Annotated in this window: 54 protein-coding genes, 1 tRNA gene, 1 other RNA gene and 1 pseudogene (1 of these 57 cut by a window edge); 46 read left to right on the top strand and 11 right to left on the bottom strand. The window is 43.1% G+C overall.

Features of this window, described 5'->3' with window-relative positions:
- Together HMPREF9698_RS02525 and nth are read left to right on the top strand one after the other, a co-directional pair.
- On the top strand, nt 1-114 hold the final stretch of the coding sequence (locus HMPREF9698_RS02525; RefSeq protein ID WP_003777008.1) for a DnaD domain-containing protein. The gene continues 624 nt to the left of window position 1, outside the view; the window shows 114 of its 738 coding nt (coding positions 625-738); its start codon lies beyond the left edge, outside the window; it ends in the stop codon at nt 112-114.
- A 23-nt stretch (nt 115-137) separates the two neighbouring features.
- Nucleotides 138-827: an endonuclease III gene (gene nth, locus HMPREF9698_RS02520; RefSeq protein ID WP_003777006.1), complete on the top strand. Its 690-nt coding sequence runs from the start codon at nt 138-140 to the stop codon at nt 825-827.
- A 117-nt stretch (nt 828-944) separates the two neighbouring features.
- Here the strand turns inward: nth and HMPREF9698_RS02515 are convergent, their stop codons facing one another.
- The gene (locus HMPREF9698_RS02515) at nt 945-2,639 is read right to left on the bottom strand and encodes an Rqc2 family fibronectin-binding protein (RefSeq protein WP_003777005.1); all 1,695 of its coding nucleotides are present in this window, start codon (nt 2,637-2,639) and stop codon (nt 945-947) included.
- A gap of 236 nt (nt 2,640-2,875) precedes the next feature.
- Here HMPREF9698_RS02515 and HMPREF9698_RS02510 point away from each other — a divergent pair, with 236 nt between their 5' ends.
- The 13 genes from HMPREF9698_RS02510 (at nt 2,876) to folP (ending at nt 12,755) form a co-directional block, all read left to right on the top strand.
- Complete coding sequence (locus HMPREF9698_RS02510) at nt 2,876-3,307, top strand: MarR family transcriptional regulator (protein ID WP_003777003.1); 432 nt, start codon at nt 2,876-2,878, stop codon at nt 3,305-3,307.
- Between the two features lie 111 nt (nt 3,308-3,418).
- A complete protein-coding gene (locus HMPREF9698_RS02505; protein ID WP_003777001.1) occupies nt 3,419-4,003 on the top strand; it encodes an ECF transporter S component in 585 nt (194 codons plus the stop codon).
- A gap of 27 nt (nt 4,004-4,030) precedes the next feature.
- Nucleotides 4,031-4,711 (top strand): DUF1510 family protein, encoded by a 681-nt coding sequence (locus tag HMPREF9698_RS02500; protein WP_003776999.1) that lies wholly within the window; start codon nt 4,031-4,033, stop codon nt 4,709-4,711.
- 286 nt (nt 4,712-4,997) lie between these two features.
- Nucleotides 4,998-5,549: a Na+/H+ antiporter subunit E gene (locus HMPREF9698_RS02495; protein WP_245530950.1), complete on the top strand. Its 552-nt coding sequence runs from the start codon at nt 4,998-5,000 to the stop codon at nt 5,547-5,549.
- A gap of 2 nt (nt 5,550-5,551) precedes the next feature.
- Nucleotides 5,552-5,812, top strand: a complete 261-nt coding sequence (locus tag HMPREF9698_RS02490; RefSeq protein ID WP_003776996.1) for an MrpF/PhaF family protein — start codon at nt 5,552-5,554, stop codon at nt 5,810-5,812.
- Nucleotides 5,812-6,117, top strand: a complete 306-nt coding sequence (gene mnhG / locus HMPREF9698_RS02485; protein WP_003776994.1) for a monovalent cation/H(+) antiporter subunit G — start codon at nt 5,812-5,814, stop codon at nt 6,115-6,117. The genes HMPREF9698_RS02490 and mnhG overlap by 1 nt, the downstream gene beginning before the upstream one ends.
- Nucleotides 6,118-6,120: 3 nt before the next feature.
- The gene (locus HMPREF9698_RS02480) at nt 6,121-6,678 is read left to right on the top strand and encodes a Na(+)/H(+) antiporter subunit B (RefSeq protein ID WP_003776993.1); all 558 of its coding nucleotides are present in this window, start codon (nt 6,121-6,123) and stop codon (nt 6,676-6,678) included.
- On the top strand, nt 6,671-7,378 hold the full coding sequence (locus HMPREF9698_RS02475; RefSeq protein WP_003776990.1) for an MnhB domain-containing protein: 708 nt from the start codon (nt 6,671-6,673) through the stop codon (nt 7,376-7,378). The genes HMPREF9698_RS02480 and HMPREF9698_RS02475 overlap by 8 nt, the downstream gene beginning before the upstream one ends.
- 30 nt (nt 7,379-7,408) lie before the next feature.
- Complete coding sequence (locus tag HMPREF9698_RS02470) at nt 7,409-7,756, top strand: sodium:proton antiporter (protein WP_003776987.1); 348 nt, start codon at nt 7,409-7,411, stop codon at nt 7,754-7,756.
- Nucleotides 7,753-9,354: a complex I subunit 5 family protein gene (locus HMPREF9698_RS02465; RefSeq protein WP_003776985.1), complete on the top strand. Its 1,602-nt coding sequence runs from the start codon at nt 7,753-7,755 to the stop codon at nt 9,352-9,354. The genes HMPREF9698_RS02470 and HMPREF9698_RS02465 overlap by 4 nt, the downstream gene beginning before the upstream one ends.
- 38 nt (nt 9,355-9,392) lie before the next feature.
- Nucleotides 9,393-11,000 carry a complex I subunit 5 family protein gene (locus HMPREF9698_RS02460; RefSeq protein WP_003776983.1) on the top strand — a complete coding sequence of 536 codons (1,608 nt, stop codon included), beginning with the start codon at nt 9,393-9,395 and terminating at the stop codon, nt 10,998-11,000.
- A gap of 86 nt (nt 11,001-11,086) precedes the next feature.
- A complete protein-coding gene (locus HMPREF9698_RS02455) occupies nt 11,087-11,521 on the top strand; it encodes a Fur family transcriptional regulator (RefSeq protein WP_003776982.1) in 435 nt (144 codons plus the stop codon).
- A 304-nt stretch (nt 11,522-11,825) separates the two neighbouring features.
- The gene (gene folP / locus HMPREF9698_RS02450; RefSeq protein ID WP_003776980.1) at nt 11,826-12,755 is read left to right on the top strand and encodes a dihydropteroate synthase; all 930 of its coding nucleotides are present in this window, start codon (nt 11,826-11,828) and stop codon (nt 12,753-12,755) included.
- Nucleotides 12,756-12,971: 216 nt separating this feature from the next.
- Here folP and HMPREF9698_RS02445 read toward each other — a convergent pair.
- Nucleotides 12,972-13,059 (bottom strand) — tRNA-Ser (locus HMPREF9698_RS02445).
- 74 nt (nt 13,060-13,133) lie between these two features.
- On the opposite strand from HMPREF9698_RS02445, the gene HMPREF9698_RS02440 reads away from it, so the two are divergent.
- Nucleotides 13,134-13,457, top strand: coding sequence for a hypothetical protein (locus HMPREF9698_RS02440; protein WP_003776979.1), 324 nt, complete (start codon nt 13,134-13,136; stop codon nt 13,455-13,457).
- Nucleotides 13,458-13,850: 393 nt separating this feature from the next.
- On the opposite strand, the gene HMPREF9698_RS02435 is transcribed toward HMPREF9698_RS02440, so the two are convergent.
- From HMPREF9698_RS02435 to recU, 3 genes are all read right to left on the bottom strand, one after another.
- Nucleotides 13,851-15,017: an IS256 family transposase gene (locus HMPREF9698_RS02435; RefSeq protein WP_003776976.1), complete on the bottom strand. Its 1,167-nt coding sequence runs from the start codon at nt 15,015-15,017 to the stop codon at nt 13,851-13,853.
- Nucleotides 15,018-15,783: 766 nt separating this feature from the next.
- Nucleotides 15,784-18,399, bottom strand: a complete 2,616-nt coding sequence (locus tag HMPREF9698_RS02430; RefSeq protein ID WP_003776975.1) for a transglycosylase domain-containing protein — start codon at nt 18,397-18,399, stop codon at nt 15,784-15,786.
- A gap of 88 nt (nt 18,400-18,487) precedes the next feature.
- Nucleotides 18,488-19,123, bottom strand: coding sequence for a Holliday junction resolvase RecU (gene recU / locus HMPREF9698_RS02425; protein WP_003776970.1), 636 nt, complete (start codon nt 19,121-19,123; stop codon nt 18,488-18,490).
- A gap of 89 nt (nt 19,124-19,212) precedes the next feature.
- Here recU and HMPREF9698_RS02420 point away from each other — a divergent pair, with 89 nt between their 5' ends.
- From HMPREF9698_RS02420 to HMPREF9698_RS02395, 7 genes are all read left to right on the top strand, one after another.
- The gene (locus HMPREF9698_RS02420; protein WP_003776969.1) at nt 19,213-19,770 is read left to right on the top strand and encodes an SLOG family protein; all 558 of its coding nucleotides are present in this window, start codon (nt 19,213-19,215) and stop codon (nt 19,768-19,770) included.
- A 73-nt stretch (nt 19,771-19,843) separates the two neighbouring features.
- Nucleotides 19,844-20,542 (top strand): DivIVA domain-containing protein, encoded by a 699-nt coding sequence (locus tag HMPREF9698_RS08385; protein ID WP_003776967.1) that lies wholly within the window; start codon nt 19,844-19,846, stop codon nt 20,540-20,542.
- Between the two features lie 31 nt (nt 20,543-20,573).
- Nucleotides 20,574-20,940, top strand: an RNA gene (rnpB, locus tag HMPREF9698_RS08635) — RNase P RNA component class B.
- A 194-nt stretch (nt 20,941-21,134) separates the two neighbouring features.
- Complete coding sequence (locus tag HMPREF9698_RS02410) at nt 21,135-21,581, top strand: hypothetical protein (RefSeq protein WP_003776965.1); 447 nt, start codon at nt 21,135-21,137, stop codon at nt 21,579-21,581.
- 3 nt (nt 21,582-21,584) lie between these two features.
- Nucleotides 21,585-22,721: a THUMP domain-containing class I SAM-dependent RNA methyltransferase gene (locus tag HMPREF9698_RS02405; protein ID WP_003776963.1), complete on the top strand. Its 1,137-nt coding sequence runs from the start codon at nt 21,585-21,587 to the stop codon at nt 22,719-22,721.
- Between the two features lie 156 nt (nt 22,722-22,877).
- Complete coding sequence (locus HMPREF9698_RS02400; RefSeq protein WP_003776961.1) at nt 22,878-23,738, top strand: CPBP family glutamic-type intramembrane protease; 861 nt, start codon at nt 22,878-22,880, stop codon at nt 23,736-23,738.
- 160 nt (nt 23,739-23,898) lie between these two features.
- Nucleotides 23,899-25,470 (top strand): bifunctional metallophosphatase/5'-nucleotidase, encoded by a 1,572-nt coding sequence (locus HMPREF9698_RS02395; protein ID WP_003776959.1) that lies wholly within the window; start codon nt 23,899-23,901, stop codon nt 25,468-25,470.
- A gap of 144 nt (nt 25,471-25,614) precedes the next feature.
- On the opposite strand, the gene HMPREF9698_RS02390 is transcribed toward HMPREF9698_RS02395, so the two are convergent.
- A complete protein-coding gene (locus HMPREF9698_RS02390) occupies nt 25,615-25,818 on the bottom strand; it encodes a helix-turn-helix domain-containing protein (RefSeq protein WP_003776957.1) in 204 nt (67 codons plus the stop codon).
- A gap of 212 nt (nt 25,819-26,030) precedes the next feature.
- Between HMPREF9698_RS02390 and HMPREF9698_RS02385 the strand changes: the two genes are divergently transcribed.
- The 7 genes from HMPREF9698_RS02385 to HMPREF9698_RS02355 all read left to right on the top strand — a co-directional run bounded on the left by HMPREF9698_RS02385 (nt 26,031) and on the right by HMPREF9698_RS02355 (nt 33,575).
- Nucleotides 26,031-26,213, top strand: coding sequence for a hypothetical protein (locus HMPREF9698_RS02385; protein WP_003776955.1), 183 nt, complete (start codon nt 26,031-26,033; stop codon nt 26,211-26,213).
- Complete coding sequence (locus HMPREF9698_RS02380; RefSeq protein ID WP_003776953.1) at nt 26,203-27,003, top strand: DUF6895 family protein; 801 nt, start codon at nt 26,203-26,205, stop codon at nt 27,001-27,003. The genes HMPREF9698_RS02385 and HMPREF9698_RS02380 overlap by 11 nt, the downstream gene beginning before the upstream one ends.
- 11 nt (nt 27,004-27,014) lie before the next feature.
- Nucleotides 27,015-27,713 carry a hypothetical protein gene (locus tag HMPREF9698_RS02375; protein ID WP_003776951.1) on the top strand — a complete coding sequence of 233 codons (699 nt, stop codon included), beginning with the start codon at nt 27,015-27,017 and terminating at the stop codon, nt 27,711-27,713.
- A 63-nt stretch (nt 27,714-27,776) separates the two neighbouring features.
- On the top strand, nt 27,777-29,480 hold the full coding sequence (locus HMPREF9698_RS02370; RefSeq protein ID WP_003776950.1) for an ABC transporter ATP-binding protein: 1,704 nt from the start codon (nt 27,777-27,779) through the stop codon (nt 29,478-29,480).
- Nucleotides 29,481-29,632: 152 nt separating this feature from the next.
- Nucleotides 29,633-30,613 carry a LacI family DNA-binding transcriptional regulator gene (locus HMPREF9698_RS02365; RefSeq protein ID WP_003776948.1) on the top strand — a complete coding sequence of 327 codons (981 nt, stop codon included), beginning with the start codon at nt 29,633-29,635 and terminating at the stop codon, nt 30,611-30,613.
- Nucleotides 30,614-30,769: 156 nt separating this feature from the next.
- On the top strand, nt 30,770-32,152 hold the full coding sequence (locus HMPREF9698_RS02360) for a PTS transporter subunit EIIC (RefSeq protein ID WP_003776946.1): 1,383 nt from the start codon (nt 30,770-30,772) through the stop codon (nt 32,150-32,152).
- A 19-nt stretch (nt 32,153-32,171) separates the two neighbouring features.
- Nucleotides 32,172-33,575: a glycoside hydrolase family 32 protein gene (locus tag HMPREF9698_RS02355; protein WP_003776945.1), complete on the top strand. Its 1,404-nt coding sequence runs from the start codon at nt 32,172-32,174 to the stop codon at nt 33,573-33,575.
- A 643-nt stretch (nt 33,576-34,218) separates the two neighbouring features.
- On the opposite strand, the gene HMPREF9698_RS02350 is transcribed toward HMPREF9698_RS02355, so the two are convergent.
- Together HMPREF9698_RS02350 and HMPREF9698_RS02345 are read right to left on the bottom strand one after the other, a co-directional pair.
- Nucleotides 34,219-35,787: a ClC family H(+)/Cl(-) exchange transporter gene (locus HMPREF9698_RS02350; RefSeq protein WP_003776944.1), complete on the bottom strand. Its 1,569-nt coding sequence runs from the start codon at nt 35,785-35,787 to the stop codon at nt 34,219-34,221.
- A gap of 150 nt (nt 35,788-35,937) precedes the next feature.
- Complete coding sequence (locus HMPREF9698_RS02345) at nt 35,938-37,065, bottom strand: aspartate-alanine antiporter-like transporter (RefSeq protein WP_003776942.1); 1,128 nt, start codon at nt 37,063-37,065, stop codon at nt 35,938-35,940.
- 179 nt (nt 37,066-37,244) lie between these two features.
- On the opposite strand from HMPREF9698_RS02345, the gene HMPREF9698_RS02340 reads away from it, so the two are divergent.
- From HMPREF9698_RS02340 to HMPREF9698_RS02320, 5 genes and pseudogenes are all read left to right on the top strand, one after another.
- Nucleotides 37,245-38,546, top strand: coding sequence for a pyrimidine-nucleoside phosphorylase (locus HMPREF9698_RS02340; RefSeq protein ID WP_003776941.1), 1,302 nt, complete (start codon nt 37,245-37,247; stop codon nt 38,544-38,546).
- Between the two features lie 63 nt (nt 38,547-38,609).
- Complete coding sequence (locus HMPREF9698_RS02335) at nt 38,610-39,527, top strand: diacylglycerol/lipid kinase family protein (RefSeq protein ID WP_003776938.1); 918 nt, start codon at nt 38,610-38,612, stop codon at nt 39,525-39,527.
- 163 nt (nt 39,528-39,690) lie between these two features.
- Nucleotides 39,691-40,314: a hypothetical protein gene (locus tag HMPREF9698_RS08995; RefSeq protein WP_003776937.1), complete on the top strand. Its 624-nt coding sequence runs from the start codon at nt 39,691-39,693 to the stop codon at nt 40,312-40,314.
- A 243-nt stretch (nt 40,315-40,557) separates the two neighbouring features.
- A pseudogene (locus HMPREF9698_RS09125) lies at nt 40,558-41,457 on the top strand (LysR family transcriptional regulator).
- Nucleotides 41,458-41,773: 316 nt separating this feature from the next.
- Nucleotides 41,774-42,241, top strand: a complete 468-nt coding sequence (locus HMPREF9698_RS02320) for a Dps family protein (RefSeq protein ID WP_003776931.1) — start codon at nt 41,774-41,776, stop codon at nt 42,239-42,241.
- A 101-nt stretch (nt 42,242-42,342) separates the two neighbouring features.
- Here HMPREF9698_RS02320 and HMPREF9698_RS02315 read toward each other — a convergent pair whose 3' ends face one another.
- Entirely contained in the window at nt 42,343-44,286 is a 1,944-nt protein-coding gene (locus HMPREF9698_RS02315) for an acyltransferase family protein (RefSeq protein ID WP_003776928.1), read from the bottom strand.
- Between the two features lie 27 nt (nt 44,287-44,313).
- The gene (locus tag HMPREF9698_RS02310; RefSeq protein ID WP_003776926.1) at nt 44,314-44,721 is read right to left on the bottom strand and encodes a ribonuclease HI family protein; all 408 of its coding nucleotides are present in this window, start codon (nt 44,719-44,721) and stop codon (nt 44,314-44,316) included.
- A gap of 210 nt (nt 44,722-44,931) precedes the next feature.
- Here HMPREF9698_RS02310 and HMPREF9698_RS02305 point away from each other — a divergent pair, with 210 nt between their 5' ends.
- Nucleotides 44,932-46,827, top strand: a complete 1,896-nt coding sequence (locus HMPREF9698_RS02305) for an ABC-F family ATP-binding cassette domain-containing protein (protein WP_040292342.1) — start codon at nt 44,932-44,934, stop codon at nt 46,825-46,827.
- 11 nt (nt 46,828-46,838) lie between these two features.
- Entirely contained in the window at nt 46,839-47,333 is a 495-nt protein-coding gene (locus tag HMPREF9698_RS02300; RefSeq protein ID WP_003776922.1) for a dihydrofolate reductase, read from the top strand.
- A gap of 391 nt (nt 47,334-47,724) precedes the next feature.
- On the opposite strand, the gene trhA is transcribed toward HMPREF9698_RS02300, so the two are convergent.
- Nucleotides 47,725-48,333 (bottom strand): PAQR family membrane homeostasis protein TrhA, encoded by a 609-nt coding sequence (gene trhA, locus HMPREF9698_RS02295; protein ID WP_003776919.1) that lies wholly within the window; start codon nt 48,331-48,333, stop codon nt 47,725-47,727.
- Between the two features lie 136 nt (nt 48,334-48,469).
- Here trhA and HMPREF9698_RS02290 point away from each other — a divergent pair, with 136 nt between their 5' ends.
- The 9 genes from HMPREF9698_RS02290 to topA all read left to right on the top strand — a co-directional run bounded on the left by HMPREF9698_RS02290 (nt 48,470) and on the right by topA (nt 57,522).
- Nucleotides 48,470-49,114 carry a YpmS family protein gene (locus tag HMPREF9698_RS02290; protein ID WP_003776915.1) on the top strand — a complete coding sequence of 215 codons (645 nt, stop codon included), beginning with the start codon at nt 48,470-48,472 and terminating at the stop codon, nt 49,112-49,114.
- Between the two features lie 58 nt (nt 49,115-49,172).
- A complete protein-coding gene (locus HMPREF9698_RS02285) occupies nt 49,173-49,415 on the top strand; it encodes a YozE family protein (RefSeq protein WP_309544213.1) in 243 nt (80 codons plus the stop codon).
- Nucleotides 49,416-49,475: 60 nt separating this feature from the next.
- Nucleotides 49,476-50,192, top strand: coding sequence for a purine-nucleoside phosphorylase (gene deoD / locus HMPREF9698_RS02280; protein WP_003776912.1), 717 nt, complete (start codon nt 49,476-49,478; stop codon nt 50,190-50,192).
- Nucleotides 50,193-50,440: 248 nt separating this feature from the next.
- Nucleotides 50,441-51,907: a S41 family peptidase gene (locus tag HMPREF9698_RS02275; RefSeq protein ID WP_003776911.1), complete on the top strand. Its 1,467-nt coding sequence runs from the start codon at nt 50,441-50,443 to the stop codon at nt 51,905-51,907.
- Nucleotides 51,908-51,925: 18 nt separating this feature from the next.
- Complete coding sequence (gene lepB, locus HMPREF9698_RS02270) at nt 51,926-52,534, top strand: signal peptidase I (RefSeq protein WP_003776909.1); 609 nt, start codon at nt 51,926-51,928, stop codon at nt 52,532-52,534.
- A gap of 90 nt (nt 52,535-52,624) precedes the next feature.
- A complete protein-coding gene (gene ylqF / locus HMPREF9698_RS02265; protein ID WP_003776908.1) occupies nt 52,625-53,470 on the top strand; it encodes a ribosome biogenesis GTPase YlqF in 846 nt (281 codons plus the stop codon).
- Nucleotides 53,471-53,476: 6 nt separating this feature from the next.
- On the top strand, nt 53,477-54,250 hold the full coding sequence (locus HMPREF9698_RS02260) for a ribonuclease HII (RefSeq protein ID WP_003776904.1): 774 nt from the start codon (nt 53,477-53,479) through the stop codon (nt 54,248-54,250).
- A gap of 245 nt (nt 54,251-54,495) precedes the next feature.
- Nucleotides 54,496-55,368, top strand: coding sequence for a DNA-processing protein DprA (gene dprA / locus HMPREF9698_RS02255; protein ID WP_003776903.1), 873 nt, complete (start codon nt 54,496-54,498; stop codon nt 55,366-55,368).
- Nucleotides 55,369-55,455: 87 nt separating this feature from the next.
- The gene (gene topA, locus HMPREF9698_RS02250; protein WP_003776900.1) at nt 55,456-57,522 is read left to right on the top strand and encodes a type I DNA topoisomerase; all 2,067 of its coding nucleotides are present in this window, start codon (nt 55,456-55,458) and stop codon (nt 57,520-57,522) included.
- Nucleotides 57,523-57,671 lie beyond the last annotated feature (149 nt).

The following is a 57,671-nucleotide window of genomic DNA, read 5'->3' as shown; positions in this document are numbered from 1 at the left end:
AAGGCTAGGGAAGGCCGGAGAAAGCCTGACTCCGATAAGTCAAGCAACCAGCCCCAAGTTCCCCTCTATAACTGGCTTCAAGACCTGAAAGACAAGGACCAGTCACAAGATTAGACTAGAGTAAGTCAACCATTTTAATGACTATCCAAGAATCCCACAACCAGGAAGGTGTTAGCAAGTTGACAAAACTATTATCCAGTAAGGAAACTACCCAAGTGGTCAAGGCAATGGGCAAACTTTTCCCAGATGCCAAGGCAGAGCTCAACCATGACAATGCTTTTCAGCTATTAATAGCTGTTATCTTGAGTGCCCAAACCACGGATACGGCGGTAAACAAGGTGACGACCAAGCTCTTTGAAGCCTATCCCCAGCCAGAAGACTTGAAAGAGGCCGACCAAGCTGACATTGAAGACAAAATAAAAACGATCGGCCTCTACCGCAACAAGGCCAAATTTATCAAGCAATGTGCTAGCGATATCGTCGACAAGTTTGACGGACAGGTGCCTTCTAACCGCAAGGACTTAGAGAGTTTAGCCGGGGTAGGACGGAAGACAGCTAATGTTGTCATGAGTGTGGCTTTTGAAGAACCTGCTATTGCTGTTGACACCCATGTCAACCGGATCGCCAAGAAATTCCATATAGCAGCGGAAGACGATTCCATTGCCCAGGTCGAAAAAAGACTCAACGACAAATTACCCAAAGACTTGTGGAGCCAGGCCCACCATTGGATGATCTTCTTCGGCCGCTACCAATGCCCAGCTCGCAAACACGACCATGAGGAATGTGTCCGCAAGGTCTACGACATTATCGAAAAAGAGAAGCTCTAGCTAGTTTGAAAGCAAAGAAAGAAAAATTGTGTTATACAACAAAATAAAAAGCCAACCTTTTTTCTCGACACAAAGACTGTCATAACAAGGTTGGCTTTTATTGTATTATGAAACTAATTACTTAACAGCTAATTTCTGTACCTTGTCCTTGCTGGGGGTGACAAAATAGGTAGTTTGCCCTTCATAGGTGACAAAACCGGGTTTGGCCCCATTAGGCTTGTTGACGTATTTAACTTGGACGGTATCAACCGGGACCGAAGCCGAATCACGGTATTTGCTGTAATAGGCTGCCAGCATGGCCGCTTCTTCTAATGTTTGGTCGCTAGGGTTGGCTGACCGGACGATGACATGGGAACCGGGGATGTTTTGGGTGTGGAGCCACCAGTCGTTTTTATTGGCTATTCGCCCGGTTAATTCATCGTTTTGGGTGTTGTTGCGACCAACTAGGATATCGGTTCCGTCACTGGCCTTAAAGTGGAAGGGTTTGGATTTCTTTTGTTTTTTGCCTTTTTTCTTCCTGGTCTGGGCCTTGAGATAGCCTTGGCTCCGGAGTTCATCCCGGACCTCTTCGATATCTTCTTGGGAGACGACATCCAACTGGGCTAGGACCGATTCCAGGTAGTTAATTTCTTGGTGGGTGGCCTGTATTTGTTCTTTCAGCCGTTTTTGCCGAGTTTTCATCTTTTGGTAGCGAGAAAAGTAGGCCTGAGCATTGTCGGCTGGTGACTTTTGCGGGTCCAGGTCAATCTCAATTTGACCCTCTTCATAAAAATTATCCAGCCTGATGGAGGACATCCCTTGTTGGACCTCATGCAGGTAGGCTGTGAGCACTTCTCCCTTGACTCGGTAGCTATCAGCAGCTTGGCTATCTTCCTGCTCCTTTGTAATCTTGTCCAGCTTTTTGCTGTTTTTTTTCAATTCATTGTTAACCAGGCTGTAGAGGTCGGAAGCTAATTGGTGGATTCGGTCTCGTTCAGCCTTTTGATCATAAAAGCGGTCTAGAAGTTGACTCAAAGTTCTGTAGTCTTTTCGGTCACCTGCTAAAGTGGAGTAGGGGAAGGCAGTGAACTTTTCCTTGCCCTGGTCCAATTGGTAAAGGCTAGGTTGAAGTCCCGCCAGGTCAAAGGCCTGGATAAAGTCCTGGTAAGTCTGGTTGGGGTCTTGGGCTCGGTCTAAGCGCTCAGCCAACTCCTTGGCTGCTTGGCGGGAAAACCCTTGCAAGTTATCTTGTATGGCTCTTTGGCTAGCTTTTTTGGACTCCATAAGGACTTGGCTAATCTGGGAAAAGTCATAGGGGTTAACCTTGTCCTGGCTTGGAGCAGGTTTGTAGGGACTATTGGGTAAAATAGTGCGGTAGGAGTTTTGGCTGGGAGAGATGTGCTTGATGCTGTTGATAATTGTATTGTCAGTTTGGTCTAGCAAGATAATATTGGAGTGCCGGCCCATTATTTCAACAACTAGGATAATATCCATTTGGTCTCCCAGTTCATTTCGACTGGCTATATTAAAATGAACAACCCGGTCATTTTCGACCTGGTTGATGGACTGAAGGACACCATTTTCCAAGTATTTACGCAAAATCATACAAAAATGGGGGGGTTCTTGGGGGTTGGTGAAGCCTTGCTGGCTGATTTGGATTCTGGCATATTGGGAGTGGGCGGACAGGAGGAGGTTTTGGTTTTGGCGGTTGGCCCGGATACGGAGGATAATTTCGTTTTCATAGGGTTGGTAGACTTTGGCTATCTTACCTCCTTTTAAGTCTCGGTTTAATTCTTGAACCATTGCATGTGTAAACAAACCATCAAAAGTCATTATTCGCACTCCTTTTCATCCTTTTTATTATAGCATTTGGCCTAGTTGAGGACAAAATAAAATAAATACTTTAAATCAATTAATTAGGCTTTTATTTTTTTAAAAATAAGATATAATCAGGCTAGGTTGACTTGACCTTGGCTGAGTGAGCCAAGCCTAGACTTGGGTCAAATCTTGCCAACTCCTATAAAAACTGCTATATTGTTGTATAAATCAAGTGTTTTAGGAGGGCTGTCATGTCTGGTGGAGTGGACATACGAACCTTGTTGGACCGGATGGATGAGTTTACCCGCTTGCACCGCAAGTTAAACCAAATGATTTTGGACTATTATCATTTAACGGAATCCAGCGTCTTCCTGTTTGATATTATCCAGGATGACCAAATGACCTTAAAAGATATCACCCAGGCTAGTAAACTGGACAAGTCAACTATTAGCCGCCAAGTCAATAACCTGGTCAAAAAAGACCTCTTGAAAAAATTACCAGGCCAAGATAAGCGTTACGCTTATTTCGAGATGACCAAGTTTGCTAAGGACCGCTACCAATCCTACCAAGAAGAAGCAGACCGAGCTTTTGCCGACCTTTTGTCTTCTTGGACCGAGGATGAAAAGCAGAAATTATCCATTTTACTGATGCGGTTAAACCGGGTCTACCAGTCTGCTATTTAACCAACTGATCTGCAAGGGTACCTAAACTCTTGCTTTCTTGCTTAAGCGCTTTTATGTCAAGATGACTCAGTTTGGACAGAAATTGTTAATGTGATGGAGTGTGTAAATTAGATGAATCGACCTAAACAAACCAGTCGTTTGACTCGGATGGGAATTATTACAGCCATTTTGCTTATCCAAAACATGATCCCTTTTTTGGGGAATATTCCTATTCCACCTTTGAACCCCACTATTATTCATGTCACAGTTATTGTTGTGGCCTTGTCAATGGGGATGAAGGACGGGATGATTGCTGGTTTAATCTGGGGGCTCATCCGGCTATTTCGTGCCTTTGCCATGCCGGCCACCCCACTTGACCCCTTAATTTGGGTCAACCCCATTATCACCATTGTCCCGAGACTCTTAATCGGGACCACTACCGTTTTGACTTATCAATTACTACATAACAAAGTGAGGAATAACAAGCTATCGATGGGGGTCGCATCTTTTATCGGGTCTATGACCAATACCCTACTGGTGATGTTGTTTATCTACTTATTTTTCAATGCCGAAATTGGGCAAGCAATGGGTATTGATGCCAGTAACCTAGGCTATGCCTTGCTTGTCATTATTGTGACCAGTGGTTTAGCTGAAGCGGTTTTGGCTGCAGTTCTAGCACCGATTGTGGTCCAGGCTTTGAAGCGGTTGCGACGGTAAGCTAGCTAAAGAAAAGGAGGAAATGGTATGAGTGATGAATACCAAACAAGAGCGGAAAGAAACAAGAATAAGAAAAATCAAAATTTTGCCCGGGCTGACAAGCAAGATAAGCGAGACAAGAAGAAAACTTCAACCTTTGATAAAATCTTCTATATCTTAATTGCCCTCTTATTTTTAATCTTAGTTGCCTTTATAATCGTTATTATGAACTTCAGCGATGGACGGGCTGATAATGTATCTGAAGATTTAGTCCAGGAAGATACCATTGGCAATATTCGTGACTTGTTCCAGGCTGATGGTAGTGGGGATGAAGGTGGTGAAGCAGGTGGTCAAGGGGAGGACCCAGACCAAGAGTCAGAAGCAGAGGAAGAAGATACTGATCAAGATGACCAGGAAGAAGACCCAGAAGATGAGGAAGAAGGGGAAGACGGTCAGGGCGACGAATCGATTATCAACGAAAACCCACCCCACGACCCCAACCATGCCACCGACTACTCGGATGGGTCAGCTGACCGCGTAGAAATCCGTGACAAGGTCCAAACCGTCACAGGGATTGCGGAGGGCGACTTGATTGAAAACTGGATTGGCAATGACGGACCGGGCCGGGTTGAAGCAACGGTAACTGAGGCTTCGACCGGCCAGCAATATGTCGTCTACTTGCAGTACGGGGAAGGAGAGTGGCATGTCGAAAGTTACAGTCAACGATAGTATAATTATTATAAATACTTATGTTACCCGATTTAAAGGCTAGCTTGTTGCAAAAACAGACTAGTCTTTTATTGTGATTTATTTAATAATGTTAGCCCTTTCTCAGTTTGGGGGATAGATAAAGGCGAAAATTTTCCTTGGTATTTTCGCCTGGCAAGCCTAGTTAATCTTTGTGAAATAGTATAATATCGTTGAATTTTAAAATTGAAAAAGCTAAAATATTTATTAAGTCGACCATATTGATAAGTCTTAAACAATTAAAATGAATGAAAAGAAGAGAAGGGTGGTGAAAAGCGTGCAAAATGCTTTTAATATATTAAAAAAAGAAATAAAGGCTAACATTGAAACCATGTTGATTCTCTTTGTCATTTGGATCGTCTTATTCGAAGAAATAACCCCCTTCGTCCTTATTTCCGGAGTCATCTTATCAGTTGGGGTGATTGTCTTTACCGACCAATTTTTGCTGATTTACGGCAACTATGAAGACCGATATATGTTGAATGTGGGTCAGATTATCCGCTATGCTTTGGTTTTATTGATTGAAATTTTCTCTGCCGGTTGGTCCGTCATTCCAAACATTGTCAAAGGCGAAAGCGATGTGGCCATCATAACTGTTGTGACCGACTTAAAGGATGAATTCTTAGTCGACATGTTGGCCAACTCAGTCACCTTAACCCCAGGGACAGTAACTGTGGAGAAAAACGGAAGTGAACTCCGAATCCTATCCTTGGAATCGGAAGGACTTGATGAGGATCCCCACCAAGTTTTACCCCTCAAGGTCGAAAAATTACTGTTGAAATTTGAAGAAGAGCAGAAAGGAAATAAAGAGGGTAGATAAAGATGTCTTTTGATTTATTTGTATTAATTGCCATGATGATCCTATCGTTAGGTGCCATCTACCGTGTGATCATGGGACCAACTGTTTGGGACCGACTTCTCGGCTCGTCCTTTTTTTCTGCTAAGGCTATCGTGATGGCGGTTGTTCTCGGTGTTGTAATCAATCGTACATACATGGTTGATGTCGGCATTATTTACGGAATTCTAGGCTTTGTGAGTGTGATAATGATTGCACGGTTCATAGAAAGAAAAGGTGATATTTAGTGGATGCCTTGACCAATTTAATCGCTAATATCATCATTATTATTGGCTTGATTTTCACGGCCCTGGGAGTCTTTGGAACCTTCCGCTTTAATGACTTTTTTAACCGGATCCTGGTGACTTCTAAGGTGGATACGGTTGGCTTTATTACCATTTTGCTGGGTTATATGATCCGGATGGGCTTTTCCTTCTTTACCTTGAAAGTCTTAATCCTATTAGTTTTTTATATTATCACCAACCCTATTGCCACCCACGCTACTGTCCGGTCTGCCGATTTAAGAGACTACAAGATTAAGAAGGAGAAATAGCCAATGTATGAAATCATCTTACTTATTTCCCTAGTCATCTTGGCTTTTGTCAGTGTTCAGGCGGAAAACCTCATGCGGACGGTCATTTACTTAGAGGTCTTTTCTCTCCTCATGGCCTTAGCCTTTCTCTACTATAATGCCCCTGACGTGGCCCTGGCTGAAACGGCTATCGGGGTCGGTTTGTCAACCATTATTTACTTAGTTGCCATCAAAAAAGTCCGGGTCTATGACTTGGTTTACATCCACGAGGGAATTGAGCACTTTGATGACTCAGAGATTAGGGCTATTCAAAACACCATTGTCCGTCCCCTTGAGAAATTTATCGAAGAGACGGTAGAGCTTGAACCCCAAGTAACCTATACTGACCAAGATGTTCAAGCCCTACTGGATAAGGACAAGCACGATATCATTATTGTCAATAAGGAAGACTTGATCTATCTTTACGGTTATACCAATGACCAAGTCTTCCAGGATATCGTCGGGAACATGTATGATATCTTAGAAAGTATCGACGACATCCGTGTCGTATACCGGGACCAGGAGGTGGCAACAAATGAGTAGTCGAGCTAATTCCATGATGTTTTATATCCGCGTCCTCCTAACCTTGGCTGGAATTGCCGTGGTTGTTTACCATTTTGTCAACTTTAATGAAGACCTGGGTGCCCCCTTGATGGAATTCTTTACCGATAATTTCTATGCTGAGACTGGGGCTAAGAACGCTGTAGCTGGGATTTACTTAAACTACCGGATGTTCGATACCCTCTTTGAAGCCTTAATGCTTTTGGTATCGGTTATGGAGGTTATCAATGTTTCCTGGTCCAACAAGCACCCTGCTGCCAAACCTGGACGGCCGAAGATGATTACTTTAAAAAGCAATTCCGAGATCATAATCCGGATGATGGGGATTGTCTATCCATTTGTTGTCTTAATTGGTCTTTATGTCATCTTAAATGGGCACGTATCTCCAGGCGGTGGCTTCCAAGGAGGGACCATTCTTGCAACGGCCCTTATTACCCGCTACTTAGTCTACCCTAACTTTGACATTGACTTAGACCTGATGGAAACCTTCGAAAAAATCCTCTTTATTTTTATTATCCTAGTCCCAGTGACCTATATCTTTATTGGCCTCGTGCCTAAGTCTAACTTTACCAATGAAACTTACATGATTATAATGAACACCTTGATCGGCTTGAAAGTTTTCTGTGGCTTAAGTGTGATCTTTTATCGCTTCGTATTCTTTGAAGGGGCAAGTAACGATTAATACCACCAGCTTAGAAAGTAGATGAAGTTTATGGAATTTGCAAATGGCCAGATTGTTGGCATTATCATATTTTTCGTCGGCCTTTATGGCTTGATGACTAAAAAATCCATTATCAAAACCATTGTTTCCATGTCCATTATGGAGTCCGGTATTTACTTATTTTATGTCAATATCAACTTTGACTACGCCAGTGTACCACCTATTGGGGATATTGAAGGGATCTTGGTAGCTGACCCCGTACCATCGGCCTTGATGATTACAGCCATTGTTATCGGAATAGGGGTTACCGCTATTGGCTTGACCATGTTCATGCACTACAAGCAAGAACACGGTATTACCCACTGGACCCGGGATTCGAGTAAAGGACGTGGAAGATGATGCCCCTTTATTTATTTGTCCTCTTGCCCATTGTGGCGGGGCTCGTCTCTTATGGCTTAAAGGGCATCATCCGAAATATCTTTCTCCTCGTGTTCCAGTTTCTTTTTGCAGGCTATGCTTTTTACCTCTTTTTTACCGTTTCTGACCAGGGTTCCATTTTGTGGAACTCAGCTGGCTACCAAGACGGCTTGGCCTTGTCCCTCTATGCCGATACCTTGAGTACTTTTTTGATTTTGATTACCGCTGTTTTATTCATGTTCTACCTTATTTACGGGTCGGGTCAAGACTACTTCCAAGGTCAGTTCACCTTTTTGTACTTGGTTTTACAAGGTTTGATCTGTGGGCTTTTCTTGTCCAGTGACTTGTTTAACATTTTTATTTTCTTAGAAGTAGCGACTGTAGTAGTTTCTGTCTTAATTATGATCAACAAAGAAAAACAAGCCATTTATGACGGGATGATCTACTTCTTTGTTAATGTCATCGGGACAACTTTCTTACTCTTAAGTATCGGGATCTTGTACCAGACCTTTGGCTTACTGGATGTTCGCTACTTGCAAAAAGCCATGACCCTGGTTGAAGATCCCCGGTCCATGATCGTCCCTTTTGCCTTGATGATGGTTACAGTTTCCTTAAAGACAGCTGTTTCACCCCTCTTCTCTTGGCTTCCAAAGGCCCACGGGACACCCAGTGCTCCGCCAGTTGTGTCAGCCTTATTGTCCGGTTTATACATAAAGACTGGGGTCTACCTTTTTATCCGGTTTTCAGTCATGTTCCAGCCCGTCATTGACATGTCCGACTTCTTCTTAGTCATTGGTTTTATCACAGCTATCATCGGCTTTACCATGGCACTTGGCCAGCACGATATCAAGTTAATCTTGGCCTACCACACGGTTTCTCAGATTGGCCTCATTATGGTGGGATTAAACCTGGGACCTGAAATATCCTTCTGGGGTGGGGTCCTCCACATTTTCAACCACGCCATCTTTAAGTCCACCTTGTTCTTGACAGCCGGAGTGATTTACGAGGCATACGGCACCCGGGATGTTTACAAGATTAGGGGGGTCATGAGGACCATGCCCATGGTAGGAATTGCCAGCTTGCTTTCCATTTTAGGGATTATGGGGGCACCGTTCTTTAATGCTTCCATTTCCAAATACATGATTATCCATGGAACGGAAGACTATGTCATTACCCTACTCCTCAACTTGATTAACCTGGGTACGATTATGTCCTTTGTTAAATACTCGACCATGCTCTTTGGGGACAAGTTGAAGACCAGTTTCGACAAGCCTAAACGGTCAGTCCGGTTAACTGTTTTGGCTTTGGGACTAGCTTCCTTACTAACCGGAGTGTTTGCCCGGCCGCTAACAGCCTTTTTACTAAACTATGAATTTACAGTTGACCTTGCTGAGTACAGTATGAAAACGATTGTCTTTATCTTTATGTTTATTGCTGCGATTGGCTTCTACAATGGAACCATCAAGCATGGGGGCATTTTGGAGCGAATTGGCCATATCGAGCTAACCTTTAATGGGATCATCACTGCTATGGTCGGCTATCTACTTGTTGTTGTTTTCTTTGGCAATTTGATGATTTAACCGTCTTTCTGTAAGTAAATCTTTGGGGGAGGTCTTTGGTGTTATTTTATCTCGTTTTGATACCGATCTTGTTCGGTGTCTTAAATATATTAATTAGCAAGTGGGATACCCGGATCCCAGTCTTGGTTGGACAGGTCCTCTTATTAGCTTATACCTTTTACTTGTTCTTTTTGGTTCGAAGTTCCGGGGCTATTATTGATTTTATGTCTGGCTTGCCAGAGGGTTTTGCCATTCGTTTATATGCTGATATTTTGTCCTCGACCATGGTCTTGTTAAATGTCTTGATTTTTACCGTACTCTTGTTCTTTGCCTATAATAAATCTTATACGACTGATAAATTTCTCTTTCTTATTTTTGTTTTAGAAGGGGTTATGAACAGTCTTTTCTTGAGTGCTGACTTGTTTAATTTGTTTATCATGTTAGAAGTTTCCACCCTGACTGTTTCTATCTTAATCATGATCAAGAAAGAGAAGCAAGCCATTTATGACGGAATGATCTACTTTTTTGCCAATGTCATTGGGACCACCTTTATGCTGTTTGGAATTGGCTTTTTATACTCCACAACCGGGGTTCTAGACATCTATGTGATTGCTGACATGATGGAGTACATCCAAGATCCTAACTTGGTCCTTTTGCCTTATGCTTTGATGATGACCACCCTCAGTTTGAAGATTGCGGCCGTTCCGCTTTTTTCCTGGCTCCCCAAGGCCCACGGGACCCCAAGTGCACCGTCAGTGGTATCAGCCATCCTGTCCGGTCTCTATATTAAAACAGGTGTTTACCTCTTTATCCGCTTCTCCTTTATGTTTGGACCAGTAATTGATGCCTCCAACTTATTTATGGTGATCGGTTTTATTACCTCAGTCTTTGGCATCATTATGGCTGTAGCCCAAACTGACCTCAAGATGATCTTGGCCTATTCGACCGTGTCACAAGTCGGTTTGATCATGGTTGGGATTAACTTAGGAGCCCAGGTAGCCTTCTTCGGAGCCCTCTTCCATATATTCAGTCATGCCTTGTTCAAGTCCACCCTCTTCTTGTCAGCCGGGCAAATTGAAGACCAGTACGGAACCCGGGACATCCGGCAAATTAGGGGCTTGTGGAAGACCATGCCTTTGACGGCCATTTCCATTGTCTTAGCTGCTTTTGGGATTATCGGGGCACCTTTCTTTAACGGTAGTGTGTCCAAGTATATGATGGCATCTGGTTCGGATATGACCCTCTACAGCCTTGCCATGCACATTATTAATATTGGAACCATTATTTACTTTGTCCGCTTGATTTCCATCTTATTTGGCGAAGAGGCTAAGATCCGAAATCCAGAGGCTCATGCCGTTGACAAATTATCGGAATATACCCTTTTATTCCTCTCTATTGCTATCTTACTGACCGGTATCTTCTCTCCAGTAGTAGTCGAAGCCCTCTTTAACTACTCCGACCTAACCCTCTTGTCCACTTCTTATCTGGAAAAAAATATATTTTTTGTTTTTGAATTTATTGCAGGCTTTGCCCTTTACCAGGGGATCGTCCGGAGGGAAACTTTGCTGGAAGTTATCAAGGAATTTGAAATTACCTTTAACGGTATTATCACAGCCATGGCTTCTTTCTTCCTCTTTATCTACGCTTACGGTTTCGTTTTTCTCTAAAAAAAGTCGTTTAGTCTTGCACAAATGAAAAATCTTTTTTATTATAGTAGTGAAATGAAACACGTGCATTTAAAGGATTGATCTATATGGATAAATTACTGGAGGACTCCATTAATAAATTAAAAGAACATAATGTCCGCATTACCCCTCAGCGTTACGCTATTTTAGAGTATTTAACCACCACAGCTGACCACCCGACAGCTGACGATATCTACCAGAACTTGGTTGATGATTTTCCGAATATGAGTGTAGCGACTGTTTACAATAACTTGCGGCTTTTGACCCAGATGCATTTGGTCAATGAGTTAAAATATGGGGATACTTCCAGTCGTTTTGACTTTTCCTCCCATAACCACTACCACGCTATTTGCTCAGTTTGTGGCAAGATTAAGGATATTTATTATCCAGGCTTAGATGATGTGGAAGAAGCGACCGAAAGCCTGACTGGTTACGATGTGGATACCCACCGCTTAGAAATCTACGGAGTCTGCCCTGAGTGCCAGGCCAAACGACAAGACTAAAAAGCTGACTGACTAAGATGACTTCGGCCACCTTAGTCACCAGCTTTTTTTATGGTCTTTTTGCCCCTTCACTCAACTCAGGGAGCTAGGGTAGGGGGCCTAGCTTTAAGTTATTTGGTTCAGTTGGACGCACTCGTCTCAAAGAGCTAGGGTAGGGGATAGGTCAATGGGAATTGTAAAGTAGGGGGGACTTGAGTCATTTTGGGACCTGTTTATTTCGTGCCAAATTTATCTTATGAAAAGACCAGGCCTTGTATGCTATAATCATGTAATGTAGAAAAATATGACGAAGGAGTCTTCATTTATGGTCAAGACCAAAATATGTTCTATTTTAAATATAACACCGGATTCATTTTCTGATGGTGGGCGCAACTATCAGGCAGACCAAGCCATAGCTCACGGACTCGACTTGGTAGACAGGGGAGCGGACATGTTGGATATTGGAGGTGAGTCGACCCGGCCTGGTTCCAGTCCAGTCGACCTCCAAAATGAAATCGACCGTATTGTACCGGTGATCAAGGGAATCAGAGAAAAAAGTCAGGTTCCTATTTCAGTAGATACCTACCGGGCTCCAGTTGCCAAAGCGGCTATTGATGCTGGGGCGGATATCATCAATGATATTACCGGTCTAACTGGTGATGTAGACATGGCCGACTTGCTAGCCCAAGAAGGGGTTAAGGCCATTGTCATGTTCAACCCGGTTATTGCTCGACCTGACCACCCATCTTCCCAAAAATTTAGAGATTTCGGGGGCCAGGATTTTTTTACCGATGAAGAAAGAGCCAAAATGGCACAAGCACCCATTGAAGAGGCCATGATGGTCTACTTTGACAAAGTCTTGAACAAGGCCCATCAAGCTGGGATTGACCGGGATAAGATTTTACTGGACCCGGGAATTGGCTTTGGCCTGACCAAGAAGGAAAATTACAAGTTGATTCACAGTGTTGCCTCGATTCATGACAAGGGCTATCCGGTCTTTTTAGGAGTTTCCCGCAAACGTTTCTTGGTGGGAGAAATCTCCAAGCTAGGCATCGAAGCCGACCCAGAGACCCAAGCAGGATTTTTAAACCGTGACCTGGCTTCAGCTATTATTACAGCTTACGCTAGCTATATAGGGGTAGAATACGTCCGGGTTCATTCCTTAGATGAACATAAAATAGCTACCACCATTACCCATAATATTTTAAACAGCGATAGCTTAGATGATCAGAGCTTTGACCAATATAAAAATTAATTAAAAAGGAGCCCTCCCCAAGGAATGAGGGGAGGGCTCCTTTGTCAATAACTAGCACAATTCTAACTTCCTCTTTTATAGTCTGGGCGACAATTTTAGTTTAGATTTTAGTTTAGAGTTTTGTTAAAATGTGTCTAGTTTTGACAATGAAAAAAATTGAAAACATTGATATATCAACGGTTTGAGGCAACTTGCTAGCCTATGATATAATAAAAACGGAGAATGAGGGATTCGAACCCTCGATACGGGTAATCCGTATACACGCTTTCCAAGCGTGCTCCTTCAGCCACTCGGACAATTCTCCAAAAAATAACCACAAATCGTATTATAGCTTTTTCTTAAATACATGTCAATACTAGGGAGGAATTTTTAAGTCAGATGGATAAGAGACGGAGTAAAATATTACTAGTTTTGGGGATCGTGATCTTGCTTTTCAGCCTCTATGTCCTTTCTTTTGATCCTTTTGTCGCTTTTGTCGGAATTGCTGTGGCCTTGGTCTCTTTATTCAATGCCTACCAGGCCCACAAGGGAATTAAGCCAAAATTTATCCGTAACCATGAGGAAAAAGAAGAGGAAAAACTCAAGGAAGAAAGAGAGCAAAACACCTTCTATAACCGGCAAAGACAGCGAAACTTAGAGAAAAGACAAGAACAAGCCAAAAAACAAGATGAAAGGGAGAAAGAGGATAAGTTTAACCTCTAATAATTAAGGCCCTCCTTGACCGAATAGTCGACTTGAGCTTCCTCAACTAAGTTATAGACAAGACTGGTCTAGGTTTTTCCCAGATCAGGCAAAGTGATAGGAGATACTTGTTCTGTGAGCGAGAGATGGTGAGAAATAACTAGTAAAAGGGGTTAGCAAAGTCAAGTCCAAATCTATGTGTAAATTCTACAATATAGTAACAGATGTTATACGACGGGGCTTTTTCTTTTTCCGTCGGTCGGCGTGATCGGCTAAACACACCGTTTGGCGAGCGGAAAGAGTGGGCTTCTCTTGAAGCGAGCCAGCGGTGTGTTAGATTACGCCAAGTGACCGAGGGAAAAAGCCCCTTTTCCAGAGGGAGGCAGGTTTTAAAAGGGGTTTAAAAAGTTCAACCTATCGTAAAAATCGATAGTTCTGAGCTTCCCAATTCTCCTGCAGGTTTAATAAGACCGAGCCGGCTAGCCGTTCCGCGGATTTGATATTGGGGAAAATCCCCACCACTCTTTCTCGACGTCGAATTTCACGGTTGACTCGTTCAATGGAATTGGTTGTTCTTAAAGACATGTGGTAAGGAGAAGGCTCGATCTGATACTGAATGGCATCTTCAAAGCCCTCATCCAATAGGCTCAAGGCTTTAGCCAGCTTCGCTTGGTCTTCGAATTCCGCCTCCAATGCTTGTTTCCGTTCACGAGCTTCCTGCTGGGTTCTGGAAAATAAAACCGCTTGGAAACGATCTCGGATGACTCGGTCCGTGGTTTTCGGCAAGGCATCGGTGATATTGCTTAATAAGTGAAAGGTACAGCGTTGCCAAGTGGTGTTGACAAAACATTCTTGAATAGCTTTCCGTAAGCCTGCATGGGCATCTGAAATCACCATTTTCGGCGTATCAATGCCTCTGGCTTTTAAATCGAGGAAGAACGACCGCCAACTTTCCGTTGACTCTTGCCCAGCCACTTTAAACCCGATGATTTCTCGCCTATTCTCATCATTGACTCCTTGGGCGATGTAAAGGGCTTTGGACACCACCCGGTTATCCTCTCGGACCTTTATATACATGGCATCGACATAGATATACCGGAAATTAGTATGGGTGAGGGACCGCTTTTGAAAGTTAAAGACATCCTTGTCCAGGTGTTTATTGACATCGGAGACAAACGATTTGGAGACCTTTTGACCACAAAGGGATTCGACGACTTTCGTCATTTTACGGGTGGAGATGCCATTGACGTACATCTCAAAGATGGTAGCCAATAGACCTTGATCCATCCGCTGATTAAGTTCAAATAATTGGGTATGGAAGTCGCCTGATCGCGTTCTGGGTACGTTGAGTTTGAGGGTGCCGATTTTCGTGGTGAAATCTCGCTCGTCATACCCATTGCGGTAATCACAGCGATCTTCATCTCGCTCGTACCGCTTGCTTTTCATATATTGGTCGCGCTCGGACTCCATATAAGCATTTAAGACCGTCACGAAGGTGGATTTCATCACTTGATCCAGATCACAATTTAAAATTGCGTCTGTTAATTTATTGGCGTCTAGTGTAAGATTGAGTTGAGTCATAATGATCTTCCTTTCAATGTGTTTTTTGGTTTTCTATAACTACATTGTAGCTCAAAAAGGTCATTATGACTTTTTCTTTTTACACAATTATATGGACTTTATCGTTAGCAATGTGAGTTATAGTTGAAAGGCGATAATTACTGTGTAATAAGGTGATTTCAAAGTTGAAAAGGATAATTACTGTGCAATAAGGTACTTTCAGATTCGAAACTGGACAATAAATCCAGATAAGGAAGATTTGCAGTTGAAACTGGACAATAAATCCAAATAGGGAAGTTTTGCCGCTTAATGGAGACAAATAGGCAGCGATATGTTATTTTGATCGCAACCCAATAAACGAGTTCTGGGGCAATAACGCGACAATCGAAGAGTAATAAAGGAGTTCTGGGGCAATAACGTGACAATCGGAGAGTAATAAAGGAGTTATGGGGCAATAACGCGACAATCGGAGAGCAATAAAGGAGTTATGAGGCAATAACGCGACAATTGGAGAGCAATAAAGGAGTTCTGGCGCAACAACGCAACAATCTTAGCCCAATAAACGAGTTATAGTTTCGAAAAACCGCTGCAAGCATCAGTTATGATTAGGCTCACCCACAGCAACAGTCAAACCCTTTAAGTTCCCACCTTAAAATCCTCACTATAAAAACAGCTAGCCAATTTAACTAACCGCTTAAACATAAGGCTGGTGAAAGCTGTATCAAGGTCAAATAGTACTCAAAGAAAAAAGCCTGGAATTTTCCAGGCTTTTCCTTATCTTGTAGGACTACTGGCCGTCTGTCCGGTCTTCTTCGCTAGCATTTTCGTCGTCATTACGCGGGATGAGTTGCCGGAATAATTCTCTAGCCCGGCGTGCTCTCTCTTGGTTTTGGCCTTCTTCTTGACCGCCACCATTACCCGGTCTTTCTTGGCCACCTTGATCTGGTTGGGGTCTAGGTCTTTCTTGACCTTCCTGGCCTGGCTGACGGCCCTGACCATTCTGGCCTTCTTGACCTTCTTGGTTTTCTTGACCGTCTTGGCCGTCCTGTCCCTCTTGACCTTGACCATCATCGGGATCGTTTTGGTCTGGTTCTTCTTGGCCCTGGTCCGGTTGTGGCTGTGGCTCAGGTTCTTGTTCCGGTTCGGGCTCTGGCTCAGGCTCTTCTTCTGGTTGAGCTTGGTCTGGCTCTTCTTGGACTTCTTCGGTCTCTTCTGTTTGGTCAGTAGCCTGGTCGTTTTCTTCTTGGTCAGTTTCTTCTTGACCTTGGCTTGGTGCTTGTCTTTGGGGTTGTTCATCAGAAGGTAAGTGGCCTTCGACAAATAATTCGGTGATTTTTTGTGATTCAGGTGTAGAAGCTGTCGCCTCTTTGGCTGGGTTAGACCCGTTGATGACTTCGACTTCCTTGACTGAATCGGGTTTTTCCCAATCTGGCTTGTCGGAATCTTCAGTTAACCGGGTCATAATTTCCCAGTAAAAACGTCTTGGAAGTTGCCGGGTTCCGTCAGCATTGCTGAGCTGGTTACCTTCTTCCAAGTGTTTGTCGTAACCCACCCAAACGGATAGGGTGTACTCAGGAGTGTAGCCGACAAACCAGGAGTCAGGAACGAGACCTTGGTCAGTTGGGATGTTGTACTCTTCATGTTGGTCACTGGAGTAGTTGGAAGTACCCGTTTTTCCAGCTTGGGGGAGGTCAGAAATGTCTAGGTCATTACTGTAGAGGTCAATGACCCCCTTGAGCATGTCGGTGATCATATAAGCGGTGTAGTCTTCCATGGCTTGGACCGGTTCGGGTGTGGTGTCAATGGTCTCCCCGTCCTGGGTGACAATTTCGGAGACAGTATGGGGTTGGATATACTGTCCACCATTAGCAAAGGCAGAGAAGGCTCCAGTTAATTGAAGGGGGGTCATCGATCCATCAATGGCCGAACTTGGTACCAAGCCTTCTGAGCTAGCTAAGCTTTCAGGGTTGATATCTAGTCTTTCAAGAAATTCTGAAACTTGGTCAAAGTCCAATTCTTCGTTAAAAATTTTAGCGGTTGGAATATTACGTGAGTTGACCAGGGCATCCCGGGTGGACATTTGGCCATGGAACTCTCGGTCCCAGTTTCTAGGAGACCAATCTGTTCCAGGAACTGTGTAAGGCTCATCGACCACTTGTTCATAAGTGGAGCGTTGGTTAAACTCGATGGCTGGAGCGTAAACGGTTAAGGGCTTGATGGTAGACCCTATATTACGTGTATTTTCGGTAGACCGGTTGAGGGACAAGTGGCCTTCAATATTGCGGCCTCCCATGATTGCTAGGAGTTCCCCTGTGGTTGGATCAATCAGGGTCATGGCAGTTTGGAGCTCGTCGTCGCTAGCAATATAGTCCTCATTATGGGCCAGGTTGTACATGAATTCTTGGCTGTCTAAATCAATATTGGTGTGGATTTTTAGGCCAGCTGTATAGGGGTCATAGTCGGTTTTTTCAGCAATTTCGTCTAGGACAGCTGTAATATAGCCGTCAAGGTAAAGTTCTGCATCATCTAACTCTTCCGGTTGGTCGACCAAGTCTTGGTCAGCTGGGAGGTCAGAAGCTTGGTCATATTCGTCCTGGCTAATATAGCCTTCTTCATACATGGCATACAAAACAGTGTTGCGCCGGTTTTTAGCCTGGTCAGGGTTTTTATAGGGATTAAAGTAGTTGGGGGCTTTGGGCATACCGGCTAGCATGGCTGCTTCATGGAGTTCCAAGTCTCCTACTTCTTTGCCATAGTATTGTTCGGCTGCTGTTTTCATACCGTAAACATTGCCAGCCATGTGGACTCGGTTGAGGTAGAGGGTTAAAATTTGTTCTTTGGACAAACGTCGCTCAAGTTGGAGGGCCAGCCAAGCCTCTTGCGACTTTCTTTTGATAGTTTGGTCCTCTTTGGATGTTGAAAAAAGAGAAAGCTTGATCAGTTGCTGGGTAATGGTTGATCCACCCCCAACAACTTCTCCTTCCGTCACATAACCAATACCAGCCCGGGCAATCCCAATTGGGTCAACCCCTGGGTGCTTGTAAAAACGTTGGTCTTCAATGGACAGAACGGCTTCTTTCAGTATTTCAGGGTATTCATCAGGGTTGGCGAATTCTCGGCTGTCAGCTCCGATGGTATAATAAACTTCACCGTCCCGGTCCAAAAGTTCTGAAGTATAAGTACCAAACAAGGCATCATCTGTTAAGTCAGGTGCAGAAGAAGCATAGTAGGTGAAGAGTCCCGCTCCTGAGATGAAAACCAAGAGGATAAAGAAGACAATCACTAGGCCCACTTTTTTGGCAATGCCAGCCCAGTTTATCCCTTTACCCTTGCTTTTATTCTTTTTCCGGTTGGGTTTATTTTGATATTGACTACTGCGAGTCGTTTTGTTGTTGTCGCTCATAACATTCTCCTTGTGTTTATTCATCAATTCGATTTAAAAACCTTAGCCCGAATCTATTTTAGTCCTCCAACCAATATTCTTTCCTATTTTAAAGTAATTTGTCGACAATGTCTATAAAGGGGACGGTAGGTTGGTAGGAAAATTCAATTTCATGTCCTTTGTCTTCAACCGTCTGGAAAGGGATGGATTTCCGACCGCCCCTTTGGTAAGTAACCCAAGTATTAAACAAGTCCTTGCCCTCTAAGAGGAAACACCGGTTTAAAGTTGAAAAATAGATAATGACAAAGACAATGCCCCCTTGCCGCTCACAAGCCTGCATGTGGTTGATTTGGTGGTCGTGAAAATTTTGCAGGGGAAAAGAGGTGTTGTACTTGGTCTCTTTAGCTTCAAAGTCCAGGTAGTGGCCCTTGTAAACCCCATTGTAGTCAGTGGTTGAAGCCCGTCTAAAGTAGGCTTCGGTGATTTTCGCAGCTGAGCGTTTGGGGTAGTCAACATTGACAATTTGAACGGGGGTGGGCTTTTTATGGATCACAGCAATCTCCTGCTGGCGGTAGTATTCAATAGAAGAGTTGATCAACTCTTCCAGTTTCATGCCACGGTTGGAGTGGTTGCGTCGTTTTTGTAACTTCTGGATTGGATCGGTCTTGGATCCTGTCAGCTTATTTTTTGATTTGGGACTTTCCGGTTCACGATAGATTTGACCATTAGGATAGCGAATAACCATTTTACTACTCCTATAAAATAAGATAAACTAATTGTGACAGGTCTATTTTACCAAATTATAAGCCATTTAAAAAGAAGGGAAGGACTCTGATGCGACGACTCTATGTGAGTGGCTACCGGTCTTATGAATTGGGTATTTTCGACAAAAAAGACAAAAGACTTTTTTATCTTAAGGAATTCTTAAAAGAAGAATTTCGCCGGTATGCTGACTCGGGATTGGAATGGGTGATCACATCCGGTAATTTAGGCATTGAGCTTTGGGCAGGATTGGCCCTCATCGATTTAAAAGAAGAGCTATCCCAATTAAACTTGGCTCTCTTACTGCCTTATAAAGGCTTTGGAAATAATTGGAATGATGACAACCGCAAGCTCTTAACCAAGGTGGTGGAAGGGGCGGACTATGTCAATTTGACTTCCCAGGATGAATACAAGCATGGGGGCCAGCTAAAGGGGAACGCCCAATTTATCTTAAATAACTCAGATGGCCTCTTATTAGTCTACGACCCCGATAAAAAAGGCAAGCCAGCCTTCTTGTACGACCAGGCTAGAGCCTACAGCCAGGCGAAGGGCTACCCAGTCCACACCATTAATTTTGAAGAACTGCAGGAATTCGTCATCGACTACCAGGAAATACATAATGTCAAGTAACAGTTTTTATGGTAGAATAACAAAGAACGTGTGGATTTTGAATGAGCTAGAATATACTTGAGAGGTGCAAGCAATGGTCAAAACAGAATTAACCCAACGACAAATCTTAGAGAAAGATTTTTCATCTAAATTAAGAGGCTATGACCCGCAGGAAGTGGATGAATTTTTAGATGTCATAATCCGGGACTACAAGGCTTTTGATGACCAGGTCAGTGACTTAGAGAACCAAGTCAGCAAGTTAAAAGATGAGAACCAACGCTTGACCCAAAAAACCAGCAAGGTCTTCAAACGCTTTGAAGCCATTGTCCAGCAAAATGAAATCTTGAAAAACCAGTTAGCTGAATACGAAGAAAAAATGCGACAAGGAAGTTCTCAAGCTGAGGGCGAAGACGATAGTAAAACTTCTGAAGACCAAGAGTCGAAGCAAGATAAGTCTAGTCCAAAAGCAGAAAGTAGCCAATCTAAACTACAAGAAAGCCAAGATACAAAGGGCAAGGCGGACTCAGAGGGAGCTGCTTCGGACCCACAAGCAACGAAGAAGGTGGACCTGCCACCCGCAGAAGACCAGGACACACGGGTTGCCAAGCGAAAAAGCCCAACCATGAGCCCAGTTCTCGGGGGTCGAAGAAAGGGCAGCCAAGAGGACCAAGGTCAAAAAGCAAGCCGGCCGTCAGCTACCATTATCGATATTTTGAAACGACTTTCTAACCTAGAGCGGGCTGTTTTTGGAGAAGAAAATTTTAAACCAAAAAATGGTGACCAAGCAGAATAAGTATGGTACAATGGTGGGCGGATTGAGAATTTTTTGTGGATAATTGCGCATTAGCTTGACTAATGTGAGGAAAGTCCATGCTCACACAAGCTGAGATGCATGTAGTGTTCGTGCGTAGCGAAAAAATAAGCTACGGCTCCTCTCTTTAGAGGAAGACGGCAGGTAAACGAACTAAGGCCAATTTGGCTAGGTTCCAGTAGCCTTGAAAGTGCCACAGAGACGATATAGTATGGAAACATGCTAGTGGAACGGGTAAACCCCTCGAGTGAGCAACTCAAACAACAGGTAGAGGCGTTCTTTCAACAAAAATCAATGGGGAAAGAAGTAGATTTACAGATAGATAATTATCTCGGAGTATTTTCCTAATGAATACTCTAGACAGAACATGGCTTACAGCAAAGAATTCTTAGGATAAAACCCATTATCCATTATTAGGACCAAAGATCCCTCCATGCTTGGGGGGATTTCTTTATTCTAGCGAGATTTATTTACCGGTCTTTCCATGGCTGATGATTGTGTCTTCTGCTAAAATAGAGGGAAGAGGAAGACGGACCGGTGGCAAAATGATTGAAGAAAGGATAGCCAGGTAGAAATGCTTGAATTTATTATTATATTGTTGATCCTCTTAGGTGTCTTCCAGGGGGCTACCACTGCCTTTAGCCTGAAAGATGACCAGAAGAAACAAGCCCAGGATATAAAAGAGGTCACTGAATCCTTGAAATTTATGGGCATGACTCAGCTAGAAGACCAGAAAAAGCTAGCCATGCGTTTTTTTAAAATCTCCACAGCCTATACCCTTTTATTTTCGATTCCGGCCTTGTGGTTCTTGTGGTTTCAATCTTCAATACTAGGGATTTTAGCCAGTGGTCTCTTGTTGGTTTTAGACCTGGTCAAAATTTTTGGCCAATACAGGGAAATAAAAAGAGCCAAGTCCCTCCAAACCATCCTGACCACACCCTTAGCTAGTAAGGTATTACATTTTGTCAGAATTGTAGTCAAAGCTGTTGTGATTGCCCTCTTACTCGGAAAGGTTGTGTAAAATATGACAGACTACCAGTTGCTTGCCACATGTGCCAGTGGGGTGGAAGGTCTGGTTGGGGATGAGCTCCGGGATTTGGGCTATGAAGTTCAAGTCGAAAACGGCCGGGTCCGCTACCAGGGCGGTGAAAAAGATATTGCCCAAACCAACCTCTGGCTTCGGATTGCCGACCGGGTAAAGATTATTGTCGGTGAATTTGAGGCTAAGGATTTCGACAGTCTCTTTGACCAAACCAAGGCCTTGGCTTGGGACCGCTTTATCCCTCTTGATGGGGCTTTTCCGGTTTCAGGTAAGTCTCAAAAGTCCAAGCTTCACAGTGTCCCAGATGTCCAACGTATTGTCAACAAGGCCATTGCCTCCAAACTCCAGGAAGTTTACCATAAAAGGGGCCGGATGCCAGAAACTGGTGCCAAGTATCCCATTGAAGTGGCCCTCAATAAAGACCAGGTCCTCTTAACCTTGGATACGACTGGTGACAGTCTCTTTAAGCGGGGCTACCGGACGGGCAAGGGACCTGCACCCTTAAAAGAAAATCTGGCGGCAGCCTTGATTAAACTGACCACCTGGTTCCCCGACAAACCCTTTGTGGACCCAACTTGTGGCTCTGGAACCCTACCGATTGAAGCCGCCTTGATCGGCCATAATATCGCACCAGGCTTTAACCGGTCCTTTCTTTGTGAAAACTGGCCAAGTATGCCCCAAGAACTCTGGGAAAAAGTTCGTTTGGAAGCTGACCAGGCTGCTAATTATGATATTGACCTGGACATAGCTGGTTACGATATTGACCATCGCATGGTCGAAATTGCCCAGGAAAACGCCATGGAAGCCGGTCTTTACCACAGTATTTCCTTCAAGCAGATGCAGGTAGCTGACTTCACGACCGACAAAAAATTTGGCATTATGATTTCCAATCCCCCTTACGGCGAGCGGTTAGGGGACAAGGAAAAAGCCAACCAACTTTACCGGGAGATGGGCCAGGCCTTTAGACCCCATGAAACGTGGAGCAAGTATATTATTACCAGTGACTTAGATTTTGAAGACTACTACGGCGAAAAAGCCACCAAGAAACGGAAACTCTACAATGGGGCAATCCGGACTGATTATTTCCAATTTTGGGGTAAGCGAACAGAAGATGACTAATTTAGCTAGGATTGTCTATCAAGTTCAAGCTTGTCAGTCCTGTCTAGCAAGACCTTTTTACTCTAGTAACAAATGTTATAATTAACTTGATCTAGCTCACCGATCGTTACTTGGCCGATTAGCCAGAGTTCAAGCCAGATAGAAAGGATTCGACCAATGTCAAACAAAGAGCAAAGTAAAAAGAAAGACGTTAATCAAGAAGGCGGGCAAGGGACAAGACAAGTAGGCTTTACTGGCCCTAATGTTTCGGACAAGCCTTCTTGGTCCCCGTTCTTTGTCTACATAGCCATTCTTTTGCTGGCCTTTAGCTTATTTTTCCCTAGTCTTTACCGAGAGTCTCAACGAATTATCGACCTAGCAGGGGTAGAAGACTTGTCAGCTTTTATGGCCTCTCTCTTGACCGTTATCCAACCCTTCTTTTTAGCGGTCTTAGCCCTTTTAGCTGGTCACTTTTTTACCTACCGTCTAGGCTTAGGATCTGTGGTTTATGACTACTTTGACTCCCAGAAAGTGGCGAAGGCAAAGCTTAAGGTTAGCCTCCAACCAGCCTTGGCCTTGGGTTTACTTTATGGCCTGATGATTGCTAGCTTTGACCTGATTTTCCGGCCTTGGTTGCCCGATATTGTCAGTCAAGGCCTCCAAGCTCCAAGTTTGATTGATTTGGTCGGGTCTGTTTTTTACAGTGGGGTGGTGGAAGAAGTCATGCTCCGCTTCGGCTTGATGACCCTCTTCTTGTACATTATTAGCTTCCAAGCCAGAAGGGTGACTAAGGGCCGGGTCATCTTCACTATTGTTTTTCAAACAGTACTTTTTATGCTGGCCTATTTACCCAATGTGACCACCTACCTTGACTTGACTCCAGTGGTTGTCATCCGGCTTTTTGTCTTTGTCGGCCTGTCTAACCTCTTGTTTTCCTACCTTTACTACCGCTACCATATTGAAGCTGCGATGATTAGTCATATGACCAGCGTTTTGGTATCCGGCCTGTTAGCTAGCCTATTAGCCCTTATTGCCTAGTCTGTTTTAGGCTGAGAACTGGTCAATTACTTTACTTGAATTTAACACAAAGCCCCTGGTCATCTTAATATCCAGGGGCTAAAATGGTTTAATACAGTGAGTGACCTAGACAAAAGTGGGCGGTTAAAAACCAATTGACAGAAGAAGGAGACCAAACTGAATGGAAAAGAAAAAAATCACCATCTACCAAACTTCAGATGTACACGGCTACCTCTATCCCAGTAATTACCAAGCCCGGGATGAAGACCAGGCTTTCGGCCTCTTTAAACTGGCCAGCCTCTTAAAAGAGGGTAGGGATGGATCGTCCATTCTAGTGGAAAACGGAGACTTTCTCCAAGGGTCTCCTTTTAGCTACTATATTTACAAGCATGACCATAAAGCTGACCGACTCATGGAAGCCTATAATGACTTGGACTTTGATCTAGGGGTCTTTGGCAACCATGAATTTAATTACGGCCTAGACTACTTGAAGTCAGCCATCTCAGCTAGTCACTTTCCCATCCTGGCCGCTAACATCCTAGATGAGGAGGGTCAGCCAGCTTTGGGCGAAGCCTATGAAATTCTGGAAAGGGATGGGGTTCAAATTGCCATCTTGGGATTAACGACCCAATACATCCCCCACTTTGAACACCCAGACCATATTAAGGGGTTGACCTTTGCTTCAGCCATTGAGACAGCCCAGAAATACCTGCCCCTCTTACGAGACCAAGCCGACCTGGTCATTGTTTCCTACCATGGGGGCTTTGAAGTTGACTTAAATGAAGAGCTTGGAGATAAGGCTGCCTGGTCCGATACTGGGGAAAATGAAGGCTTAGCCTTGCTAGAAGCTTGCGGGGATTCCATTGACCTCTTTTTAACCGGTCACCAACACAAGCTCTACCAAGGCCAGGTCCAAGGCACCCCAGTCTTGATGCCAGGCCACAAAGGGTCCCACCTGGCCAAGGCAGACCTCTTCTTAGAAAAACAAGATGGCCAGTGGACTTTAACCGACTGCAAGCCCAAACTCCTCCCAGTCGAGTCCAGGACAGGTGTAGACCAAGATTTGGCAGGCAAGTTTCAGGAAGTTAACCAGGAAGTGGAAGATTGGTTGGACACTGACTTGGGTTACGATAGCAATAACAATCTTAATATTGAAGATGTCCACCAGGCTAGGTTAGAGGGCCACCCATATATCGAGTTCATCAACCGGGTCCAAATGTATTTCAGCCAGGCCCCAATTTCGGCTAGCTCCTTCTTTAACAATGATGTCAAGGGCTTTAAAGAGCAAATTACCATGCGGGATATTGTCAGCAACTACATTTATCCCAACACCTTAGCCGTTGTCAAAATTACCGGTCAGGACTTGAAGGCTGCCCTTGAGCAAACTGCTGAATACTATGACTTAGATGAAGCGGGACATTTAGTCATCAATGAAGCATGGTTAAAGCCCAAGCCGCAAGTCTATAACTATGATATCTACCAAGGAATTGACTATACTTTAGATATACAAAAAGACAAGGGACAGCGAGTGACCAAACTTGAATTCCAGGGTCAGTACATCCAGCCTGACCAAGAGTTAGAACTTGTTTTAAACCAGTACCGGGCTGTGGGCGGGGGAGACTACCATATGTTCGGCAGCCAAAAAATTGTCCGAGAAGTAACCCGTCCCATGACTGAGTTGATTGCAGAATACATCGAAAAATTTGGCCCCCTAAAGATTCCTCAACCAAGTAATTTTAAGGTGACTTATTGAAAGGTGTAAGCCAAGTCATGCCCAGCGGGGTTTCCTGTCAAGCAAAAGATAACGGCTATCTCTGTTAGCCTTAGGCTAGTTGCTTCAACTCTTGGACAAAGGCTTGGTAGGCCTTGACATGAATATCGGCGAAATAGATTGTGTCTAGTAGGTGTAAGTTTTCCCATAGTGTTTTTGCTGACGTTTTTGGGGGACAGAACCTGTTTTGATGGCATTGTGGATGGTTTGCGGACAGCGCCCGAGCAGCTTGGCAATCTGCTGATTGGCATAGCCTTCTGCCTTATAGGCTTCGATTTTATGAATTTCGGCTAGGGTCAAGTGTGTTCCTTTGGGGAAGTGTGTTATCATAGGCTTGAGTCATGTGAATTCTCCTTATATTCATTGGTTTTGTCGACGACTAATATAATAGGAATTCACATGACTTTTTATATGCAAGTGGCTAACTTGATTTTACAATCCACCTTTGATTACTCTAGAAAAAAATATCTATTTTTTGTATAAAAATATTGACTCTTTATTTTTTTATGTTATATTATCTTCAATAAAAAAGGAGTGACATTATGATGATTAATATTGATAAAGAGAAGAAGATTATTAAGATTGGCTTTGGTGCTGAAGAAAAAGAAGATCATATTCAAAGATGGACATTTATCCAAATTTACAAACCTACTAAAACAAATTTCATAAGTAAACTTCCGAAAGAACACGATAATATTTTTGAGATGGCTTTTAATGCACGATAGATTTATCTTATTAAAAAAGAGGGTAAGAAAGATCGTTTTAATTTTCTTACCCCTTTTTTTAAAAACAAAAAATGATAATTATATTAAAGCGAATTCAGAATTGATTTTCTTTGTTATCTTTTCAAAAACTACTGATGTAGAAATTATCAATGTTATAGATAAGTTTCTAGATCAATTTAAAGAAATGTCAATGGAAACAGATCCGAGGAACCTTTCAACTTATTTGCTAACTGAAATTTATAAGCAAGTAAATACTGGCATTTCGAATTTTGAAGAATATTCGTTTTGCATTAAGGGTATCGATAATTTTGATTTTACAAAAAAAGAAATATCGTGTTATTTATCAATATTAACCAATAAAGTTGATAATAATATTGATCAATACTTTGATGATGAGCAATTAGAGTTGCTTAGAACAACGATACCAACAGTAGATGATATATATTATTTTACACACGATATATTCTATTTAACTTATCTAAATAGCAAACAAGAATATTTTAGTATGTTGAGTTCTTATAAGAGGGAAATTATAAATGAATTTATTTATTCATGTATAGTTTTTTGTATGATCAGCAATAACATGGATTTATTGGGCGAATTGCTAATTAGTTATAGTTTAGTGAACGGAAAAATTAGCAAAGCTAATTCATTGATCAATATGGGTTTGAATTATATTGAACAATATGTAGATGAAGTCGAATCAAATTTGATACTTACTGAATCGTTTTTTTTACAATCATACCATACTATTTTAGTGATACTGATTCTTGCTTTAATTAATGAATAAGGATATATTCTATGTCAAAAGAATTTAATACTGAGTCTTTTAAATTATACAAATACAAAGAAATTGAAAGCAGAATACTAAGTTTTGATATTGAAAGAAAAGTAATTTTTATATATTTTTTTAAGAAAAATGGTATTTTGACGAAATCAATGCAAATTGAACTAGAGTCCAGTTATTATAAGGTACTATCAATAAATGAAGATATTATAAAAATTTCCCCTAATAAATATGGAGAATTAATTGCTCATGTCCTGATGAATACTATTTGTAATAGTTATTCTCCAAATGTTGCTGATCTTAGATTACTTAATGGTATGTTTATCTATGCTTGTCAGAAGAAAAGACCGATACTAATTATTCTGTTATCGTTGATATTGCAAAATTATGATGGACTTTTTAAATTTAATAATTTAAAATATGGAATAAAATTTGAAGATGAATTACTAAATGTTTTTAGGCTATTAAATATTGAACCATTACATAGTTATGAAGAAAATAAAATAGATAACATAAAGAATGAGTATATAAAATTCCCAAAAATGAGAGAGATTGAGGCATCTGAAATGAAAAATTGTAAGTTTAACGACGAAAATCAAATGACTAAAAAAGAAAAAATTGTAGAAATGGAAGAGACTTTAATTGAATTAGAAGAACAATTGATTGAATTAGAGGAATTAGAAATCGAAAGGTTCGAATGCCGTGTTGAGTAGCAAATACCTTTTTAGAGATAAAAAAGAAGTTTGATAATTGATAACGATAGAAGTAGGTTGAGCATGGTTCACAATTATACAAAGGAATTTTTCCGCAACAATAAAATAAATGTCCTCTTCACTGTACTTGTATATATAACGAATGCTGGGGTTAATATTGGTGTGTCATGGTACATACAAATCATCATGGACCTGATGGCCGGAGATTCTAACTACAGCTTTGTCATGGTTGTTCAGCTGGTTTTCATTCTCTTTTTAATCTTAATCATTTCATCAACGACATCTTACTTTACCTATCCTTTATTTTTGCAGAGGGCCATGGTTCAGTATAAGGAAAAAGCTTTCAAGCAATTGTTGAAGAAAAATATATCCTCTTTTGCAAATGAAAGTACTGCTACCTATATTTCAGCTTACACCAATGATGCCATCAGCATCGAAGATAATTATTTGAAGACAATTTTTGAACTGATTCAAATGGTGATCATGTTTTTTGGATCATTAGCTTTAATGCTAGCTTATAGTGGAAGATTAACACTAGTTGCAGTATTACTATCGGTACTTCCTCTTTTGGCTTCTATCCTTACTGGGAATACATTAGCAAGGAAAGAAGAGAATGTTTCAAATCAAAATGAAAAATATGTTGCTAGCATTAAGGATGTTCTAAGTGGCTTCTCAATTGTTAAAAGTTTCCAAGCAGAAAGAGAAATTGGCCACTTATTCAATGCAAATATTGCTCGATTAGAGGATGCTAAATATTCGCGTAACCAAGCCATGGTATTTATTCAAAGTATTGGCAATCTTGCTCAAATCATTGCTCAATTGGGGGTTATGTTAGCAGGTGCTTGGATGGTACTAAACCAGCTAGCCGGATTGACACCGGGCATGGTTATGGCATTTACAAACCTAATGAACTTTGTAATGCAACCGCTTGCCTTGATCCCACAACTTCTCGCCCAACGAAAAGCCGGGCAAGCTTTGATCAAAAAATTAGCTAAGAATTTAGACCACCATGTTAGCGATGAGGGCTTAGATCTTGGTGTGGTTACTAATCCACCAGACTTAAGACTTGATCAGGTCAACTATGCTTACGAAGAAGGGAAGCTAGCTTTAAAAAATATTTCATATAAATTTGAGTCGAAAAAATCTTACGCCATTGTTGGTGGGTCAGGATCTGGCAAGTCTACATTATTAAACTTGCTCATGATTAATGATAGTGACTATAATGGAAATATTTATATAGGAAAAGATAATATCAAGGATATTTTAAAATCATCATTGTATTCCTTCCTTACCCAAATACAGCAAAATGTTTTCATCTTTAACGCCAGTTTAAGAGAAAATATTACCATGTTTAAATCCTTCCCTAATCAGCAAGTTGAAAGGGTTATCGAAATGTCCGGCTTGTCTCAACTTATCCAAGAGCGTGGGGATGACTTTCTTGCAGGTGAAAATGGGAATAAACTTTCCGGAGGTGAAAAGCAACGCATTGCTATTGCCAGAGCCTTATTAAAAGATAGCCAAGTCCTCTTGGTAGATGAAGCCACTAGTGCTTTGGATAATCAAACGGCACAGCAAATTAACAAAGTCATTTTGGACTTAAAAGAGATTACTAGAATTGTGGTAACCCACCGTTTAGACTCAAATATTTTACGTCAATATGATGAAATCTTGGTTTTAAAAGATGGTGAACTAATCGAGCATGGGAAGTTCGATGACCTAATGGCAGACAAGCAATACTTTTATTCACTATACATGGTCGCAAATTAAGTATGGGAGCTGGTCTTGCCATTCCATAATATTCCGTCCTGCTAGGCTTAACTTAGCAGGACTTTTTAATTGACATCACTGTTTGCTTTACTTGCCACTGGAGAAAGTTTATTGTTAGAGTAATGAAATCCAATAGGTTAGGGGATGGGTGTATGACAAGTTTAAAAGATATTGCAAAAATTGCTGGAGTTGCCAAAAGTACTGTTTCTAGATACTTAAACCAGGGCCAGGTTAGTGAAAAAACGAAAGAGAAAATTCGTCAAGCTATCGAAGAGACGGGTTACCGGCCAAATAATTTGGCTAGGTCTTTGAAGTCACAATCCTCCAAATTAATCGGAGTTGTCATTCCTCGTTTTGATTCTGGAGCTACCAGCTCAGTTTTAAAGGGCTTAGACCAGGCAGCTTTTCAGTCAGGTTATCAATTGCTAATTATTAATTCAAATTTAGACCGAAAAAGGGAAGCTGAAAACCTTAAAATTTTGGCCAACCAAAAAGTAGCGGGAATTATTTTATTAGCCAGCCATCTTTCTCCACAACTCATTCAACAAATAGACCAGCTGCCATTACCTATTATCGTCCTGGGGCAAAAAGCAGACCAATTATCTTATATCTGCCATGACGACTACCAAGCTGGCTATAAAGTGGCTAGCCACCTTGCGGACTTAAACTATCAAAATATTTTTTACATTGGAGTTTCTTCTAAAGACCCAGCTGTGGGGATAGATCGCAAGAAAGGTTTTCTTGAAAGTTGTAACCATTATGGCCAAAGGGTTAAAGTCATTCAATCAAATTTTTCTAAGGAAGATAATTATAAGTTAGCTCAAAAATTACTCAAAGATAATTTGCCAGCAACTTATATCGCCTGTGCAACCGACCACATGGCCATTGCATTTTTAAAAGCAGCTCAAGAATTAAATTATGTCATACCGGACCAGCTAGCCATCTCCGGTTTTGGCGGGTACAATGATTTTGACTACTACTATCCTGGTCTAACAACGGTCAAGTATCCCTACCAAGAAAGTGGAACTCTAGCCTTTCACAGTTTACTGGACCTGATCTCAGGTCAAAGCAGTCAGGTTCAGACTGTCTTAGACAACCAACTCCTTATCAGGGAAAGCACGCAAGTCAAATAAAAGCCATCATCGACTGCCCAAGTCATTAGTCCTTTGCGTGAAAAATCACCCGAGTTAAAGGTAGACGATTAAGAAAGGGCTTTATTTCTTTGGACACTTGTGCTAAACTAAAAAAGGAACCGGTTCCAGTACATAAGTTATTAGGAGGTTATGGGAATGGCTAAAGGTTCAAATGAACAAATCGTAAGTGAATTACTAGAAGCAGTTGGTGGTCCTGAAAATATCAAAAATTATGAGCATTGTGCCACTCGGATGCGGATTGTCCTAAAAGATGACAACAAGCTAGACCAAGACAAGGCAGATAGTGTGACCGATGTTAAGGGTTACTTTTTTAACACAGGTCAACACCAGTTTATTTTTGGGACTGGAAAGGTAAATGAAGTTTACAAGTCTTTCGATCATTATATTGGTAAATCAAATACGGCTTCTGGTCAAGCGCATGCTGAAAGCGACAATACATATCAGAACTTATCTCTGCTTCAAAGACTGGTAAGAGTTTTTGCAGATATTTTAGTACCCCTAATACCAGCTTTAGTCACAACGGGTTTATTAATGGGATTAAGAGGGCTTCTAGTTGAACTCGGTCTAGACATGACTCCAGAGATGGAAGAGGCTTTTGTTATCTTAACTGACACTGCCTTTGCCTTTTTGCCTGTTTTAATTGCCTACAGTGCTACGCGTAAGTTTGACGGAAATCCGGTCTTAGGTATCTTAGTTGGCTTGATGATGGTCGCACCCCAACTCCCCAATGCCTATGAAGTGGCGGAGGGGGCTAGTCAACCTCTAACTGTTTTTGGAATTGATTTAGTTGGTTACCAAGGGTCTATTTTTCCCTCTATTATTGCCGGCTGGTTGATTGGTAAATTAGAAGCTTGGCTCAGACGTTGGGTCCCTGAGATAATGGATTTAATTGTGACACCTTTTCTAACCATCTTGGTTACTGTTGGTCTTATTTTCTTCTTGGTTGGCCCTATCATTCAAGTCCTCGAATCTGCAGTCATCAATGGTATTGTTTCAATTATTAATGCACCATTTGGGCTGGGCTACCTGGTCTTTTCTGCTCTGCAACAATTAATCGTCATTACAGGTCTTCACCATTCTTTTAGTATTATAGAACTCAACTTGCTCTCTTCCACCGGCTTCAATATGATCCAACCCCTGACAAGTGTCAGTATGGCAGGGCAATTTGGTGCAGCGATCGGCATGGCTGTTTTAGTGAAGGATAAGGTCAAGCGGTCCAATATGATCTCTGCCAGCCTCCCCAGTCTATTCGGTATAACTGAACCCCTCTTATTTGGAGTCAACATGCGGTCGGTCCGGGTCTTTGCATCTGGCATGTTAGCCGGTGGACTAGGGGGCTTACTCATTTCTTTCTTTGACCTAGCCGCTCCTGGCATGGGAATTACTTTTATTCCTGGTTTATTGCTGTATTCTGGTGATTTTTCTGCTATGCTACAATATGTCCTTGTTATTTTACTATCTTTTAGCTTTGGTATCCTATTCGTTTACCTGCAAAAAAATAAAATTCATCACGTTTAAACAGGAGGATGATTGAGCGATGGCAGAGGCAAACCATGATTTTGACCAATGGCGGCAAGCTTACCACTTGATGCCGAAGCGGGGTTGGCTGAACGATCCCAATGGCGCCGTTTATTTCAAGGGGACCTACCATGTCTACCACCAATATGTTCCCGATAACCCCAAAGGTGGGGCAACCCACTGGGGGCACAAGACCTCCAAGGACCTGGTTCACTTTAAAGAAGAACCCGTCTTCTTGTCACCAGGCAAGTGCTTTGACAAGGACGGGGTCTATTCAGGTGGTGCCATGAAGTTGGGGGACCAAATCCATTTCTTCTATACCGGCAATGTCAAAAAAGAAGGGGATTATGACTACCTTTACAATGGTCGCGACCAGAATGTTGTCCACGTGGTCAGCTCAGACGGCTACAGCATTGACCAAAGACATGTCGTCATCCCCCATGAAGATTTCCCTCCCGGTTTTACCAATCATATAAGAGACCCCAAAGTCTTCCAGCATGGCAATTTATTTTACATGATCTTAGGGGGGCGGAAGTTGGATAATACGGGTGCTATCCTCCTATTTGAATCAGAAGACTTGGACCATTGGGACTACAAGGGCAACTTGCTTGAAGGCAATGAAGACCAAGGCTATATGTGGGAAGCCCCGGACTTGGTTGAATTTGGCGACCAGGCAGTCTTGCTTTTTTCACCTCAGGGGATTAGAGCCAACCACAACAGTTTTTTAAACCCCCATTCAGCTGGCTACCTAGTCGGGCGGATGGACTGGGACAGTCTCCAGTTTATTCCCAAGGGTCCCATCAAGGAATTAGACCAAGGCTTTGACTTCTATGCCCCTCATACCTTTGATGATGGCCACCGGACTATTATGTGGGCCTGGATGGGAGTTTCTGACAGCTCACCAGAATATATTTATCCCACCGTAAACCGGGGTTGGCAACACTGTTTGACCATGCCCCGTCTTTTAGAACTCAAGGGGGACCGCTTGCTTCAGAAGCCCTTGCAAGAATACGAGAATATCCGGACTAACCGGCTGGAAATTCAGAACACTAAAAAAATTGCCTACGGGGACATTGTGGGCCATAGCTATGAATTTGACCTTGACTTTGTCGACCAGCCAAGCCACTTCACTCTTGACCTCCTAGAAGATACCCGCTTAGCTTATAAAGAAGGGACATTAACTTTGAATCATGGTCCATCCGGTTACGGCAGACGAAGCCGTCAGTTAGACCTTGATTCAATCAGCCACTTGCAAATATTTGTTGACCATTCTTCCCTGGAAATTTTTGTCAACCATGGGGAAGCGGTCTTTTCTAGCCGGGTATTCCCAGGCACAAAAGAAAATAAAATGGTCTTTGATTCGGATACAGCCGCTAACCTCCTTTATTGGGTCCTTGAACTCAGTGAATGGTGGGGCAAGTAGGTCAACTAGTCGGGTTAAAGATCCTTTCCAGAAAAAAGCTTCCTGCTAGATTTTGACACTTTATTTTTGAGCTTTATTGGCGGATTAATATAGACACTTTTTCGGGGCAACTGTTAAAGTTGCTCTTTTTTTAATGAATTAGATGGAAAGAAAGACTGTATAGGTTAGTGCCCATGCTTCGGTAAGCGTAGGTCGGTTTCTTTTTGCTGGTGAAAGACGACAATAGTCATCCATATTTAAAGCTGGAATTGAGTATAAGTATAAGGTTTGTTATTCTTAAGCAATAACTGTAGTTTAAGAATCGTCAATTATTTTCTCAAACAATTGGCGTTATTTGAGAATTTTCGGCGGTTTTTCTCAAACAAAAAATGTTATTCGAGAATCCGGCCACTTTTTCTCAAACAACAGATGTTATACGAGAATTTCAATGATCTAGGTCTTTCAAGTCCAAAACACTACAATCGCCTGCCATTAAGAAAATTAGGATGTTGAAAGGGATGCGCTACTGCAGTAAAAAGTCACGACCAATTTTGACAGAAAAAAACAGCTACCGGTTTGGGTAGCTGTTTAAAAAATAAGGCTAGTGAAAGCTTCAACACATGCTGTATAAAGGTGATTTCATTGATAAAGCATTGGGTATTTTTTAGCTTTCACTGTCAAAAGACTTGTCTTTAATGTCTTGGTAAGAATCTTGGTTCTTGTTCAAGTCTTCCAAGTAGTGGATGGCTTCTGAAGCGATCCCGATATCAGCCTGGAAGGTAATCAGGTCATTGGCTTTAATAATGGTATTAGCTTTAGGGATAAATTCCCGGTGGTCACGGTTAATCTTGGTGATGTGGGAAGGGGCTGGCATGTTGAGGTCTCTAACCACCATATTGTCTAGTCGGCTATTGGATTCAACTATCAGTTCACTTTCAGAGATAGATCCTTTCAAGGCTGAGTAAGGAAGTTTGATTTTCCGCATTAAGAGAACTTCGTAAATAGGGTCCGATTTTAAAAGTCGTGCGGTAGAGAAGCTCAATAAACAGACAATGGCAAGGGGCATGATATGGGTGACTGATTCAGTTAATTCTAGCAAGAGGACCACGGAGGTAAGAGTGGCATTGGTGACTGAGGTCAAAAGTCCCGCCATGGCATAGACCATAAAGTTCATGATTAAGAATTGTTCCACAGATAGGTAGTTGTGCAAGGCAGTCCCAAAAACGGCTCCGACTAAGGCTCCTAGAGTAAGGGTTGGCAGGAAGAAACCACCAGGTGCCCCGGCTCCGTAAGAAGCTTGGATAAAGACAAAACGCAAGAAGCAGATCAGAGCGATAGCTCCTAGGGTGTACCAACCATCTTGAATTTCAAAAATAAGGTTAGTTCCGTCACCTAATAGGTTAGGGGCAAATAAACCAAATGGAATAACAACCAGAAAGGAGAATATGGGGATTAAGTAGTTGGGAATAGGGAGTTTGCGGTACCAACTAGGTACTCTTAAGAAAACTTCTTGGAAGATGAAACCGGCAATTCCCATTATGATTCCTAAAATAACTAGGTAAATGTACTGGTCAAGAGGGAATTCAGCCAAGACATCCAGGTCAATAATCGGCTTAACCCCAAAGACATTGTAGGAAACAAAGTTACCGGCTACAGATGCAGTCAAGGTGACCAAGAAGAGACTTTCAGAGAACTTGTGGTAGACTTCTTCGATAATTAATAAGACGGCAGCAACCGGGGTGTTAAAGGCAGCAGCTAAACCTGCACTGGCCCCAGCTGATAGGAGGAGGTTTTCATCTGCCCGGCTTCGGCCCAAGAAAGAATCAACGCCGAGGCCTACCACGCTCCCGATTTGGATGGAAGGGCCTTCACGGCCGACCGCCATAGCAGATCCCAGGGAAATAACCCCACCAATGAATTTTTTGATTAAAACCGATAGCCAGTCCATCTTAAAGAGGCCTTGAATGTGGCCTTGGATGTTTTGGACCGACCCTTGGATGTCCGGTTCCGAGTTGATGAGCCAAATAATAATGCCCCCCAAGAAGATACTGAACAAGATCCAAAATATAAGCCAGATAGGGTTGTCAGTAGATCTGAGAAAGGCATAGATATCTTCGGTATAAGATATAAGAAAGTTAGCTGAAATCCGGAATAAGCTGATAATGATACCGGATAGGACGCCGACTATTATTCCTAAGATAATATATCTAATCTTTCCAATACGGTTGTCCATAACTTTTAAAACTCCTATTTATGTAATTTTTCAAAACTTTTCATAGATAATACCATACATCTTAATTTGAATGAACACTTTTGGCTTAAAATTCATAAAGTTTTTTACAAATAGGAGTTAGTCGCAAGGAGGTTTCCAAAGAGTCTCCCTTTAGCCGACTGCCGCAATAATCAAGTTAAGGACCTGGGGCAAAAAGACCAGGAGGATGGTGGCAATAGGTTGGCAGGCAGCATAAAAGGGAACGACCAGGTCGGTTTGGGAGCTTTCCATTAAGGCCCCTAGGGAAGGTGCTGAAGTCATGGCCCCGGTCGTCGTCCCTAAAGCCCCATAAACAGGGAGTTTAAAGATCAGGTAAGCCAGGGCGAAACCCAGGAGAGAGGTGACCAAGGTCATGATCATTCCCATAATGAAGATTTGGAGTCCGTAGTCACCTAAGATATCCACAATTCCTTGTCCAGCATTGATTCCAGAGTCACTGAGGAATAAGGAAATGCCTAGGCTGGAGAAGACATTTAAAATATCGTTGGGAATTTCAATATTAATCTGACCGATTCGCTTAAAGTGGCCAGCCAAAAGCCCTACTATCAAGGGTCCTCCTGAGTTGCCCAGGCTGAATTGACTCCCACCAGGTAAGGGGACTTCTAAACTCCCTAAGATCATCCCCAAGAGGAGGGTGGTGAAGAATACAAATAAGCCATTTTTGTCAATTTGCTTGAAGCCAGCTAGGCTAGGAGCCCCCGTGGAATTTTTAGGGGGTCTTAACTTGTCGATTTCTTCTTCCTGGTTGACCCCCATTAGCTTGGGCATGACTTGGACCAAGCTAACGATGCCTACAACACCAAAAATATAGGTGATCCCATAGCCAATAACTGCCAATTGGCCCGCTCCAGCTTCCTGGGCGGTGGCAAGGGCGGTGGTGGAAGTCATGGCTCCAGATAAAATTCCCATCACTAGGTCCTTGTCAATCCCTGTCATGTAGTAAAAAAGGAGGGAGAGGATTCCTGATAAGCTAATCACAAAGAGGGCAATAAGGAGGAAGCTTAGTCCATTGGTTTTTAAAAAATACAGAATGTTCTTGCCTGCCTTCAGACCGACAGCCCCGATAAACATGACCAAGCCGAGAGTCCCCACCATATCCGGAATTTGGGCTCCAAAATGGCCGAAAACAATACCAACTAAGATGATGGCAGAATTACCGAACTTGATCCCGAAAATATCAATCGACCCAATTAGGTAACCTAAACCAATAATTAAAAATAAATAGGCTAAAGGGTTCATTTAAACCCGCCCCCTTACTAAAATTGTAGTAAAACTACTATATCGTTTTTAAAACGATAATACAACAAAAATAAACCTAGTTCGTTCAAGAGATTAAGTCTGGGTCATTGAAGGGCTTTTATTTATGCTATAATAGACGGGAAGTTTAAATGAAATTTTAATCAATAGGGGTGTCCCAGATGAGAATGGTTGATTTAATCGAAAAGAAAAGAGACGGTCAGGCCTTAAGCCAGGATGAAATCACCTGGATGGTTGACCAATACAGCAAGGACCAAATTAAAGACTATCAAATGTCTGCCATGCTGATGGCCATCTACTTTCAAGGGATGAGCCACGAGGAAGCCGGTTACCTAACTATGTCTATGGTGGAATCAGGGGACCAAATCGACCTGTCCCAGATCGACGGGATCAAAGTGGACAAGCACTCAACCGGTGGAGTGGGTGACACTACTACCCTCATCCTAGCCCCCTTGGTTGCCAGCTTAGGTGTTCCAGTGGCTAAAATGTCCGGACGGGGGCTTGGCCATACCGGAGGAACCATAGACAAGCTGGAATCTATCCCCGGTTTTCATATTGAGCTGACCAGTGAGGAATTTGTCAACCAGGTCAACCAGCATAAAATCGCCCTTGTCGGCCAATCCGGCAACTTAACCCCGGCAGACAAGAAGCTATATGCCTTAAGAGATGTGACCGCCACCGTCAATGCCATTCCCTTGATTGCCTCTTCCATCATGTCCAAGAAGATTGCAGCTGGCAATGATGCCATTGTTTTGGATGTTAAAGTGGGGTCAGGAGCTTTTATGAAAGATGACCAGGCTGGAGAAGACCTAGCCCGGACCATGGTCAAAATCGGGCGGTCAGTGGGCCGGCAAACGATGGCTCTTGTCTCCGACATGTCTCAGCCTTTAGGACGAGCTATTGGCAATGCCTTAGAGGTGAAAGAAGCCATTGATGTTTTAAAAGGGAAGGGGCCAGAAGATTTAAGAGAATTAGTTTTGGCCTTGGGGAGCCAAATGCTGGTTTTGGCAAAGCAAGCTAAGGACTTAAACCAAGGCAAGCAAAAACTTCTCCAAGCCATTCAATCTGGTCAGGCCCTAGCGAAGTTTAAAGAACTTCTTGAAATACAAGGCGGCAACAGCCAGGTGGTGGAAGACTCCGACCTCCTGCCCCAAGCAAAATACCAAATTGACCTCCCTGCCTTGGAGAGTGGCTACATCTCCAGCATGGTGGCTGACAAGATAGGCCAGGCCTCCATGGTCTTAGGAGCAGGTCGCAAGAAGCTAGATGACCAAATTAATCCAGCGGTCGGTCTAATCCTCCATAAAAAGATTGGAGACCCAGTTGAAAAAGGCGAGCCCCTTTTAACCATCCACAGTGACCAAGTCCGGGTGGAAGAGGTCAAGGCCCTCTTATACGACAGTATCCGTATTTCCAGCCAGGCCCAAAAGCCGCAGCTTATCCACCAAATAATCGGTTCATAAGTTTGACAGTTTGATGGAAACTAGTCCTAGGTATTGACTTCAGTCCATGGAAGGGAGACTAAAATGACCAGTGTTTACATTATTGCCAACCCCTCTTCTGGCCAGGGCAAGGCCATCCAAGCTATTGCTGAACTGCTCAAGTTGTTTCATGAAGAGGGCTTGGGTCCCTTGGTCAAATTGACCCAAGAAGAGTCTGATATTGCAGAATATGCCCAAAAAGCCTGCCAGGCAAAGGTTGACCTGGTGGTTTTGGTTGGTGGCGATGGGACGATTTCTCATTTTATGACGGCTGTCCAAGACTATGACTATAAACCAGTGGTCGGCATAGTGCCTACAGGGACCATGAACAATATGGCCCGGTCCTTGAATATCGACCAAAATCCCAAAAAGGCCTGTAAGCAAGTGTTACAGAACCAAGCACAGGCCATCGACATGGGCTTAATCAATGGCCAAGTCTTTACCTCAACCATTTCTGCTGGATCTGTCCCAGCCTCGGCCAGGGAAGTCAGCCAGGAAGACAAGGAGCAGTACGGGGCACTGGCTTATATCATCAACGGTCTCCAATCTTTTAGTCAGGGGCAAGATGAGTGCTACAAGGTCCTTTTGGATGGAGTTGAAGTCCAGCTCAATATTGACCTCTTGGTGATTGGGGTGGCTAATTCTATTGCAGGTTACACTGACTTTTTCAAATCGGCTACCTACACCGATGGACTCCTCCATCTCTTTATCCTGAAAGAAGCTCCCGTTGCAGAAAAAATTTTTGCCTTTTCCAAGCTATTAGCAGAGCCGGACCAGGCCCAAGACTTGAGTCAATTTGCTCAGGGTGCTGACGTCAACTCCTATATGACATCTTTCAAAGATATCAAGATCGACCTCTTAGACAAGGGAGGCCAAGTGACCATGGATGGCAATCCCGGTCCAAGCTTTCCCATCCACGTTGAAGTGATCCCCCAATTTATCCAGGTAATTGTGGGTGACTAGGTCAGTAAAATTTCTGAATTCTATCCCTCCTGCTTGTTGCGGGAGGGTTTTTCTGTTGCTTGTCAAAGCCTATTGAATTCCTTAACGGCAATAAATTATGACTTCCTATATATTTATGGCTTTGGCTAGTGCTATAATAGGACTTGTAGAAAGTGGTGGAAAAATGCGTCGTAAATTAATCCGTCGTTTTGAAAAACTGGTCTTTATACTAGAAATGATCATTGTTGCCTTTATCGTGATCGGCATCATTATCGGCATGACCGACTTTGTTTATTATTTTAGGGACCTTATCTCTGCCGAAACCAATTCCTATGAACTGTTTGAGGCCTTTTTAGCTTATTCCTTGATCTTAATTGTTGGTATTGAGCTTATTTTAATGCTCTTATACCATTCAACCCGAGCTATTTTAGAACTGATCCTCTTTGTGATTGCCCGGAAAATGCTGGTTTACTCCCACACCATGCTGGACTTAGTTTTAGGAACTTTGGCCATCTTGATGGTTTTTGCTATTTTGCGTTACTTACTACCCAATGAAGCCGAGCACGACATCGTTCGCAAGGTAGAAAAAACCTACCTCCCTAATGTCAAAATGGCGGATATTTTTGAGGATTGGGATGAATCCTATGACTACCCACTTGATATGACCGTGGCTGATTACATATTAGACCAAAGCAAGGAACTGGGCCAAAAAGTGGAAGTTACAACTGCAGTTGGATATAAGGACAAGCATATTGAAGTTTTAGAACTGGATGAAGAGGGCAATATCAGCCGGGTTTCTGTTTACTAGGATACTGAGACTAAGGATTTTATTGGCTTAGGCTAAGTTGAGCCAATGTTCAAATTATAACAAAACAGGGATGACTTTTGACTAAGATTCCTAGTAGATAGCCTAGTTATGACTAGATAGGTCTCGGTTAATGAGCTGGTCGGCATAGACTTTTCAGCCTTTGTTTTTGCAAGAGATGTGAAATTATTCATTAGTTATATTATAATATAGGTGAGGTTAAATATTTAGAAAAGAAGGTATAGTATGGATATCAAGCAATTGAGATATTTTATAGAAGTAGCTGAAACCAAGAATTTATCCCGGGCTGCTGAAAACCTGAATATTTCTCAACCTACCTTGTCCCTGTCGATGAAAAAAATAGAGCACGATTTAAACGTTGACTTATTTGATAAAAAAGCCCGGTATGTCCTGACCAAGCCTGGTGAAATCCTGTATAGAAGAGGTTTGACCATTGTCAAAGACTTCGACGATTTAATCCGGGAAGTATCCAATTATGATGAAAAAATCAATAAATCCTTTAAACTGGGTGTTACCATGCTTTTTGCCGTTATTTTTATGAAGGAAATCTCGGCCTTTATCACCAAGCACCCCTCCATTAATTTAAATATAGTCCAGGGTGGGTCACTTTCCTTGCAAGAAAAACTCCTAGATGACGATATTGATGTGGGTATTTTGTCCTACCCCAACTATTACCCCAATGAAATTGAAATCCAAACCGTCAAGACAGCCTGCAAAGAATACCAGGTTTCGGTCGTCATGTCAGAGTCTCATCCACTGGCCCAAAAAGACCGGCTCCGCTTCTAAGATTTGAAAGACTATGAGTTCTCAAGCTTTAGTGACCACTTTACTGTTGGCAACTTTTTAAAAAACCGGAGTAAGGAGCTCGGCTTTAAAGCTAAGATCGTCTTTACCAATGATGACTTATACGCTATTTTGGACCATATTGCCAGCAAAAAATCCCTCTGCCTTTTGCCTCAAGGTTACCAAAAGTGGGTAGATGATCCTAACTTAAAATGGATTCCGTTAGATGATGATTCCAACCATTTTTCAGTTGGTGTAGCTCGGAGCCGCAAGCATGCTGATTCAGAAATTTTAGATGACTTTATCAAAGAAATGACTGGCCAAGCCCAACTCATCAAGTAATAAAATATAAAAATGATTATTATTTCAAGGGTGTAATCAGAAAAATAATTACCGATATAGAATAATGGTTTTAAATAAGCAATTTAGTTTTTAAAGCAATAAAAGATTATTTTTGGCATTTTTTGTTTATTTCTGCCCTTAAAAGTGGTTTTTTCCCCTATTAAGTAAGCCTATGCTTAAGTTATAGTAAACTTTTGATAATAATTCATCTTTTCCAGTCATTTAACTTGTTTATCTGCTTGATCTACATTATAATGATTATAGATTAAATGAAACGAAAACATTTGATCTAAAATCTTATAGGAGGAATTATTTTATGTCAGACAATGTAAAAGAAATACTCAACCAAGTTGTGGCAACCCAGGGACTTCTTTACACCAAACTTCACCAATACCACTGGTATGTTAAAGGTCCTCAATTCTTCTCCCTACACGAAGAATACGAAGATCTTTACAAAAAAACAGCTGAAGACTTTGATGAAGTAGCAGAACGTTTGCTTATTATTGGTGGCCATCCATACGCTACCCTCAAAGAGTTTATTGACAACTCTATCATCGAAGAAAACACTGCAAACACTAAACTTGGTGAAGAAGAAACAGTCCGTGCTTCAGTGAAAGACTTGAAAGCTTACACTGACTTGCTTGATAAAGCTGTCAAATTAACTGATGAAGAAGGCGACGATGTATCCAACGACTTGTTAATTGCTGTGAAAACAGACGTTGACGAAGCTATTTGGATGCTACAAGCTTTCTTAGGCAACGAAGCGACAGACCAAGTTAACTAATTGGTCCGATTTAAACTGAATAGCTAAAAGAAAAAGCTACCCTCTTTGGGTAGCTTTTTGTGTTTATACATGGCTTAATCTTCATTGTGTCTAGGCATGGCCTAATCAGCCAGGTCTTCAATCAAAGCCTTGGTGATACAGGTGACCCAGTGTCGTCTGCCTTCAGGGTTTAGGTGGATGTCGTCGGTATCTAAAATATCCTGGTCGATGTTTTGGTAGTAGGAAAACCAATCGATCACGTGGACCTGGTCAAATTCTTCTGCCTTATTTTGAAGCATGGTATTGACGGAATCCCGCCAAGGCCGGTTGACATGGGTATTGACAAAGTAGAGCTCTGCATCTGGGCCAAAGTTTTCGATAAACTGGTTAAACTGGTCATTGGTAAAATTCCCGTTCGATCCTAAAGCAATGACGACTAATGGACTGAGCAGGCCCTGGTCTTTGAGCGAAGCGATAAGGGGAGTGGAATTATATAATTGTCGGCCCACTTCAGCATTGACATAAGAGGAAGGGTAGACGGTATTGAGACCGGCTGACGCCCCCAACATAATGGAATCGCCGATAAAGCTTGCCTGGAGGTTGATGGTTTGGCTAAGCTCATCCTTGCTAAGGTACTCAGTGTAGAAGGCCTGGTCTTCATTTAAGTTATCGATATAATCGTCTACATCAAATTCTTCTTGGTTTTCTTGTGGATTTTCTCCTTCATTTTCTGAACTTTCAGGGTCTTGGTCTTGTTCTGAACTTTCCTGGTCTTGGTTTTGCTCACTTTGGGCCTGTCCCAAGTCTTGGTTACTTTTAGTGGACTGGGCATATTCTTCTTTGTAACGTTGGGCTTCGTCGTTAGAAGTCGAGAAGAGGAAGGAAAGCAAGGTAGTAGTCAGTAAGAGGGCTTGCAGGCCAGCTAAGACTTTTTGCTTGGAGGGAAGTTGGTTGAGGTAGGACTGGAATCTGTCTTTAATATTACCGGGCAAGTGTAGGAGCTTGGACCAGCTTGGCCAAGTGAGCCACTTGCTAGTGGTGGCAAAGTCAGTTAAGAGTCCTAGGATAAAAATGATGATAACTTGGCCGGTCATATTTTGCAGCCAGCCCGGTAGGTCGTAAGCTAATCGCTGGGATAAAATAAAGATGGGGTAATACCACAAGTAAACGCCAAGCGAGTGTTGGCCTAAGAAGGCCAGGGGTTTAAAGGTCAAAAGGCGGGAGAAGAGGCCATACTTACTGGCTAGACTGACAATCAAACTGACAAAGACCAGGTCAAATAGGACCATGCCACCATAATAGGTAAAAGTTCCCACATTGGTCATTTCAAAAAGCATAGCAAGCAGGGCCCCAAACAAGGCTATTTGGACCAGCTGCCCGTATTTTTGGAAGAGCTTGGTCTGGTTTATCTGGTCGAGGGATAGTTGGCTGGCAATAAGGCCAATCCCAAAGGAAAAGAACCGGGTGTCAGACCCATAGTAAACTCGGGTTGGGTCACTGCCAGGTTGGAAGTTGAAGGCCATCAAAAGAGCACTGATCAGGGTTAGTGTCGTTATTAGGAGGATAAAGTTTTGCCGGTTTTTAATGAAGGGGCGAAAGATCTTTAACAATAGCCAAAAGAAGAGGATAAACTGGACGTAGAGGCTTAAGTACCAAAAGTGGGTCAAGACAGAAGGTTGGATAATTTCATCAAAGTAAGAAGCTCCTTGGATAATCTGAACCCAGTTGTTGACAAAGAGGAGGCTAGAAGCAATTTGGGAAAACCAATTGGTCAGGAGGTCTTGGTAAAAAACTAGTAAAAAAGTGGCGATCAACCCGATAAACAAGAGTAAGGGCTTATAGAGTTTAGCTAGGAGCCTTTTGAGCTTTTGCCAGAAGGGAAAGGAAGTATACTCCTGGTTAAAGACCTTGTTAATCTGGGAACCGTTGAGGTAACCGGCCGAGACAAGGAAGATATTAACTCCCAAAAACCCTCCCCGGTAGATGTGGGGGACAAAGTGATAGAAGATAATAAAGATCAAGGCCAAGAGTCTTAAACTGTCAAGTTGTGCAAATCGTTTCTTCATTGTAAATCTTCTCTCTAATTGACATGATTATGTATCTTTTTGAGCCTTTCTGAGGGCCTGCTTGGCTAGGTTGTCTGCTCCCTTGTTTTGACTTTCGGGGACCCAGTCAAAGGTAATCAGCTGGAAGTTTTCCCTTAAGGCTAAAATACTTTCCAGATATTTCTGATAGGCTTCATTTTTGGACCCTTCATTGTGAATAACTTGGGTAAGCGCTTTACTATCACAAGCAACAAAGACCATCTGGCTGGTTAAGTCATGGTCAACCAACCAATTCAGGGCATAAATCAAGGCTTGGAATTCCGCCGTGTGGTTATTTGGGCTAGTTTCCAAGGGGATGGCTATTTGCTCATGGAAGCCGGGACCGGTGATGACAATCCCTAAGCCAGCTTTTTTATTTTTTGGATTATAGGCTGCATCTGTGTTAACCCGAATCATCCATCAATCTCCTTAAACGCAAACTATTATACTATAGATGCTAGCAGAAAAACATTGATCTACTATCATTTTAAAAGAAATATAAAGCAAACTTAAGAAAGAATTTAGGAAAAACAGTGAAGATTGTCTCACAAGTGGGGCTAGCTTGATAGTCAAGCCTTCTCTTAATATGTTAAACTTAGGTGACTATGTATAGAAAGTGTGACAGCAGTGAAAGAGTTTAAAGTCATGAACTTAAGCCAATCCATTGGAAGCAAGACCTTGTTTAAGGACATCAACCTCTCCATTAAAGACCAAGACCGATATGGCTTGATTGGGATCAATGGGGTCGGCAAGTCCAGCTTTCTAAATACCCTGGTAGGGGACTTGGCCTTTGATGCAGGAGAAATCAAAAAGGCTAAGGACTATACCATTTCCTATCTTAAGCAAAGACCTTCTTTAGATCCGGACCAGACTGTTCTGCAGGTGGTTTACCAGGGGGACAACAAGGTGATGAACACTGTTCGTCAGTATGAAGAGGCCTTGGCCAAACTCAACCAAGACCCATTGAAGGAAAGTTACCAAAAGGACTTTGAACAAGCAGAAGCTGCCATGAACCGAGAAGATGCTTGGAATGCTAATTCTAAAGCCAATTCCATCTTGACCAAGTTGGGCATTGAAGATATGGATGAAACAATCGGTAACCTGTCAGGTGGTCAAGAAAAAAGGGTGGCCCTAGCCCAGGTCTTGATTCAAGAATCGGACCTTTTGATTTTAGATGAGCCGACCAACCACCTAGACTACCAAATGATCGATTGGTTGTCTAAATACCTCAGCAATTACCCTGGGGCCATTCTCTTGGTGACCCACGATCGCTACTTTTTGGATGAAGTGGCGAATGCGATTATTGAACTGGAAGACCAAACTCTCTACACCTACCCCGGCAACTACCAGGCCTATGTCCAACAGAAAGCAGAAAGAGAGGCTTTAGAAGCCAGCCAAGCACATAAAAACAAACAGTTATATAAGAAAGAACTGGCCTGGATGAGGGAAGGAGTCCAAGCAAGGGGGACCAAGCAACAAGCCCGGATTAACCGCTTTGAAGAATTAAAAGAGGGCGTTAAAGGCCAATCTGAGGAAGAAAGTCTAGAGCTTAATTTGGATAGTGTCCGGATTGGTAAAAAGGTTCTTGAGTTTGACCAAGCCTCCTACCAGATAGGAGGGCAAAAAATCCTGGATGATTTTGACCTGATTATCCAAAATGCCGACCGTATTGGGGTGACAGGGGCCAATGGGGCGGGTAAGTCAACCTTCCTCAACCTCCTCACCCAACGACTAGACTTGGATAGCGGTAGCCTAGACCAGGGAGAGACGGTCCGAATAGCTTACTATACCCAACAAAATGAAGGCTTGGATGACAGTAAACGGGTGATTGACTATATGCGGGAGACAGCAGAGGAGGTCTACCTGGCTGACCAATCCAAGGTTAGTGTGGCCCAATTATTGGAGCGGTTCATGTTCCCCCGGTCCAAGCAGGCCACCTATATTTCTAGTTTATCTGGTGGGGAAAAACGCCGGCTTTACTTGATCCAGCTTTTGATGCAAAGACCCAATGTTTTGGTTTTAGACGAGCCAACTAATGACTTAGACATTAAGACCTTAACTATCTTGGAGGATTATATTGATAACTTTGTGGGTGCAGTAATTACTGTTTCCCACGATCGCTACTTCCTAGACAAGGTAGCCGACAAGTTACTAGTCTTTAAGGGTCAAGGGGAGATTGAAACGTATTACGGGTCCATGACCTCCTACCTTGACCGGCAAAAACAAGCCCAAAAAGACCAGGCTAAAGACACGGACAAGTCCAAAAAAAGTAAAGATAAGCCTCAAACTAGTAGTCTAAGCAAGGAGAAAACTCGGCTTAACTACCATGAACAAAAAGAATGGGATAAAATTGAAGACGAGATTAGCGCTTTAGAGGATCAGTTGGAAGCCATTGAAGAGGAAATGCTTGAGCAAGCCAGTGATTATGGTAAACTGAATGAGTTAAATAACCAAAAAGAGAACCTTGAACAAGAACTAGACGAAAAATTAGAACGTTGGGAATATTTAAGCCAATATGTATAGGAGAGATAACTATGATAGCCTACGTTTGGGCCCAAGATGAGCAAGGAATCATTGGTAAAGACAAGGTTTTGCCTTGGGAATTGTCCAATGACTTAAAGCATTTTAAAAAAGTTACAGAAGGTCACACCATCCTGATGGGCCGGAAGACCTTTGAAGGAATGGATAAAAAGCCCCTCCCTAACCGAAAAACCTTGGTATTGACCCGCCAAGATGACTACCAAGCTGGGGACGACCAGGTTGAAGTCGTCCACTCCAAAGACCAGGCCTTGACTTATGCGTCAGGTCATGGGGTGGACCTCTATGTGATTGGTGGGGCCGGCATTTTCGACTTGTTTCTGGACCAAGTTGATGTTCTCCACCAAACAGTTATCCACGAGAGCTTTGATGGTGACACCACCATGCCAGACATTGACTGGGACAGCTTTAATCAGGTGTCTAAAGCTTATTATGACCAGGCTGACGGTCACAACCACTCCCACACCATTTATGAATACAGAAGAAAATAAGACCAAAGGACCGGCTCGTTTTGTAATGAACTGCCGGTTCTTTTTTGATTTTGCTGGTGTAATGGGATCACTACTTTTTGAGTTAAAAATGGACAATCGGATTGTGAATGAGTGGATTTTCAGCACCCAGATGTTATTATAGAATTCCAGCAATTATTTCTCAAACAACAAATATTATACGAGAATTTTAAAAGATGGTAATATTTCAGCCTAAAGTTCCACCATTGCCAACCCATAAAAAGCTATGAAATCTACAGCCACACCCATATTTAATCGGGTCTTCAGTTTGAGATAAAAACCAGCTAGCGGTCTAATCTTGCTGGTTAAAAATAACCTTGGTGGATGATCCACCAAGGTCAAATGGTTTAAAAGCGTATTTCAGTAAAAATAGTTAAATGTAATGGTAGATAGAAATAAACATACAAGTGGTTCCTAGCATGACAAAGAGGTGCCAAACTACATGCATAAATTTAACTTTCTTTAGTTGGTAAAAGAGGGTTCCAACCGTAAAGGCTACTCCACCGGCAACCAGCCAAGCAATTCCTCGCCAGCCCATCCCTTGAAAGAGGTGGTAGATTAAAAATAGGGAGATCCAACCCATGCCGATATAGAGCCAGGTTGACAGGTTGGTGAAGCGGTTGAACCAAAATGTTTTATACAAGACACCAAACAAGGCAATCAACCATATGATAGCAGTGGCAATGGCCCCCACCCAACCACCAATGACGACAACCGTGTAAGGCGTATAACTTCCTGCAATCAAGACAAAGATGGTGGCATGGTCTAAACGTTGCATGACTTCCCTAATTTTCGTGAACTTGAATATATGGTAAAAGGTAGAGCTTAAGTAAAGCAGGATTAAAGATGCTCCGTAGACGCTGTAGGCCACTAATTGGGCCATGCTGTCTCGGCCAATTGCCTTGTATATAAGGAAAATCAGGCCCACAATACTTAAGATAGCAGCAAGTCCGTGAGTGGAAGCATTCAGTATTTCGTTCACAATGAGGTATCGTTTTGATACATTCCGTCCTTTTTCCAGTTTGACTCCCTCCGATTCTGGTATAATATGGTAAGTTAATCATAACAGAAAAAGCTAGCTAGGAAAAGTGCTTTGCTGAAAAGAAAGGGAAATTGAGATGACAGATGAAGAAAAAAGAAGCCAGGCCAAGCCTAAGAAAGCTTCCTCAAATATTTGGAAAATTTTATTCTTTGCCTTGTTAGTGATCACCTTGTTCCCCTTGGTTTTCTTTTTCTTTGGGCCTTCAGGAAACCAAGGGCCAAGTGAGTTAGACCGATCGCTAGATCCAGGAGACTTGGCGATTGACCTGGCCCTAACTTTTGAGGACGTTGAAAGTATGGCTAACAGCTTTATCCAAGCCAACCAACCAGACCAAGACCTGGATTTAAGGCTTAGCCTTGACCAGGACTTGGAACTGGCTGGCCAGACATCTTACTTAGGCTTTGACCTGCCCTTTCAATCTAGCCTATCGCCTCAAGTCACGGACAATGGGAACGTGGTCTTTCAAGTTGATAACCTGACCTTAAGAGGGTTTGACCTGCCCAAGTCCTTAGTACTAGGCCTCCTTGACAGCCAAATTGACCTGCCTGACTTTATAGCCTTTATTCCTAGCCAAGGCCAAATTGCCATCAATCTAACAGACTTTCAACTGGATAACGGAGGGCAGTTGAGAGTTGCGGACTGGGACCAGGCTAACCGGATCTTGACAGTCACGATTATTTTACCGACAGAGGTCCTTGGTCCAGATAACAATAGCGATTAAGTCTGCTTTTATGATAAAATAAGGGCAAGATCCTGCCTATCACGAGGCCAAGGGGAGGATGGATAAAATTATGCGTGAATCTTTCTACCATTATATGCGTCAATTACGGGACCCCAACCGCAATGATGAACTGACCCAGCTAGCCTATGCCATTAGTGAAGACGGCATGTTCCCTAAAACCTCTACTGATTACGATGATATTAGCCGGTATTTGGAACTAGAAGTAAATTACGTACCTAGGATGGACCTTTTTGACAAGGCCTGGGCTAAATATCTTGAAGACAAGGCTGACCAAGACTAACTTCTAAAGACTTGGGAATGAAAACAATAAATCGACTCAAATATAAAAAGGAGAAATGAGATGCCTACACCACATTTAGAAGCCAAGCCAGGTGACATTGCTGAAATTGTTCTACTACCGGGAGATCCACTGCGGGCCAAGTATATCGCTGACACTTTTTTACAGGATGTGACCCAATATAATTCCGTCCGTAATGCCTTGGGGTTTACCGGAACCTATAAGGGACTTAAAATTTCAGTCCAGGGAACTGGTATGGGCATGCCTTCTGCTATGATTTACACAGAAGAACTCGTGCGAGAATACGGGGCTAAAGTCTTAATCCGGATTGGATCAGCTGGTGGAATGAAAGAAGATGTTCAAATTCGCGATGTCGTCTTAGGCCAAGCTGCCACAACAGACGCCAGTCTCCACCGCAATATTTTCCACAACCAGGTCGACTATGCTCCCATCGCAGACTTTGGCCTCTTAAAAACTGCTTATGAAGTGGGTGAGGAAAGAGGCTTTCCGATCAAGGTAGGGAACATCTTGTCTTCTGACCGTTTTTACAATGATGAGCTTGACATGAAAAAATTAGCTGATTACGGGGTCATGGCTGTAGAAATGGAAGCGGCTGGTATTTACTCAGTAGCGGCCAAACACAAGGTAAAGACCTTAACCATTCTAACTATCTCTGACCACATCTTAACTGGAGAAGAGACCAGCTCAGAAGAAAGACAGACTAGTTTCGAAGACATGATGGTTGTTGCCTTGGAAACGGCCTTGCAAACGGAACTTTAGATATGCCTGTTTGTTATAAGAGCTGGACCTGTCCACTTTTTTTGAACTACTTAAGGGAAAGGCAGTCTAGTTTTGGAGACCGATTGTAAATTCAACCATTAAAAGGTCACATAAACTTCGCTGTAAAGTTAATGCTTGCTATTCTTAAAAACCAGGGCTTATGTTATACTATTCTTATTCTCTTAGCTAAAAGCTAAAGAAGAAGTATTAAAAGAATCCTATTTTAAGAGAAAGAAGGAGGTTTGACGGTGTCTGATCAAAATAACAGAAATGGCGTATCTTTTTTGACTTATATCTTGTCTTTGCTCGCCATTTTTATCATCGGAGTCTTTTTGACCCTTGTCTTAACTGGTCGAACTCGTCAACCCAATCTGATGTCTTCTTCTTCAAGCGACCAAGCTGAAGAAGAAAACATCTCTTTGGATACTGTAGCAGAACTTTACCAGGTTTTAACCCAAGAGTATTATGGGGATGTCGACTCGAAGGCCTTAATTAATGGGGCACTGGAAGGCATGGCCCAAGCTGTGGATGACCCTCATACCCAGTACATGGATGTCCAAGAGACATCTGACTTTAACGATGAAATTTCTGGATCTTTTGAAGGGATCGGGGCCGAAGTTATCAAGGAAGACGAAAAACTTCGGGTGGTTTCTCCCATACCGGATTCGCCGGCTGACCAAGCTGGGATCTTGCCTAACGACTACATACTTGCAGTTGACGGCCAGTCCCTAAAAGACTTGAATGCCCAGGAGGCCGTTGAATTAATTCGGGGTCCAAAAGGGAGTGAAGTCGACTTAGAAGTTGAACGTTCAGGCAACAGCTTTAACCTGACCGTTGAGCGGGATGCCGTTCCCATTGAAACGGTGACTTACCAAGAAGTAGAAGGTCATGACGGTATAGGTCTCGTCCAACTTTCCCGGTTTAACCAGCCTAGCTATGAAGAAATGGTAGAAGCCATCCAAGACCTAGAAGACCAAGGTGTCACCCAATTTATCTTTGACTTACGGGGGAACCCAGGTGGACTGCTAGATACCGCCTTACAAATCGCCAATATCTTTGTTGATGAAGGCGACCCTATTATGCAAGTTAAGGAAGCTGAAGACGAAGACCCTATCAGCTTTGTAGCAGGGGATGAGTATGGTGACTTTAAATTTAACCCAGACCATGAAGCCATCTTCCTAGTCGATGAAGGTTCGGCTTCTGCTTCAGAAATCCTAGCAGGGGCTGTCCAAGAAGCTGGCTATCCTCTTTTAGGTAAAACAACTTATGGCAAGGGGACCGTCCAGTCCCTCTACCCCTTAATTGGTGGTTCTGAAGTGAAATTTACTAACCACATTTGGTTGACCGCTTCAGGTGAGTGGATCAATGAAGAAGGAATTGAGCCAGACATTGAAGTTGACCAGCTGGGCCAAGGGGAGCTTAAATTGGTCAACCCCGAAGAGACCTACCAGTTAGGTGACCAATCTCCTGAAGTAGAAAACATCAACAAGCTCTTGTCACTTTTGGGTTATGAGGTGCCGGACAATGATCAGTTTAATCAAGAAACCCAAGTGGCTGTCCAAACCTTCCAAAATGACCAGGGCTTAGAAGAGACCGGTGTGATGAATGAAACAACCTCCATCCGGCTCATGGAAGCCATCCGTGAATATATAAGGGAAAATGACAAGCAGGTGGAAGAAGCTATTGCTAGGCTAGAAGCAGACAATGGCGAGTAGAAAGTTGGTGAATCTTCCTTGACTAAAGATCAATCGCAGCCAGAATTGGACCAAAGAGGAGACCAGGGCGGGGAAGGCCAAACTTCTTGGTTTTCAGAAATTGTCTCTACCCTCCTTTATATTCTTATTTTTACGGGAATCTTCTTCTTGATTCAGCAATTTCTTTTTGTCGTTGTGAGTGTGGATGGCCAGTCCATGTACCCAACCTTGGAAAACAACGACCGGCTCGTCTTAAATAAGGTCCGGTCCATCGACCGTTTTGATATTGTTGTTTTTCCCGCCCCAGATGACCCAGACCACCAATACATCAAGCGGGTGATTGGAGTGCCAGGAGACAAGATCGAATATATCGAAGATGACCTCTACCTCAACGGAGAGCAAGTGGAAGAACCATATTTGGACCATTTTGATGGTGAGGCAAACTTCGCTTCTTATATAACTGGTAATTTCAGTCTGGAATCCCTCTTTGGGGTTGAAACAGTGCCAGAAGGTCAATACTTTGTTTTAGGGGACAACCGGCTTAATTCCAGGGATAGTCGAACCTTTGGCTTTGTCGATGCCGATAACATAACAGGAGAAACCAGGCTACAAATATGGCCCCTAAGTGACTTTGGTTATGTCGATTAGCAAGAGTCAGTCTTAGTAGTAAAAAGAAAGCAAACATCATTAAGGCCTAGACCGGTGTCTGGGCCTTTTTATTCAGAAAGGAGCCGATCCATGTCAACCATCCAATGGTATCCGGGACATATGGCCAAGGCCAAGCGGGAATTTCAGGAAAAATTGAAGTTAGTTGATATCGTCTTAGAACTGCTTGATGCTAGGCTACCGGAGTCCAGTTCGAACCCTATGTTGGACCAAATCATCCAGGACAAGCCCCGGCTTAAAATTTTAATGAAAGCAGACTTGGCCGACCAAAAGCGAACCAACCAGTGGCTCAACTACTATCAGGACCAGGGCAAGCCAGCCATGGCCTTGAACGTTAAGCACAAGCAGGATATGAAAGATGTTACCGACCAGATCAAGGTGGTCTTGTCAGACTGGCAGAAACAAAGGCAAGCGAAGGGCCTTAACCAGCGGGCAGTCAAAGCAGTCAGTGTCGGTATCCCCAATGTGGGCAAGTCCACTTTGATAAACCGTTTTGCGGGCAAAAATATTGCCCAGACTGGGAACCGGCCAGGTGTTACCCAGGCCCAGCAATGGATTAAGTATAAGGGGGTCTTGGAACTCTTAGACACACCCGGTATTCTCTGGCCCAAGTTTGAAGACCAAGAAGTTGGCAAAAAGTTAGCCCTAACTGGGGCTATCAAGGACAAACTCTTATATATGGATGACATTGCCCTCTATGCTATTGACTTCTTTAAAGCCCACTATCCTGGCCGGTTTGAAGACCGCTACCAATTGGCTCAAGGGGCTGAAAAAGACCTTTCTTCGGTTGACCTTCTCTTGGCCATTACGGGAAAAAGAGGATTTGGCGATGACTACGACCGGGCTGCCACAATGATCGTCAACGAAATTCGCAAGGGACTCCTGGGACCCTTTAGCCTAGACCAGTTAGGAGACTGAAAAAGTATGGAAAAGCTTACCATTAAAGATATCAAGGCCAAACTAAGACAGCTTGACCATGAAAATAACTTTACCGAAAGCCTCCGTCAAGACCCGCGCAAGGGAGTTCAAAAGGCTTTGAAATCTTGGGGCCAATCCCGGTTGAGAGAGAAAGAATTAATCCAGGCCTACCAGGAAAAAAATGCCTTGGAAAGTGAGCTTCGTTCCCAAGGTTTTCAGACCATTGCCGGTTTCGATGAGGTGGGACGGGGGCCCCTAGCCGGTCCGGTGGTAGCAGCAGCTGTTATCTTAGACCCTGACCAGGTGATCTTAGGCTTGGATGACTCTAAAAAGTTATCCCAGAAAAAAAGACAGGAACTGGACCAAGCTATCAAGGCCAAGTCAAAAGACTGGGCTATTGGGTCAGCTTCCGTTCAAGAGATTGACCGATACAATATCTACCAGGCCACCCGCTTGGCCATGAAACGTGCCCTTGATGCCTTGTTGCTTAAACCTGACTACCTCCTGGTAGATGACATGGTCATTGAGACGTCACTTCCCCAAAAATCCATGGTCAAGGGGGATAAACTCAGTAACGCAATAGCAGCAGCCAGTATTGTGGCCAAACAATACCGGGACCAGCAGATGATCGACTACAGCAAGGACTACCCGGACTATGGCTTCGACCATCATGTAGGCTACGGCACCCAAATCCACCTGGAAGCCTTGCGGAAGTATGGGCCCACCCCCATCCACCGACAGTCCTTCCAACCTGTCCGAGATGCCAGCCGGAGTGACTAGGCAGGCCTGACCCGGGGTGACTTTAGTAAAAACAGCAAAATAATGAGCTTGCTTAACCTGACCCAGTCCTTTAAAGAAACTGGATCAGGCTCTTCTTTTGGACTAGGGCCTAGGTCTTTCAATGGATTGAATCTAATGGGGATAAAGGGATGAATCAAGGTCCATTAGTTAAAAACTTTTAGCTAAAATAATTAAATTTAGCTTTTTTTGCGTATATAAGGGTAGAAGCTTTTTGAGGTGAGAAAATGAAAAATACTTGGACCTTAGACCATTATCTGATTTTACTAGCTGAATGTTCTTTTTTGACCCCGACCGACAAATGGGCCTTGCTTGGCTCGGTCTATCCCGACCTTATTGCTGAATTGGACTTGCCTTGGTTGGCTAAGATCCGACTGAACTCCGAAAAAGCAAGGCGGTTTAGCCACTTTATTGCTATTAGTGGCCGGGATATTATCAATTCTTATGATTTAGACCCAGTGGACCGGCTTACTTTTTTTGACCCAAACTATCCCGATCCTTTGCGGCACATTTATGCCCCGCCCCTCCTTTTATATTATAAGGGGGACTTAACATTGCTGGACCGGACAATTTTAGGGGTGGTGGGTCCAAGGAGGCCAAGTGATTATAGCTTGGCCGGTATAAAAAAACTCTTGCCTGGCTTAATTCAAAAAGACCTGGTGATAAGCTCTGGCCTAGCTATGGGGGTGGATGCCTGGGCCCACCAAGCTGCTATCTATTTTGGTGGGTCTACCATAGCTGTAGTGGCGACGGGCTTGGACTTGGCTTATCCAGCTAGTAACCGCAAGCTGCAAGATCTGATCAGCCAAAAGCACCTGGTCATCAGTGAATACCCCTATGGCTGCCGGGCTCAAAAGTGGCACTTTCCAGAACGTAACCGGATTATTGCTGGCATAAGCCGGGGAGTCTTGGTCACAGAAGCTAGGAAGCAGAGTGGGACTTTAATTACGGCCCAGCTTGCTTTAGAGGAGGGCCGGGATGTTTTTGCACTACCGGGCCGGATTGACAGCCCACTTTCAGAAGGATGTAACCTTTTAATTAGTCAGGGGGCTCGGCCAGTCACCCATCAAGAGGATATCCTAAAAGACTGGTCATTATAAAAAATAAGTATAAGTAGTTGACAAATGACAGTGGCTTAGCCTATTATGATAAGCGCAATTAAGTTAGCCTTGAAAGGAGCCCGACATTTGGCCTATAAATACTTGGTGATCGTGGAATCACCAGCAAAAGCGAAGACAATTGAAAAATATTTGGGTCGCAATTATAAGGTTGTGGCCAGCAAAGGACATATTCGTGACCTGCCCAAAAGTCGCATGGCGGTAGACTTTGAAGATAACTACAAGCCAGAATACATCACTATCCGGGGTAAGGGACCGGTGATCCAAGATTTGAAGAAGCAAGCCAAGAAAGCTGAAAAAGTTTACCTAGCTGCCGACCCGGACCGGGAGGGGGAAGCCATTGCCTGGCACCTATCTTATGTCTTGAAGCTTGACCAGGATGATAAAAACCGGGTAGTCTTCAATGAAATTACTAAAGATGCGGTAAAAGATGCCTTTAAGTCGCCCCGAACCTTGGACAAGGACCTGATTGATTCCCAGCAAGCACGCCGGGTTTTGGACCGGATTGTCGGTTACCAAATCAGCCCTTTATTATGGAAGAAAGTCAAACGAGGTCTGAGTGCGGGCCGGGTCCAGTCCGTCGCCTTAAAGATGATTTGCGACCGTGAAGAAGAAATCCGCCAGTTCAAACCGGAAGAATATTGGACACTTGATGGTAAATTTAAAAAGTCCCGGTCTAAGTTTGATGCTAAATTTTTCCGCTTGGACAATAAGAAAAAAGACCTGCCCAACAAGGAGGCAGTCGATCAGGTCATCCAGCGACTGGACCAAGATCAGGACTTTGATGTGGTAAAAGTGGACAAGAGCCAGAGACGGAAAAATCCCCAGGCCCCCTTTACCACTTCCAGTTTGCAACAAGAAGCAGCCAACCGACTCAACTTCCGGACCGGCAAGACCATGATGGTCGCCCAGCAATTGTATGAAGGGATTAAGATAGGACGTGGCGCTGCCACTGGTTTAATTACCTACATGCGTACCGACTCCAAACGTATTTCAGACTTGGCTAAGGCTGAAGCAGCCAACTTCATCCATGATGAATACGGTTCAAAATACGCTTCCCGCAAGAAGGCTCCAGCAAAGAATGCCAGCGGAGCCCAAGATGCCCACGAGGCTATCCGCCCGACCAGTGCTATGCGGAAGCCGGAAGACATCGAAAAATATTTGTCCAAGGACCAGTATAAGTTGTATAACTTGATTTGGTCCCGTTTTATAGCTAGCCAAATGAAACCAGCTGTCTATGACACCATGAAGGTTGACCTGGTCCAAAACGGAGTAACCTTCAGAGCCAATGGGTCTAAAATTAAATTCCAGGGTTACCAAAAGGTTTACCGGGATACTTCCAAGCAAAAAGATAACCTCCTGCCAGACCTCAAGGAAGGGGATGCGGTCAAGTTAGATAAGCTTAGTCCAGACCAACACTTCACCCAACCGCCAGCCCGCTATAGCGAGGCGACCTTAATCAAGACATTGGAGGAAAACGGAGTGGGTCGCCCTTCGACTTATGCTCCAACCTTAGGGACCATCCAAAAACGCTATTATGTTACTTTGACCAACAAGCGGTTTGAACCAACTGAACTCGGTGAAATCGTCAATGACATCGTAGTAGAATTCTTCCCCGATATCGTGGATGTTAACTTTACAGCCGAGCTTGAAGAAGACTTGGACAAGGTGGAAGAAGGTAAGAAAGAATGGGTCAAGGTGATCGACCAATTCTATCAAGAGTTTAAAGATGATGTCAGCAAGGCTGAAGAAGAAATGGAAGAAGTCGAGATTGAAGACGAACCAGCTGGCTTTAAATGTGATAAGTGCGGGGGCGAAATGGTGATTAAAATGGGTCGCTACGGCAAATTTTATGCCTGTTCTAATTTCCCAGACTGCCGCAACACCAAGCCTATTTTGAAAAAAGTCGGCACCACCTGTCCCAAATGTAAGGACGGAGAGGTAGTGGAACGGAAGTCCAAGAAGAACCGTAAGTTCTATGGCTGTGAAAACTACCCTGACTGCGACTTTGTCTCTTGGGACAAGCCCTTGCCTCGGTCGTGTCCTAAATGCGACGAGTTTTTGGTGGAAAAACGGACCCGGTCCAAGGTCCAAGTCCAGTGTTCCAATTGTGATTATGTAGAAGAAGCCCAGTAATATTTAATGTGATCAAAAAAGACCAGAAGCCTAGCAAGGCTTTCTGGTCTTTTTTTTATGTGCGCCCGGCATGGGTGACAACTTGGTGGTGAAAGTCCACTGCAGGCCTGGCAGTAGGAACTGTTAGCTGAAGGCAAGGGTGTCCATCG

Source organism: Alloiococcus otitis ATCC 51267, from assembly GCF_000315445.1.
Lineage (GTDB): Bacteria > Bacillota > Bacilli > Lactobacillales > Carnobacteriaceae_A > Alloiococcus > Alloiococcus otitis.
This window is presented reverse-complemented; position numbering and strand designations above follow the sequence as displayed.

Bases quoted from the DNA above. Each gene is read 5' to 3' on its own strand.
- nth (WP_003777006.1), top strand. From the start codon at position 138: ATGACTATCCAAGAATCCCACAACCAGGAAGGTGTTAGCAAGTTGACA.
- HMPREF9698_RS02515 (WP_003777005.1), bottom strand. From the start codon at position 2,639: ATGACTTTTGATGGTTTGTTTACACATGCAATGGTTCAAGAATTAAAC.
- HMPREF9698_RS02510 (WP_003777003.1), top strand. From the start codon at position 2,876: ATGTCTGGTGGAGTGGACATACGAACCTTGTTGGACCGGATGGATGAG.
- HMPREF9698_RS02505 (WP_003777001.1), top strand. From the start codon at position 3,419: ATGAATCGACCTAAACAAACCAGTCGTTTGACTCGGATGGGAATTATT.
- HMPREF9698_RS02500 (WP_003776999.1), top strand. From the start codon at position 4,031: ATGAGTGATGAATACCAAACAAGAGCGGAAAGAAACAAGAATAAGAAA.
- HMPREF9698_RS02490 (WP_003776996.1), top strand. From the start codon at position 5,552: ATGTCTTTTGATTTATTTGTATTAATTGCCATGATGATCCTATCGTTA.
- HMPREF9698_RS02480 (WP_003776993.1), top strand. From the start codon at position 6,121: ATGTATGAAATCATCTTACTTATTTCCCTAGTCATCTTGGCTTTTGTC.
- HMPREF9698_RS02475 (WP_003776990.1), top strand. From the start codon at position 6,671: ATGAGTAGTCGAGCTAATTCCATGATGTTTTATATCCGCGTCCTCCTA.
- HMPREF9698_RS02470 (WP_003776987.1), top strand. From the start codon at position 7,409: ATGGAATTTGCAAATGGCCAGATTGTTGGCATTATCATATTTTTCGTC.
- HMPREF9698_RS02465 (WP_003776985.1), top strand. From the start codon at position 7,753: ATGATGCCCCTTTATTTATTTGTCCTCTTGCCCATTGTGGCGGGGCTC.
- HMPREF9698_RS02455 (WP_003776982.1), top strand. From the start codon at position 11,087: ATGGATAAATTACTGGAGGACTCCATTAATAAATTAAAAGAACATAAT.
- folP (WP_003776980.1), top strand. From the start codon at position 11,826: ATGGTCAAGACCAAAATATGTTCTATTTTAAATATAACACCGGATTCA.
- HMPREF9698_RS02440 (WP_003776979.1), top strand. From the start codon at position 13,134: ATGGATAAGAGACGGAGTAAAATATTACTAGTTTTGGGGATCGTGATC.
- HMPREF9698_RS02435 (WP_003776976.1), bottom strand. From the start codon at position 15,017: ATGACTCAACTCAATCTTACACTAGACGCCAATAAATTAACAGACGCA.
- HMPREF9698_RS02430 (WP_003776975.1), bottom strand. From the start codon at position 18,399: ATGAGCGACAACAACAAAACGACTCGCAGTAGTCAATATCAAAATAAA.
- recU (WP_003776970.1), bottom strand. From the start codon at position 19,123: ATGGTTATTCGCTATCCTAATGGTCAAATCTATCGTGAACCGGAAAGT.
- HMPREF9698_RS02420 (WP_003776969.1), top strand. From the start codon at position 19,213: ATGCGACGACTCTATGTGAGTGGCTACCGGTCTTATGAATTGGGTATT.
- HMPREF9698_RS08385 (WP_003776967.1), top strand. From the start codon at position 19,844: ATGGTCAAAACAGAATTAACCCAACGACAAATCTTAGAGAAAGATTTT.
- HMPREF9698_RS02410 (WP_003776965.1), top strand. From the start codon at position 21,135: ATGCTTGAATTTATTATTATATTGTTGATCCTCTTAGGTGTCTTCCAG.
- HMPREF9698_RS02405 (WP_003776963.1), top strand. From the start codon at position 21,585: ATGACAGACTACCAGTTGCTTGCCACATGTGCCAGTGGGGTGGAAGGT.
- HMPREF9698_RS02400 (WP_003776961.1), top strand. From the start codon at position 22,878: ATGTCAAACAAAGAGCAAAGTAAAAAGAAAGACGTTAATCAAGAAGGC.
- HMPREF9698_RS02395 (WP_003776959.1), top strand. From the start codon at position 23,899: ATGGAAAAGAAAAAAATCACCATCTACCAAACTTCAGATGTACACGGC.
- HMPREF9698_RS02390 (WP_003776957.1), bottom strand. From the start codon at position 25,818: ATGATAACACACTTCCCCAAAGGAACACACTTGACCCTAGCCGAAATT.
- HMPREF9698_RS02385 (WP_003776955.1), top strand. From the start codon at position 26,031: ATGATGATTAATATTGATAAAGAGAAGAAGATTATTAAGATTGGCTTT.
- HMPREF9698_RS02380 (WP_003776953.1), top strand. From the start codon at position 26,203: ATGCACGATAGATTTATCTTATTAAAAAAGAGGGTAAGAAAGATCGTT.
- HMPREF9698_RS02375 (WP_003776951.1), top strand. From the start codon at position 27,015: ATGTCAAAAGAATTTAATACTGAGTCTTTTAAATTATACAAATACAAA.
- HMPREF9698_RS02370 (WP_003776950.1), top strand. From the start codon at position 27,777: ATGGTTCACAATTATACAAAGGAATTTTTCCGCAACAATAAAATAAAT.
- HMPREF9698_RS02365 (WP_003776948.1), top strand. From the start codon at position 29,633: ATGACAAGTTTAAAAGATATTGCAAAAATTGCTGGAGTTGCCAAAAGT.
- HMPREF9698_RS02360 (WP_003776946.1), top strand. From the start codon at position 30,770: ATGGCTAAAGGTTCAAATGAACAAATCGTAAGTGAATTACTAGAAGCA.
- HMPREF9698_RS02355 (WP_003776945.1), top strand. From the start codon at position 32,172: ATGGCAGAGGCAAACCATGATTTTGACCAATGGCGGCAAGCTTACCAC.
- HMPREF9698_RS02350 (WP_003776944.1), bottom strand. From the start codon at position 35,787: ATGGACAACCGTATTGGAAAGATTAGATATATTATCTTAGGAATAATA.
- HMPREF9698_RS02345 (WP_003776942.1), bottom strand. From the start codon at position 37,065: ATGAACCCTTTAGCCTATTTATTTTTAATTATTGGTTTAGGTTACCTA.
- HMPREF9698_RS02340 (WP_003776941.1), top strand. From the start codon at position 37,245: ATGAGAATGGTTGATTTAATCGAAAAGAAAAGAGACGGTCAGGCCTTA.
- HMPREF9698_RS02335 (WP_003776938.1), top strand. From the start codon at position 38,610: ATGACCAGTGTTTACATTATTGCCAACCCCTCTTCTGGCCAGGGCAAG.
- HMPREF9698_RS08995 (WP_003776937.1), top strand. From the start codon at position 39,691: ATGCGTCGTAAATTAATCCGTCGTTTTGAAAAACTGGTCTTTATACTA.
- HMPREF9698_RS02320 (WP_003776931.1), top strand. From the start codon at position 41,774: ATGTCAGACAATGTAAAAGAAATACTCAACCAAGTTGTGGCAACCCAG.
- HMPREF9698_RS02315 (WP_003776928.1), bottom strand. From the start codon at position 44,286: ATGAAGAAACGATTTGCACAACTTGACAGTTTAAGACTCTTGGCCTTG.
- HMPREF9698_RS02310 (WP_003776926.1), bottom strand. From the start codon at position 44,721: ATGATTCGGGTTAACACAGATGCAGCCTATAATCCAAAAAATAAAAAA.
- HMPREF9698_RS02300 (WP_003776922.1), top strand. From the start codon at position 46,839: ATGATAGCCTACGTTTGGGCCCAAGATGAGCAAGGAATCATTGGTAAA.
- HMPREF9698_RS02290 (WP_003776915.1), top strand. From the start codon at position 48,470: ATGACAGATGAAGAAAAAAGAAGCCAGGCCAAGCCTAAGAAAGCTTCC.
- HMPREF9698_RS02285 (WP_309544213.1), top strand. From the start codon at position 49,173: ATGGATAAAATTATGCGTGAATCTTTCTACCATTATATGCGTCAATTA.
- deoD (WP_003776912.1), top strand. From the start codon at position 49,476: ATGCCTACACCACATTTAGAAGCCAAGCCAGGTGACATTGCTGAAATT.
- ylqF (WP_003776908.1), top strand. From the start codon at position 52,625: ATGTCAACCATCCAATGGTATCCGGGACATATGGCCAAGGCCAAGCGG.
- HMPREF9698_RS02260 (WP_003776904.1), top strand. From the start codon at position 53,477: ATGGAAAAGCTTACCATTAAAGATATCAAGGCCAAACTAAGACAGCTT.
- dprA (WP_003776903.1), top strand. From the start codon at position 54,496: ATGAAAAATACTTGGACCTTAGACCATTATCTGATTTTACTAGCTGAA.